Here is a 56,614-nt window from a genome sequence, read left to right as displayed (position 1 = left end):
CGCACATACCACCGCCGCCGATCTGCCGGAACTTGAAGGCGAGGGCGCCCATGCCCGCGTCGTCATGGGGTCGTTCTACGGCGCCACGTCGCCGGTCCGGCAGTACCATGACACGCTTTACGTTGACCTGCGGCTCGAAGCCGGCGCAGCGGTGACCATTCCCGCCGATGCCGAGGAGCGGGCGCTCTATACGCTGGAAGGCGAGATCACGGTGTCCGGCGACACCTTCCCGCCCGACCGGCTGCTGGTCCTGCGTCCGGGCGACGTCATCGACGTGCGCTCCGCGGGCGGCGCGCGCTTCATGCTCTTCGGCGGGGCCTCCATGGGGTCGCGGCGCTATATCTGGTGGAATTTCGTTTCCTCATCCAGGGAACGGATCGAGCAGGCAAAGGAAGAGTGGAAAACCGGCCGTTTCGACATCGTTCCCGGTGACGAGGAAGAGTTCATCCCACTGCCCGAAGCGTGACAGGGCGGCACCGGGCCGGCGCGGAAGTCCAGCCCGGTATCCTTGTTTCAGATCCTGTTCACCTTGCCCATTGACGCCAGATTCACCAATGAATTTCGTGGTTTGATTACTGTATCTGTTCCCTGAATATTAGCCCGGCTCGTCTATGTTCCTTGCCAAGGACAGGGAGCCAGCAATGAAAAAGACAATAATCGCACTCTTTGCCGTGCAATGCGCATGGCTTTCGGCGGCCCATGCCGCCCCCGCCTATGATCGCACGCTGGAGGAAGCGGCTAAGAAGATGGTCGCCCAGCGGATCGGCGAAGTCGCCTCGGTCCTGCGCGGCACGTTCGAGGCGGGGCGAAAGCCGGAATATTCGACGCCGCAGCCGCGTCCGCACCTCCATTCGGGTTCCTATACCCGCGAGACATGGTATGGCGGTCTGGAAGCGGTTCACGCGTCCCTTCCGGCAAGCCGTGTCGCGGTGGACAGGGTTGTGCTGACGGGATCGGTGATCCCGCAGAACTGACACCGAGCCTTGCAAAGACCGCGGCCATGCGCCAATCAGGGCGCATGAAGGCCGACATTTCCCCCGCCGCACGCATGCGCCTCGATCAGCTTCTGGCTGAGCGCGGCCTGTTTGCGTCCCGCTCGCGCGCCCGCGACGCCATCGCCCGCGGCACCGTGACGGTGGATGGGGCGGTGGCGGCCAAGCCGGGCCAGATGGTGGCGGCTGAAGCCGATATCGCCATATCCGATCCCGCCCGGGCCTATGTCTCGCGCGCGGCCTTGAAGCTGGCACCGGCCCTCGAACATTTCGCCATTCATGCGGCAGGGACCAATGCGCTGGATGTGGGCGCTTCCACAGGCGGTTTCACGCAAGTCCTTCTGGAGCGCGGTGCGGATCATGTCACGGCCATCGATGTCGGTCATGGCCAGCTTCATCCCGATATTGCCGCCGATCCGCGCGTGACCGCCATCGAGGGCCTGAACGCGCGCGACCTGACCGCCGCGCACCTTTGCCATGGCGCGCCGGACTTGATCGTCTGCGACGTGTCCTTCATCTCGCTGAAACTGGCCCTGCCGCCGGCGCTCGCCATCGCAGGAGCCGGTGCCCGTTGCCTGCTGCTCGTCAAGCCGCAATTCGAGGCCGGCCGCCATGCCATCGGCAAGGGCGGCCTTCTGAAGGACCCGGCACAAGGCCCCCTGATTGCGCAGGACATGCGCGAATGGCTGGATGGCCAGCCGGGCTGGCGCGCCATCGGCATCGCGCCATCCGCGATCGAGGGCTCTGACGGCAATCGCGAATTTCTTCTCGCCGGCATCAAGGACCGCGCATGACCATCAAGGTTACCATCGATCATCTCGGCGCCCAGGGCGACGGCATTGCGAATACGCAGCAGGGCCAGGTTTTCGTGCCGTTCACGCTGCCCGGCGAAACCGTCAACGCCCAGCCGGCCGGCAAGAAACATGAGGCGCTGGCCATCTTGCAGGCCTCGGCGGAGCGTGTCGAACCGCCCTGCCGGCATTTCACCGCCTGTGGCGGCTGCCAGTTCGAGCACTGGCAGGCCGAACCCTATCGCGCCTGGAAGCGCGGCCTTGTCGTCGATGCACTGAAGGCGCGCGGCATCGAGGCACCCGTCGGCGATCTCGTGGCCTGCGGTCCCGGCGAGCGCCGGCGCGTGCAACTGTCGGCCAAACATGGCGACGGCGGTGCCGTGCTCGGCTTTCACGGTCCTTATTCCTACAGCCTGTTTCAGGTGGAGGAATGCCCGGTCACCGATCCGCGAATCGTCTCCGCCCTGCCGCAATTGCGCCGGCTGGCCGCCGTCATAGCCGGTCTTTCTAAGCCGTTTCACATGATCGTCACAGTGACGGAGACCGGCCTCGACATCGCCATCCGCAAGTCCGGCAAGCTGCCGGAGGCCGAGCGCAAGCGTGCCGCCGAAATTGTCCTTGAAAACCGCTGGGCAAGACTGAGCGTCGATGGCGAGATCGTGCTGGAGCCGGTCAAGCCGCAGATCCGTTTCGGCAAGGCCACCGTGGTGCCGCCGCCCGGCGGTTTCCTCCAGGCGGTTCCGGCCATCGAGGCGGCCATGGCGGATGAGGTCGTGGCCCATCTGGGCAAGGCGAAGCAGGCTGCCGACCTGTTTGCCGGGGCAGGGGCCTTCGCGCTGTGCATGGCCGGGAACATGCAGGTTCACGCCGTGGAAGGCGAGGCACCGGCGCTGGCTGCGCTCGATGCCGGCTTCCGCTCGACGGCGGGCCTGAAAAAGGTGACGGTGGAACGGCGCGACCTGTTCCAGCGCCCGCTGCTGCCGCGCGAACTCCTCGCCTTTGACGCGCTGGTCTTCGATCCGCCGCGCGCCGGTGCAGAGGCGCAGGCCCGGCACCTGGCAAAGGCCGGCATCCGCAAGGTCGCCGCCGTGTCGTGCAATCCGGTCACGCTTGCCCGCGACCTGGAGATCCTGATCGCTGGCGGCTACCGGCTCACGTCTGTCACACCCTACGACCAGTTCCTCTTCACCGCCCATGTCGAGGCGGTGGCGCTGCTGGAAAAGCCTGTCAAGCGGCGCTGATCGCGGGTCAGTCCCGGCTGGCCAGCAACCGCTCCACCCATCGCGGCACGATGGTGCCGGCGGGCCCATGCTCGGCCTCTGCAAAATCCGAAAAGCCGAGCGAGGGTTCGAGATTGAGTTCCAGCGTGTGCGCGCCGGCCCGGCCCGCCTCCTGCACGAATTGCGCGGCCGGATAGACATTGCCGCTGGTGCCGATGGACACGAACAGGTCGCAGGCATTCAGCGCCGCGTAGATCCGCTCCATCCGGTAGGGCATTTCGCCGAACCAGACCACGTCCGGGCGCATGTAGCCCCTGGAGCCGCAATGGGCGCAGGCCGTCTCCACCGACAGGGTTTCCCCGGCGTCGCAGCGGATGTTGCAATTGGCGCAGAACGCACGTGTCAGCTCGCCATGCATGTGGATGAGCTTGCGCGAACCGGCCCGCTCGTGAAGGTTGTCGATATTCTGCGTCACCAGCAGGAAATCGCCGTGCCAGGCCTGCTCCAGCCGCGCCAATGCCTCATGCGCGGGATTCGGCTTCACGTTGGCGAGGCTGGCGCGCCGCTGGTTGTAGAAGTCGTGCACCATGGCCGGATTGCGGGCAAAGCCTTCCGGCGTGGCAACGTCGTTCAAATCGTATTTCGACCAGATGCCGTCCTTGTCGCGGAACGTGTCGACACCGCTTTCCGCCGAAATGCCGGCGCCGGTCAGGATGACGATGGAGGAGGGGGCCATGCGCGCGCCGGAAGCCTCAGATCGCCTCGACGGCCTTGGCCAGCATGGCGCGCACGGTGCCGGCCACCGCCGAAAGCCCCTCGTTCTCGACCGCCTGCATCGAGGCGACCGGATCGACGGCGCTCACTGTCACCGCGCCGTCGCCCGTGGCGCGCACGATGACGTTGCAGGGCAGCATTGCACCGATCTTCGGCTCCAGCTTGATCGCCTCGTTGGCCATGCCCGGATTGCACGCGCCAAGGATCAGGTAATCGGGCATGTCGACGTCGATCTTCTTCTTCATCGTCGCCTTGACGTCGATCTCCGTCAGGACACCGAAGCCGGCATCGGCCAGCGCCGCGCGCGTGGCCTCCACGACAGAGGCGAAATCCTTACCTGTGAACGTGCGGTCGATCGTGTAGGCCATGTTGAAACTCCTTTTCTTACAGATCACCACATGAACACATGGAGTGCAATCCCGGTTCCGCTGCTTGAAGGAGGCCGCGCGCGCGATTGTTTCACCGGCTCATATATTGTCCTTATTGGCAATCCGGCAGGGCCATGCCGTGTGATAATGTTCGGGCAGCAGAATGCCATGGCATCGGGAGGAGCCCATGGTTTCGAACAATGCGCATGTTCGTGAGATCGAACGCGTCATCGTGGGCGGACCGAGCCAGCGCGACGACGCTGTCGTGCGTTCGTGGCTGCGTTGCGTCAATGACTATAATCTCGATCCGGCTTCAGCCCAGGAAGCCTATATCGTTCCCCACGAGATTCTGCGCGAACACCGAGAGCAGGCCGAAGAACTGATTTCCATAGGCCGCTCCGGTCTGGAATCGCTGTTCCAGCAGGTCGCCGACCAGCATTACGTGCTGTTGCTGGCAGACGCCCGTGGCGTCACGGTCGATTTCATGGGAGACCTGACCTTTGACAACCAGTTGCGCAAGGCCGGCCTCTATCTCGGGTCCGAATGGTCGGAAAACCGCGCCGGCACCTGTGCCGTGGGATCGTGCATCGTATCCGGCGAGCCTGTCATCATCCACCAGGATGACCATTTCGATACCAGTCACATCGGCCTGACCTGCACGGCTGCGCCGATCTACGATACTTTGGGCGACCTGTCGGCCGTGCTCGACATCTCCCAGTTGCGCTCGCCCTCGGCCAAATCCAGCCAGTATCTGGCGCTTCATCTCGTGTCCGCTTCCGCCCGGCGCATCGAACTGGCCAATCTTCTGGCGCGAACCCGCCATGAATGGGTGCTTCGCCTGTCCCGCTCACCGGAATTCATCGACGTGGACCCGGAGGCGGCAATCACGGTGGATGGTTCCGGCATCATCACCGGCATGACCCATGGCAGCTTCAGCGCACTGGCCCGTGCCATGCGGTTTCCGCTGACCGGAACGCGGGCCTATATGGGCCAGCCGGTCTCGCGATTCTTCGAGATGGATGTCGATGACCTGCCGCGTTTCATGCGTGGCAAGCCAAAGGGTGAGCGCATGCTGCGCACCCCGCAGGGCCATGTGCTTTTTGCCAGCGCCATAGCCCCGGTCGGCCGCTACCGGGCACCCGAACCCGCGATGCCCACGCTTCCCCGGGCGTTGCGCGCGCTGGGCCAGGGGGATGCCCGCATGGCTGAGGTGCAGCGCCGCGCCGCCCGCCTCGCCGCCCGCGACATCCCCATCCTGATCGAGGGTGAAACCGGCTCCGGCAAGGAGCATCTCGCGCGCGCCATCCATGACAGCCGGGTGGATGGCGGCCGCTTCATCGCCGTCAATTGTGCCGCCATTCCCGAAAGCCTCATCGAATCGGAACTGTTCGGCCACGCGCCGCACGCGTTCACCGGCGCTTCCCCCCGTGGCAAACCCGGCCTGATCGAGGCGGCCGACGGCGGCACGCTGTTCCTCGACGAGATCGGCGACATGCCACTTGCCCTCCAGGCCCGGCTCCTGCGCGTGCTGGCCGAAGGCGAGGTGGTGCCCGTGGGCGCCGTGGCGCCGCGCAAGGTGCGCATCCGCCTTGTCTCTGCCACCCATCGCGATCTTGGCGCAATGGTGCGGGAAGGCAGCTTCCGTGCCGATCTCTTCTACCGCCTGAACGCCGCGACGCTGACGCTGCCGCCCTTGCGCGAGCGGGACGATTTCGACCGCCTGGTCGATACGCTGCTGGCCCGGGTGGCGGCCGAGCATGGCGATCGTGTTCGCCTTTCGCCCGCCGCCCGGCTCGCGCTTGCCGCCCATGACTGGCCCGGTAACATCCGCGAGCTCGCCAACACGTTGCAGGTGGCCGTGGCGCTTGCCGAGGACGGTGAGATCACGCCGGATACGCTGCCTGAGAACCTGTCGGCACTGGCCGGATCGCTGTCGCCGGCAACAGCCGATGCGGCTTCCCTGCGCCGTCGGCTCGATGCGCTTGGCGGCAACGTGACGGCCCTGGCCCGCCAGATGGGCGTCAACCGGTCCACTATCTATCGCCGGCTGCGGCGACCGGACTGACCGCACGGCCCTGCGACACCTGCAACAGGCTGCAACAGGTGTTGCGCAGGCCACTGTTGCACACGGCCCGCGGTGGCGGAATGTCTCGCGGAATTTCAAGGGCTTGGCGCAATGTCCGGGCTGGCACGGCACTTGCCCTGAGTGCTGCGGCGCGGCTTGGGAGGAACCGCCGCAGCCATGTGAAAAGCAAAGTGGGAGTGAGATAGACATGCTTGACAAGACACCGACGGCACGTGTGCAGGCTTTCCTCGACACGTTTGGCGCGGCGCTGGAGGAACGCCGCATCGAGGACGCCGTCACCATGTTCGCCGACGAATGCTACTGGCGCGACCTGGTGAGTTTCACCTGGAACATCAAGACGGTGGAGGGGCGCGACGAGGTCCGCGCCATGCTGGAAAGCCAGCTTGACCGGGTTGGCCCGTCAGACTGGCGTGTCGCCGACGGAGAAGAAGCCACGGAAGCGGACGGTGTGACGGAGGCATGGATTACCTTCGAGACGGAGGTGGCGCGCGGCTACGGCCTGATCCGGCTGAAGAACGGCCGGATCTGGACCCTGCTGACCACCATGGTGGAACTGAAGGGGCATGAGGAAAAGGCCGGCTTCACGCGCCCGCTCGGCGCCAAGCACGGCCATGGCGTCGGCACGAAGAGCTGGAAGGAGGAGCGCGACGAGGAGCTCGCCACGCTCGGCCACACCAAACAACCCTACGTCCTGATCATTGGCGGCGGGCAGGGCGGCATCGCGCTGGGTGCCCGCCTGCGCCAGCTCGGTGTGCCCGCCATCATCGTCGAGCGCAACGAGCGCGCCGGGGATTCATGGCGCAAGCGCTACAAGTCGCTCTGCCTGCACGATCCGGTCTGGTACGACCATCTGCCCTATATCAAGTTCCCGGAGAACTGGCCTGTTTTCGCCCCGAAGGACAAGATCGGCGACTGGCTGGAATTCTACACCCGCGTGATGGAGCTCAATTACTGGGCAAGCACGGAAGCCAAGCATGCCGAGTGGGACAGCCAGAACGGGGAATGGGTGGTTCATGTCCGCCGCGAAGGCAAGGATATCGTGCTGCGTCCCAAGCACCTGGTCTTTGCCACCGGCATGTCCGGCAAGCCGAACATCCCGGATATCGAGGGGGCGGAAACCTTCAGGGGCGAACAGCATCATTCCTCGCAGCATCCCGGCCCGGACGGCTACAGGGGAAAGAAGGTCGTCGTCATCGGGTCGAACAACTCCGCCCATGACATCTGCGCCGCGCTCTACGAGGCCGGCGTCGACGTCACCATGATCCAGCGTTCGTCGACCCATATCGTGCGGTCGGATTCGCTGATGAAGATCGGCCTGGGCGCCCTCTATTCGGAAGAGGCGGTGCGGGGTGGCATGACGACGGAAAAGGCCGACCTGATCTTCGCTTCACTGCCCTACAGGATCATGAACCAGTTCCAGAAACCGGTCTATGACGAGATCCGCGAGCATGACAGGGATTTCTACGAGGCGCTCGAAAAGGCCGGCTTCATGCTCGATTTCGGCGCCGACGATTCCGGCCTGTTCATGAAATACCTGCGCCGCGGCTCCGGCTACTACATCGATATCGGTGCCTCGCAACTCGTCATCGATGGCAAGATCAAGCTCGCCACGGGCCAGATCACCAGCATCACGCCGGATGGCATCGTCCTTGACGAAGAGCGCGAAATCGCCGCCGACGTGATCGTCTATGCCACCGGCTACCGTTCCATGAACGGATGGGTGGCGGACCTTGTCGACCAGGAGACGGCCGACCGCGTCGGCAAGGTCTGGGGGCTGGGCTCGGACACGCCAAAGGATCCCGGCCCCTGGGAGGGCGAACAGCGCAACATGTGGAAGCCCACCAACGTGGAAAATCTCTGGCTGCACGGCGGAAACCTGCACCAGTCGCGCCACTATTCGCAATTCCTCTCATTGCAGCTCAAGGCGCGCATGGAAGGCATCGCGACGCCGGTCTACGGGCTGCAGAAATCCTGGCACAAGGGCTGACAGGCCCGGAACGAAAGGAGCCGCCGGTCATCGTGCCGGCGGCTCGCGAAATCGAAATCGTCCGGCCGGCTCAGTGTTCGGTGCCGCCAACCGTCATCGCATCCATGCGCAGATGCGGCTGGCCCACGCCCACCGGCACGCCCTGTCCGGCCTTGCCGCACATGCCGATGCCGGTATCGAGCGCCGGATCGTTGCCGACCATGGAGATGCGCTTCATCGCCTCCGGGCCGTTGCCGATCAGCATGGCGCCCTTGACCGGATGGGTCACCTTGCCATTCTCGATCATGTAGGCTTCGGTGCAGCCGAACACGAACTTGCCCGACGTGATGTCGACCTGCCCGCCACCGAAGGAAACGGCGTAGAGCCCCCGGTCCACCGAAGCGATGATCTCCTCGGGCGTCCTGTCGCCGCCCGCCATGAACGTGTTGGTCATGCGCGGCATCGGCTGGTGGGCATAGCTCTCGCGGCGTCCGTTGCCTGTCGGCTTCATGCCCATCAGCCGCGCGTTCTGCCGGTCCTGCATGTATTCGACAAGAATGCCATCCTCGATCAGCACATTGCGGCCCGATGGCGTACCCTCGTCATCGATGGTCAGCGAACCGCGCCGCTCCGCGATCGTGCCGTCATCGATCACCGTCACGCCCCTCGCCGCCACCTGCTGGCCCATGAGGCCTGAAAAGGCGGATGTCTTCTTGCGGTTGAAATCGCCCTCGAGTCCGTGGCCGACGGCCTCGTGCAGCATGACGCCGGGCCAGCCATTGCCCAGCACCACGTCCAGCGTGCCCGCGGGCGCAGGGCGCGCCTCCAGGTTGACCAGCGCCTGGCGCAGGGCCTCGCTGGCCGCCGTCTGCCATGATTCCTCCGCCAGGAAATCGCCGAAGCCCTTGCGTCCGCCCATTCCGTGGCTGCCGCTTTCCTGCCGGTCGCCGTCGCCGACGACGACGGAAACATTGAGCCGCACCAGTGGCCGGATATCGCGCACCAGATGTCCGTCGGCGCGCAGGATTTCAACCTGCTGCCAGCTTGCCGCCAGCGAGGCCGTGACCTGACGGACACGCGGATCCCGCGCCCTCAGCCACGCGTCGATGGTTTCAAGCAGCCGCGCCTTTTCGCCGAAGGCGGGTGCCTCGATCGGGTTGAGATCGCCATAGAGTTTCACATTGGTGCCCGCAGGCGCCACATCGGCGGTGCCGGAATATCCCCTTGTCACCGCCGAAACCGCATCGGCAGCATGGGACAGGGCCTTGCCCGTCAGTTCCGAAGCATGCGCATAGCCTGTCGCTTCGCCGGCCACCGCGCGCAGGCCGAACCCCGTCTCGGTGTTGAAGTTGCCGGTCTTCAGCCGGCCGTTGTCGAAGACCAGCGCCTCGCCCTCGCGGTATTCGAGATAGAGTTCCCCGTCGTCGGCATGTGCGAGACTGTCGCACACCGCGCGTCTGACGGCGTTCTCGTCGATATCGAAACGGCTGATCAGGCTGTCGGTCATGAAGCGTCCTTTCCGGCGGGTCTGCAGCCCATATAGGAAAGGCGTCCGCCCCTGTCACGGGGCGCCTCAGGGCAGGGCGGCGAAACCTTCGGTGAATCCGGCCAGATCGACGGGAATCCCGATGCCTTCTTCAGGCGTCTGGAAAACGATGAACGTAGCCGATTCGCCGTCCTTCAGCGTCGTGATCAGCGGCTCTTCCAGGATGACCTCGGCATAGCAGCCGTCCTGGAAGCACTTGGCGAAATAGGCCTTGCCGATGTCCTTGCCATCCACATAGAGACCCAGCCCGTTGGGCAGCAGGACGCCCAGCGGCACCAGAACCCGCATGATCTCCGCCTTCTTGTCGGCTGTTCGCAGCACGATGACCGAAAGGCCGAGATCCGGGCGGTCCTCGGCCACCACGTTCTGGATAAGGGCGCATTGTTCCGTTGCCGCCCCCGGCGGCGTGTCGCAGATCATTTTCCAGGCGCCATGGGTGGAGCGGACGATTCCGGTTTGCTGGGCTTGCGCGGGCACGCCTGTGGCAAGCGCCATTGCAAGCGCCAACAGCATTGCGGCCGTCTTCGAGGACAAATGGAACAAGGCAAGGGCTCCGCTGCGAATCATGTTGGTCTACAATGCGACGGCGCGCGGCAATTGCAAACCCGCCTGTGGTCCGGCCGGCACCGCCCTTACTGCCCTTGACGCCGGAATTGGCCGGAAATGCGGCCATGGATATTCGACCTCGGACATAGGTCAAATGCCTTTGTTCTGCGACAAAATGCCAAAACCTGCCAAAACAAGGGCTTGTCGCGAGGTGCGACAAAATGCGCATGCCCTGGGCACCTGCCGCACGGGCTGCATTTCCTTGCGCGCGGAAGGGGAATATGATTTGACCTAGATCAAACCCGCCCGTATTTGCATGGGCCGCGCTTGAGCAAGAATGAACGGCCTTTCCGGCCGATGGGGAGACAGGAACGGTATGAAAAGGATTGCCGCCAGCTTTGCCGCCGCAACCGCCGCTTTGACCGCGACGGCTGCATTCGCAGACCAGCCAAGGCCCTGGCAGATGACCCTTCAGGATGCGGCCACGCCGATCATGCGGGAAGTCCGCTGGTTCGAGCAGTACACGCTGTGGTTCATCGTCCCGATCACGCTTCTCGTGCTGGTCTTGCTCATCTGGGTTTCGCTGAAATATCGCGCCAGTACGAATCCGAACCCGTCGCGCACCAGCCACAACACCCTCATCGAGGTGATCTGGACCGTCGGGCCGGTGGTCATCCTCCTTTTCATTGCCGTGCCGTCGTTCAGCCTCCTGACCGCCCAGTACACACCGCCGGAAGAGCCGGCGCTGACGGTCAAGGCGACCGGTTACCAGTGGTACTGGGGCTATGAATACCAGAACGATGATGGTGCGGTGACCTTCGATTCTGTCATGCTCAAGGAGGGTGACCGCGGCCAGTACGGCAAGGATGATGTGGCCGCCTATCCGCGCCTCCTCGCCGTGGACAACGACGTCGTCGTTCCGGTCAACACCACGGTCCGCCTGCTTGTCACGGCTGCCGACGTCATTCATTCCTTCGCCCTGCCGTCCTTCGGCGTGAAGGCGGATGCGGTTCCCGGCCGCGTCAACGAGACCTGGTTCAAGGCCGAGAAGGAAGGCATCTATTACGGCCAGTGTTCCGAGCTTTGCGGCAAGGATCACGCCTTCATGCCGATCGCCATTCGCGTGGTCAGCCAGGATCAGTACAATTCATGGATTGCAGCGGCGGCCGACGACCTGGCCGGCGCCAATCGCGCCCTGATGGCATCACTGTCCGGTGCTACCAGGCTCGCCGATGCCGGCGCGGCAAAGGCCGCCGAGTAAGTATTTTAAGGAACGGAGTGGGAGACATGGCTGAATCTGCAGCGCACGACGCCCATCACGACCACAAGCCGACAGGCTGGGTCCGGTGGGTCTATTCTACCAATCACAAGGATATCGGGACGCTCTATCTGATCTTCGCGATCATTGCCGGTATCGTTGGCGGGCTTCTGTCCGTCGGCATGCGCATCGAGCTGCAGGAACCGGGCATCCAGTTCTTCGACGGCCTCGCGTCGATGGTCTACGGCACCCCGGAAGCAGCCGCGCTCGACGCCGGCAAGCAGATGTACAATGTCTTCACGACGGCGCACGGCCTCATCATGATCTTCTTCATGGTCATGCCCGCGCTGATCGGCGGTTTCGCCAACTGGATGGTGCCGATCATGATCGGTGCGCCGGACATGGCATTCCCGCGCATGAACAACATTTCCTTCTGGCTCGTGCCGCCGGCCTTCATCCTGCTGGTCCTTTCCATGTTCGTCCCCGGCCCTGCCGGCGGCTATGGCGTGGGTGGCGGCTGGACGATCTATCCGCCGCTCTCGACATCCGGAACGCCCGGACCATCCGTTGACATGGCGATCCTCGCCCTGCACATCGCCGGCGCGTCCTCCATCCTGGGCGCCATCAACTTCATCACCACGATCTTCAACATGCGTGCGCCGGGCATGACGCTGCACAAGATGCCGCTCTTTGCCTGGTCGGTGCTGATCACGGCCTTCCTGCTGCTGCTCTCGCTGCCCGTGCTCGCCGGCGGCATCACCATGCTGCTGACGGACCGCAATTTCGGCACGGCCTTCTTCGCGCCGGAAGGTGGCGGTGATCCGATCCTGTTCCAGCACCTGTTCTGGTTCTTCGGTCACCCGGAAGTCTACATCCTGATCCTGCCGGCCTTCGGCATCATCAGCCACATCGTGTCGACCTTCTCGCGCAAGCCGGTGTTCGGCTATCTCGGCATGGCCTATGCCATGGTCGCCATCGGCGTTGTCGGCTTCATCGTGTGGGCGCACCACATGTACACGACCGGCATCTCGCTCGATGCGCAGCGCTACTTCGTGTTCGCCACCATGGTGATCGCGGTGCCGACAGGCGTGAAGATCTTCTCGTGGATCGCCACCATGTGGGGCGGGTCGATTTCCTTCCGCACGCCCATGCTCTGGGCCATCGGCTTCATCTTCCTGTTCACAGTCGGCGGCGTTACCGGCGTCCAGCTGGCCAATGCCGGTCTCGACCGGGTCGTGCACGACACCTACTACGTGGTGGCGCACTTCCACTACGTGCTGTCGCTCGGTGCCGTCTTCGCCATTTTCGCGGCCTGGTACTACTGGTTCCCGAAGATGACCGGCTACATGTACAATTCGACCGTGGCGCGCGCCCACTTCTGGGTCACCTTCATCGGGGTGAACCTGGTGTTCTTCCCGCAGCACTTCCTGGGTCTGGCGGGCATGCCGCGCCGCTACATCGACTATCCGGATGCTTTCGCGGGCTGGAATTTCGTCTCGTCAATCGGCTCCTACATCTCCGCATTCGCCGTGCTGATCTTCCTCTACGGCGTCTGGGAAGCCTTCTCGCGCAAGCGTGAGGCCGGTGCCAATCCGTGGGGCGAGGGTGCGACGACGCTGGAATGGCAGTTGCCGTCGCCGCCGCCGTTCCACCAGTGGGAACAGCTTCCGCGCGTCAAGTGAAGCATTTGACGTCCTTTTGAAGATCCGGCCTGTCGCCGCCATGTGCGGCGGCAGGCCCGAAAACAAGAAACACAACGGCGCAAGGCCGGCTTCGTCAGGCAGGTTGGGAAACGTATGGCACTTATCGAGGAAACAGCAGGCAGGGATGCCGACCGCATGTCGGAAGCCACGGCAGGCGATTTCATCGAATTGCTCAAACCGCGCGTGATGTCGCTCGTCGTGTTCACCGCAGTGGTCGGTCTCGTTGCCGCGCCGGGATCGGTCAATCCCTTCATCGCCGTTGTCGCCATCCTGTGCATTGCCGTCGGTGCCGGCGCGTCCGGCGCGCTGAACATGTGGTACGACGCCGACATCGATGCGATCATGAGCCGTACCGCCAGGCGGCCGGTCCCGTCAGGTCGGGTGCTGCCACGCGAGGCGCTGAGCTTCGGCCTGATTCTCTCATTCCTTTCCGTTCTCACCCTCGGCGTGCTGGTCAACTGGCTTTCTGCCGCAATCCTCGCCTTTACCATCTTCTTCTATGCTGTCGTCTACACGATGTGGCTGAAGCGCTCGACGCCGCAAAACATCGTCATTGGCGGTGCCGCCGGTGCCTTCCCGCCCATGCTTGGCTGGGCTGCCGCCACCGGTGAGGTCGGCATCGAGAGTGTTGTCCTTTTCGCGATCATCTTCCTCTGGACGCCGCCGCATTTCTGGGCGCTCGCCCTGTTCAAGTGCAAGGACTATGGCGCGGCCGGGATCCCGATGCTGCCCAACGTCTGCGGCGAGAAAACCACCCGGACGCAGATCCTTCTCTACAGTCTCGTCCTCGCGCCGGTTGGCGTGACGCCCTGGCTGCTCGGCTTTGCCAGCATGGGCTATGGCATTTTTGCCGCCGCGATGGGGGCCGTGTTCATCTGGTATGCCTGGGGTGTTTTTCGCATGGCCGATGGCGACGAACGCATGGTTCCGGCCAAGAAGCTGTTCGGCTTTTCCATCCTGTACCTTTTCGCGCTGTTCGCCGCCATCCTTGTGGATGTGATGGCCCGCGACACGCTCGGCGTCTGGGTCGGAGGCATGGCATGAGTGATGACCGTGTCGAACTGACGGAAAAGCAGAAGAAGGCGCGCCGTAGCCGCTCGCTCGCGATTGCTTTCGCCCTGGCTGCGCTCGTTGTCATTTTCTACGTGGTGACCTTCATCAAGGGCGCCGCCATTCTTGACAGGCCGATGTGAGGGAGGACATGGAACAGGACAGCAAGAGCAAGCGGGCGAATGCAAAGGTCGCCATGTTCGGGGCCGGTTTGGCATTGTCCATGGTCGGCGCGGCTTATGCCGCGGTTCCGCTATACCAGTTGTTCTGCCAGGTCACCGGCTACGGCGGCACGACGCAGCGGGTGGACTCCTATTCCGACCGGATTCTCGACCGTGACATCACCGTGCGCTTCGACGCCAATACCTCCGGTATTCCGTGGGAGTTCAGCCCGAAACAGCGTTCGGTGACTTTGAAGATCGGTGAAACGACCCAAATCAGCTATCTGGCGCACAACCGTACCGACCGCACCGTCACCGGCTCGGCCACGTTCAACGTTTCGCCCTCGCTTGCCGGCGCCTATTTCAACAAGGTGGAATGCTTCTGCTTTACCGAGACGACGCTGAAGCCGGGCGAATCGCTTGACATGCCGGTCGTGTTCTATGTCGACCCCGACATTGTCGAGCAGCCGGAACTCAAGGACATCAAGACCATCACGCTTTCCTACACCTTCTTCCCGGTCGATGATGAGGGGACTCCGGTGGCATCTGCCCCGGTGGACGACGCGACCAAAACCAACAGTATTGAAGAATAAGCAACCGCGGGGATCGACATGGCGGACCAACACGCAAAGCATCACGACTACCACATCATCGACCCGAGCCCGTGGCCGGCCCTGGCGTCGCTTGGCGCCTTCGTCACCGCGCTTGGCGCCATTGCCTGGATGCGTGCGCTCAACAATTCCGAGTTCTCGCTTTTGGGCCTGACCCTGTCGAACCTGAACTGGGGTCTCTTTGCCGTCGGAATGCTGATCATCCTCTACGTGATGTATGCGTGGTGGTCGGATACGATCAAGGAAGCGCATGAGGGCCATCACACCCGCGTCGTTTCGCTTCATTTGCGCTACGGAATGATCATGTTCATCGCCTCGGAGGTGATGTTCTTCGTCGCCTGGTTCTGGGCCTTCTTCGATGCCAGCCTTTATCCGAACGAAGTGCATCAGGTCCTGCGTGCCGAATATACCGGGGGCCAGTGGCCGCCCGCCGGCATCGAGGTTCTCGATCCGCTGCACCTGCCGCTCTACAACACCATCATCCTGCTGCTTTCCGGTACCACGGTGACCTGGGCACACCATGCCCTGCTGCACGATGACCGCAAGGGCCTTGTGTGGGGTCTGGTCATGACGGTTGCCCTGGGTATGCTGTTCTCCTTCGTCCAGGCCTACGAGTATTCGGTTGCCCCGTTCGCCTTCAAGAACTCCATTTATGGCGCGACCTTCTTCATGGCCACCGGCTTCCACGGTTTCCACGTGCTGGTCGGCACGATCTTCCTGCTGGTCTGTCTCATCCGGGCCATGCGCGGCGATTTCACGCCCAAGCAGCATTTCGGCTTCGAGGCCGCGGCCTGGTACTGGCATTTCGTGGACGTGGTCTGGCTCTTCCTCTTCTTCTGCATCTATGTGTGGGCTTCCTGGGGCGCGCCGATCGCGCATCACTGATCCGTGCAGGCGCGGCTTGCCGCGCTTCCACCTGTCGCATGGGTTTCAAGGGGCGGTCATGGCATTCATGGCCGCCCCCGTGTTTTTCAATTGTAGAGGAGTCGCCATGACTGAAGATCAGGCTCATTATCCGCCTGTCGAACCCATTCAGGCGGGCATCAAGGGGCGCTGCCCGCGTTGTGGCGAGGGAAAGCTGTTCGCGGGTTACCTGAAGGTCAAGGACCGCTGCGGCGTTTGCGGGCTGGATTATTCCTTTGCGGACGCGGGCGACGGGCCTGCCATTTTCGTCATGCTGATCGTCGGATTTGTCGTCGTCGGTCTGGCACTCTGGATGGAGGTCAACTACGCGCCGCCGATCTGGCTGCACATGGTTCTGTGGATACCGCTCACATTGGTCCTGTGCCTCACGGCGCTCAAGCTCATCAAGGGTGTCCTGATCACGTTGCAATATGCCAACAAGGCCGCCGAGGGAAAGATCGAGGAACGCCCGTGACACAGAACCTGCCGGACAGACGAGGCCGCTTTGCCCGGCGCGGTTTCTGGCTGCTCACGGCGCTGGTTCTGGCCGTGCTGGCAATCCTGATTGCGCTCGGCAACTGGCAGGTCCGCCGTCTCGCCTGGAAGGAAGGGTTGATCGACACCATTGCAGCGCGCATGGCATCGCCGCCTTTGCCGCTCGCCGATGTGGAGGCGCGTTTCGCCGACACGCGGGACGTGGATTACCTGCCGGCCATGGCGACAGGAACATTCGAGCATCGGCGCGAGCAGCATTTCTTCGCCACCCATCAAGGCGCATCGGGTTTCTATGTCTACACGCCGTTGCGCCTTGCCGACGGGCGCGCCCTGTTCGTCAATCGCGGCTTCGTGCCCTATGACCGCAAGGATGCAGGCACCCGCCAGGAGGGCCAGACCGCCGGTATGGTGACGGTTACGGGACTGGCGCGCGATCCGCTGGAAGGCAAGCCGGGTGGCGTCTATGAAAACGATGTCGCGCAGAACATCTTCTATTGGAAGGATCTCGAAGCGATGACCCGCAATGCGGGTCTCGATCCGGCTGCCGTTCTCCCCTTCTTCCTGGATGCCGACGAGACGCCCAATCCCGGCGGAATGCCCATTGGCGGTGTCACCATTGTCAATCTGCCAAACAGCCACCTGCAATACGCCATCACGTGGTATGGCCTTGCCGTTGCGCTGGCCGGCGTCTGGATCGTCTTTGTCCTGCGCCGCCGCCCTTGACAGGCATGGCGCGGACAGCCACTTGGAACTCATGCCCGCAACCGGTGAAGCCATGCCCGCCAAGAGCCCATTGACCCTGAGACTGTGCGAACCGCGCGGATTTTGTGCCGGGGTCGACCGCGCGATCCAGATCGTTGTTCTGGCGCTGAAGAAATACGGCGCGCCGGTCTATGTCCGTCATGAGATCGTGCATAACAAGTTCGTGGTGGAAGGCCTGCGGTCCCGGGGCGCGGTATTCATCGAGGAACTGGACGAGATTCCGCCTGACCATCGGGATGCGCCGGTGGTCTTCTCTGCCCATGGCGTGCCGAAATCTGTGCCCGCCCATGCCGAAGCGTTGAACCTGCTCTATCTGGATGCGACTTGCCCCCTGGTCTCCAAGGTTCACAAGCAGGCCATGCGCCACCAGCGGCTCGGCCGCCACGTGCTGCTGATCGGCCATGCCGGCCACCCGGAAGTCATCGGCACCATGGGCCAGTTGCCCGAGGGCGCGGTTTCCCTGATCGAGACAGTGGCCGATGCCCGGCAATTCTCGCCGCCAGAAGGCGCGGCGCTGGGCTATGTCACGCAGACCACGCTTTCGGTGGACGACACGGCCGGCATCGTCGCCGCACTCGAAGACACGTTTCCCGATATCCAGGCGCCGGCGGCCGAAAGCATCTGCTATGCCACGACCAACCGCCAGGAGGCGGTCAAGCAGGCCGCGCCGGGCTGCGATCTCTTTCTCGTGGTGGGCGCGCCGAACTCGTCCAATTCCCGCCGCCTCGTTGAAGTGGCCGAACGGGCAGGGGCTGCGCGCGCCATGCTCGTGCAGCGGGCCGCCGAAATTGACTGGTTGGTGCTTGGAGGGATTGGCACGGTGGGCATTTCCGCCGGCGCCTCCGCGCCAGAGATCATCGTGGACGAGATCATTGCCGCCTTTCGGGAGCGCTTCGATGTCACGCTGGACATCGCCTTGACCGTCAAGGAAACCGAGACTTTCCCTGTCATGCGCACGCTGCGCGACGTGGAACTGACCGCCGCCGACATGGCCTTTGTGAACGGGGACCGGTAATGGCCGTCTATACCGACATATCCGAGGACGAACTGTCCGCATTCCTTGGCGCCTATCCTGTTGGCGGCCTCCTGTCCTACAAGGGCATCGCGGAAGGCGTGGAAAACTCCAACTATCTCCTGCACACGACAGCCGGCCATTTCATCCTGACGCTCTACGAGAAGCGGGTGAACCCGGACGATCTGCCGTTTTTTGTCGGCCTGATGGAACACCTGGCCCAAGGCGGTGTGACGTGCCCGCAGCCGGTCAAGCGCGCCGATGGCGGCGCGATCGGCAGGCTTGCCGGCCGGCCCGCCGCGATCGTCACCTTTCTGGAAGGCATGTGGCCGCGCCGGCCCAATGCCGGCCATTGCCGCGCCGTGGGTGCCGCGCTGGCGCGCATGCATCTTGCGGGTCGGGACTTCGCGCTGACGCGGCACAACGCCCTGGGCGTGGATGGCTGGCGGCCGCTGTTCGACATGGCCGCCGCCCGCGCCGACGAGGTCGAGCCCGGCCTGCATGCCGAGATTTCCGGCGAACTGGACATCCTGGAAGCCACATGGCCGAAAGAACTGCCCGCCGGTGTCATTCATGCCGACCTGTTTCCAGACAATGTCTTCTTTCTTGGTGCCGAATTGTCGGGCCTGATCGACTTCTATTTCGCTTGCAACGACCTGCTGGCCTATGACGTGGCCGTCTGCCTGAACGCCTGGTGCTTCGAACGCGACTTTTCCTTCAACATCACGAAGGGGCAGGCGCTACTCGCCGGCTACCAGACAGTGCGGGCGCTCACACCGGCCGAGCGGGATGCCTTGCCATTGCTCGCCCGCGGCGCCGCCTTGCGCTTCCTGCTCACCCGGCTCTATGACTGGCTGAACACGCCCGAAGGCGCCGTGGTGACCAAGAAGGATCCCAGGGAATATCTCCGCCGGTTGCGTTTTCATGCGCAGGTGAGGGATGCGGCCGAATACGGGCTGGAACCGGCATGAAGCAGGTCGAGATTTTCACCGATGGCGCCTGTTCCGGCAATCCCGGTCCCGGCGGCTGGGGCGCGTTGCTGCGCTTCAACGGTCATGTCAGGGAACTCAATGGCGGCGAAGCCGAAACCACCAACAACCGCATGGAACTGCTGGCCGCCATCGAGGCGCTGGGAGCGCTGAAGGAACCCTGCAAGGTCGATCTCTACACCGATAGCGTCTATGTTCGCGACGGGATCAAGGGCTGGATTCACGGCTGGAAGAAGAACGGCTGGAAAACGGCTGCGAAGAAGCCGGTGAAAAACGCGGAACTGTGGCAGGCGCTCGATGCGGCGCGCGGCCGCCATGATGTGACCTGGCACTGGATCAAGGGGCATGCCGGCCATCCCGAAAACGAACGCGCCGATGAACTCGCGCGGGAAGGCATGGAGCCGTTCAAGCGAAAAAGGCCGGGCGCGAGGCGGGAGCGGAGCAATGGCGAAACGGCCTGACGACACGTTTGCCCGGTACGCGGCCTATGCGCTCCTCGGCGCGATCTTGGGTGGAGCCACGGTATGGTTCGTCGCCGATGATTTTTCGCTGGCCACGCTCGGCTCCGGCCTTGCCGGTGGCGCCATTGCCGGCCTGCTGGCCGGCTTGATTCGCGCCCGCGCCGGAATGGATCGGGATTAGGCAAGCAATCCCAGGAAAAGTGGACGCCGGTTTTCCGTCCGGGATTGCGCCGGAGAAGTGAAATCCCAGGAAAAGTGGACGCCGGTTTTCCGTCCGGGATTGCGCCGGAGAATTGAAATCCCAGGAAAAGTGGACGCCGGTTTTCCGTCCGGGATTGCGCCGTCAACGGCCCACACGTGAATGCGCGGGCCGTTGCCGGCGATATGGCCTGCCGGACGCTTCAGAGCTGGGCCAGGATTCCCTCGGCGCTGGAGGCTTCCGCCTTGCCGGGCGAATCCTCGATGTTGAGGGCGGTCACGGTGCCGTCCTTGACGATCATGGAGAAGCGCTTGCAACGTACACCAAGGCCGGCCGCGCCGAGATCGATGTCGAGTCCGGTCGCCCTGGCGAATGCTCCGCTGCCATCGGCCAGGTAAAGGATCTTGTCCTTGCCGCCCGTGGCCTCTTGCCAGGCCTTCATCACGAAGACGTCGTTCACTGCCACGACCGCTATCGTGTCGACGCCCTTGGCCTTGATCGCGTCGTGGTGTTCGATGAAACCGGGGAGGTGGTTCATCGAGCAGGTGGGCGTGAACGCGCCCGGAACGCCGAACAGCACGACGGTCTTGCCCGCAAAGACATCATCGGTGCTCAACTGGGCCGGACCATCGCCGGTGGACACGGTGAACTTGGCATCGGGCAGTTTTTCGCCGACCGAAATCGTCATGAAGGACCCTCCTTGCTGGAAAACAGCCACCGGGCTGGCGGCAATGCATGAGATGTAGGCCGCCCGGCTGGCCAGTAAAGACGCCGGTGAGATTATTGCGCCTCGAAACGTCCGCTGACCGCTCCCGCCGTGTCGACCAGCGTGTAGTCCACGACGGCGGTCCCGGCATCTTTCGGCGCCGAGAGCACGCCGGCGCGAAACACGACATTGCCATCGCTGGTGGTGATGCGCTCGGGAACATCCAGCATCAAGCCTTTGGAGGGTGCGAGAAACAGGTCGGCCTCGCCACCGTCCCCCTCGACGGAGGCATCAATGACCAGTGCGCCGTCGTCCAGGCGGGCATCGGTGACGGAGAAGCCGTCACGCGCGGGACGGGGCAGGGCTGCGAAAGCCTCGGCAACCGCCGGTTCGCTGACCGGCCGGGACGGATTCGTCTCCAACATGAAGGACATCTCGACGGGGATGCAGATATCCTCGCAAATACCCAGAAACGCGGTGCTTTTCAGCGTTACCGGAACGCCAGGATCAAGCGGACGGAACTCCAGCGCAATCGCCATGGACGATCCGTAGCCCGCCCAGGTCGACCATTCGTCGCTAAACCGGCGCGGCGCGGGGAAATGCAGGGTCACATCTGCCGCGTTGGCACTGCCATCGAGCGAGAGCCGCGGCGGCACACCGGCATCGCCCGGCTCCCGCCAATAGGTCTTCCACCCCGGTTCCAGCATGATTTCGAGCGCGCCGCGCAGCATGCCGCCGGCATCGGGGCGGTCCTCGACCACGAGGCGAAGCTGCGCGCCCTCGGTCTCCTGCCAGCCGGTCGAAGCCGCCTGCGCCGGGCCGGCACCTGGCATTGTGGCGCAAAGAAGAATGGCCATGGCAAGTGTGGAACGGATCATGTCTGCGTCGCTCTTGCTTTTCGTTTCAGGAACTTGATGCCCGCCTGCGCGGTTCCACGCAAGAGCCGCGCGATGACGTTTCGATGAGCGTGCCGTGAGCCTGGCGCGGGGCCGGCATGAAAATGCGTCGGCCTTTGAGGGCAGGGGGCTTTTCAGAGCAGCCATTTTGGCGCTACGATTTTGGCGAATGGAGACGAGAGATGAGCGGAAACTGGCTTGACGGACAATTCCTGATCGCCATGCCGAACATGGCAGACACGCGGTTCGAGAAAACGGTGATCTACATGTGCGCCCATTCGGCCGATGGCGCCATGGGTCTGGTGATCAACAAGCGCCAGGACATGGTCTTTCCCGATCTTCTGGTCCAGCTTGGCATCATCGGCGAGGCGGAAACGATCCGCATGCCGCAAGCGGCCCGCGAGATGATCGTGCGCGATGGCGGGCCGGTGGAGCGAAGCCGCGGCTTCGTGCTGCATACCGGTGACTATGCCGCTGATTCGTCCATGGAGATTGGCATCGGCCTTTGCCTGACAGCCACTGTCGATGTGTTGCGGGCCATTTCCCGCGGCTATGGCCCCGAGCAGGCGATCATGGCGCTTGGCTATGCCGGATGGGCACCGGGACAACTGGAGCAGGAAATCAGCACCAACGGCTGGCTGACCTGCCCGGCGTCGCCGAATCTCGTGTTCGAATCGGACATCGACAAGCTCTATGACCTGGCCCTCGACAGCCTCGGCATCGATCCGGCCTTCCTGAGCATGGATGCCGGGCACGCCTAGGACATTTCCGAACGGGACGGCAGGTTTCCGGTCTGGCTGCAAGTGCCCGGGAAGCCAGCCTTTCCGCCAACCTTGTCCGGCGGGGCCTTGCCCCGGGCTCAGGCCGCGACGAGCGGGTTTTGTTCCTTGATCGCCTGCAGGGCTGCCTGGGGCTCCATGGGCTCTCCGAACAGGAAGCTCTGGACGAAGTCGCAACCCGCATCGGCAAGGTCTTGCGCCACCTGTGTCTCTGCAACGCCCTCGGCCACGACCTTGAGGCCGAGATCGCGCGCCATGTTGACGATGGAGCGCAGAAGCACGATGCGCTGCGGTGAATCCGTTTCCAGGAAACTGCGGTCGATCTTCAGCGTGTCGAAGGGGAAACGTGTCAGATAGGAGAGCGACGAGAAACCGGTTCCGAAATCGTCGAGCGACAGCCCGATTCCCGTTTCCCGCAATCGCCTGAGCACGGACGCTGCCTGTTCAGGGTTGCTCATGACAAGCGATTCGGTCAGTTCGAGGCGGAAATTGTCGGGTGGCAGGCTGGTCCGCGACAGCACCGAGCGCACATCGGCCACCAGGTCCTGCCGCATGAGCTGGCGGCTGGACAGGTTGACCGAAACGAAAAGGTCGTCCTTGGCGGTTTCGCCCAGCCAGGCTTTCAGGTCGCTTGCCGCCGACTGCATGGCAAACAGGCCGATGGGAACGATCAGGCCGGTCGTCTCGGCGATGGGGATGAAGTCGGCCGGCGGGATCGTGCCGCGGCGGGGATGCTCCCAGCGCACGAGCGCCTCGAAACCGGCAATGCTGCCATCCTTCAAGCTGACGATCGGTTGATAGGCCAGCGCAAGTTCCCGCCTCTCGATGGCGCGGCGAAGATCGGCCTCCAGTGCCAGCTTGTCTGTGCCGATGGTGCGGAAAGCCGGCCGAAACGGCTCGATGCGGTCGCCGCCGAAACGCTTTGCCTGGTGCAGCGCCAGTTCGGCATCCTTGACGAGTTCCTCCGCCGTGCCCTGTGTGCCGTTCCAGGTCACGAGCCCCATCGAGGCCGTCAGCACGATTTCGCGCTTGGCAAAGGTGATGGGCGCGCTGATCGCCTTGCGTACGGCATCGGCGAAGGCGGCAATGCGGGCCGGATCCTGTTCGGATAGAAGGGCGAGCGCGAACTGGTCGCCGGAAAAGCGCGACAGCGTGTCCTTGGGCTTGAGCAGGCGCGAAAGCCGCCGGGCCAGCGTGAGCAGGATCGTGTCGCCGGCAGAAATGCCAAGGCTTTCATTGACCTGCTTGAACCGGTCCACGTCGATCACGAAGATCGTCGGCTTCACCTTTTCCTCGGTCTGGGCAATGGCGATGATGCCTTCCAGACGGCTCATGAAAAGCTCGCGGGTCGGCAGGCCGGTCAGGTTGTCATGCACGGCGTCGTGCAGCAGCCGCTCCTCCGCCTTCTTCTGCTCGGTCACGTCCGCCAGGGTGCCGACGCAGCGGATCACCTCGCCATCCGAACCGATCACCGGGCGCGCCCGCAGCACGAAATACTGGTAATGGCCATCGGCTCCGCGCAGCCGGAATGCCTGATGGATGCGTCCGCGCCTGTGCTCCAGCACCATGTCGAGCGTGGTGCGGAAATGGTCGCGGTCGTCCGGATGCAGCACCGGAAGCCAGTCGCGGGCCGGTCCGCGCAGGGCGTTGGAAGGCAGGCCGAGCGGCTTGCCGACATCGGGCCGGGTTACCACGCGGTCGCGCGTCACGTCCCAGTCGAACACCATGTAGCCGGAGCCGGAGATGGCCAGCGCCTGCCGCTCCATGTCGGAAAACAGGCCCTGGTGCAGGGCGCCGCCGGCAAAGGCGTGCTGCATCACCGTGAAACCGATCAGCAGGACGATCAGGATCAGCCCGCCGCCGAGCGCCGGCTGGATGATGTCGTTGTCGATCAGGCCGGTCACGGTCATCCATCCGCCCACCAGCCAGGCCAGCGTCAGCAGCCAGCTTGGAATGAGCATGACGGCCCGGTCATAGGCCTGGAAGGACAGGTAGATGATGAGGCCCAGGCCGACCGCGGCCGTCAGCGCGAAGGAGAAGCGCGAGATCCCCGCCGCCACCGGCGGATCGAACACGGCCACGCCGGCCAGGCCCAGCAGCAGCAGCACCCACAGCACTGCCCCATAGGCGAAATGCATGTGCCAGCGGTTGAGATTGAGATAACTGAACAGGAACAGCACGAGCGTCAGTGCCAGCGCCACTTCCGATCCCGCCCGCCAGACCTGTTCGCTGCCCGGCGAGATCTCGATCACCCGGTTCAGGAAGCCGAAATCGATGGACACATAGGCCAGCACCGCCCAGGCCAGCGCCGCCGTGGCCGGAAACAGGGTCGTGCCCTTGACCACGAAGAGAATGGTCAGGAACAGCGCAAGAAGACCCGCGATGCCGATGACGATGCCGCGGAAAAGCGTGTAGGAATTGACCGTGTCCTTGTAGGCCTCCGGCTCCCACAGATAGACCTGCGGCAGGCGTGCGGAGGCCAGTTCCGCGACGAAGGTCACCACCGCGCCCGGATTGATGGTGACGCGGAAGATGTCGGCATCGGGCGCATCCTCGCGATCCAGCGCGAAACCCTCCGAGGGCGTGATGTTGACGATGCGCCGAGACCCGAGATCCGGCCAGAACAGCCCGGATCCGGGCAGCCGGTAATGGGGGGCCACGATGATCCGGTCGAGCTGCTGGTCTGTCGGGTTGGCGATGGCGAAGACGGCCCAGTCATTGCTGGTTTCCGGCTCCAGCGCCTCGACCTCGATACGCCGGACGATGCCGTCGGCGCCGGGCGCCGTGGATGTCTGGAAATTCGCCCCGCGCCCGCGATAGATGTCGACGGCGCGTGACAGATCCAGCGCCACGTCGTCGCGGCTGATCTTGATGGCCTCGAAGGCGTTGGCGCCCGGCATTTGCAGTGTCAGCACGATGGCGAACGCCAGCAGAATTTGCACGAAGATGGCTTTTGCCCCAGTCACCCGTTTCATGCCCCGTTGGTTTTCGCGCCGTCGCCGATGCGCGCGTAGAGAAAATGGTCCCGCCATTGGCCGGCGATCTTCAGATAGGATCGAAGCAGTCCTTCGCGCTGAAATCCGGCTTTTTCAAGCACACCGATCGATCGTTTGTTGTCCGGGATACAGGCCGCCTCCAGCCGGTGCAAGCCGAGAGGGCCGAAAGCATGGGGAAGGAGTGCATTCAGGGCATCGAGCATGAGGCCTTGCCCGGCATGCCGCGCGCCCATCCAGTAGCCGATCTGGCCGGATTGCGAAACGCCCCGGCGGATATGGCCGATATTGATACCGCCGGCCAGCTCGTTGCCGCCATCGATGAAGATGAAGAAGGGCAGCCCCGTGCCCTGCGCCACATCTGCCCGGTACCGGCGCATGCGGTCCTTCCAGGCATGTCTTGCCAGGTCGTCCGGGGGCCATTCGGGCTCCCATGGCGCCAGGAAAGTGCGGCTTTCGGCGCGTAGCGCGGCCCAGGGGCCATGATCGGAATAGGCCGGCGGCCGCAACAGGACACGCCCATGAACCAGAACCGGGCCGGAGAGCCGCAATCCGGGCAGCGAGAGCATGGCTCCCGCGATCAGACGGCCAGGCGCCGCGGTTCGCTGACACCGGAACCGAGCGCGTGGGCGACCGCCTCGTAGTGCGGCAGCGTGTCGATCGGGCCGATGGCGGCGACCGTGGGCTGGATGCCGCCGAACAGGCGCTGTGCGAGATCCGTCAGGCGTTCGACCGTTATCTTGGACAGACGGTCCATCAACTCGTCGCTGTCGATTGGGCGGCCGAACAGCAGCATCTGGCGGGCGATCTGGCTGGCGCGGCTCGTTGCGCTCTCCCGGCTCATCGCCAGCGCGGCCCGGTATTGCGCCCGCGCCCGGTCCACTTCGTCCTGCCCGATGTTCTCGCCCGCCTTGCGCAATTCGCTCAGCAGCACCGGCACGAGTTCGGCTATGTCCTCGGCGCCCGTTGCGGCATGAACCCCGAACACGCCGGTATCGGAAAAGCCCCAGTGGAAGGCATAGACCGAATAGCAAAGCCCGCGGTTCTCGCGCACTTCCTGGAACAGCCGCGACGACATGCCGCCGCCCAGGATGGAGGACAGGATCTGCGATGCGTAGAAGTCGCGCACATGATAGGCGCGCCCCTCGAAGCCGAGCAGGATCTGCGCGTCCATGAGTTGACGGCTTTCGCGGTAGTCGCCGCCGACATAATGGGCATAGGGCGGGAAGGGGGCGGCGGCCTTGGCGCGGAAATGGCCGAATTTCTTCTCCGCCTCGCGAACGAATTTCTCGTGGTCGAGCCCGCCGGCGGCCACGAGGATCATGCGGTCCGCGCCATATTGGCGTTCCATGTAATGGCGCAGCCGGTCGGAGGTGAAGCTCTTCACCGTTTCCGGCGTGCCGAGGATTGACCGGCCGATGGTCTGGTGCCGGAAGGCGGTCTCGGTGAACCGGTCGAACACGATGTCGTCCGGTGTGTCGTGCGCCGCGCCGATTTCCTGCAGGATGACATGTTGCTCGCGTTCCAGTTCCAGCGGGTCGAAACGCGAATCCGTCAGGATGTCGGCCAGGATGTCGATGGCCAGCGGCACGTCATCCTTCAGCACCCGTGCGTAGAATGAGGTGGTTTCCACGCTGGTCGCCGCGTTGATCTCGCCGCCCACATCCTCGATGTCGGTGGCGATCTGGCGGGCCGAGCGGCTGCCGGTCCCCTTGAAGGCCATGTGCTCCAGCAGATGGGCAATCCCGTGCTCGTCGTCGCGTTCGTTGCGCGAGCCGGACTTGATCCACACACCCAGCGTGACGCTTTCCAGATGCGGCATGGTTTCGGTGGCAACCACGAGGCCGTTCGACAGACGGCTGACTTCCACGCCCATGAAGAACCTTTCTCCCCAGGCCATTCCCAGCGGCCATGCGCCGCGAATGCCCTATCCGTTTTTCTACGCCAGTCCGTGCCGCGAAAGCGCCGGTGCTGGCTCAGTTCGCCGCCCTGGTATGGCGGCTAACATGATCTTCCAACATTTTTTGGTCCGATGGAAGGACGGTGAACGCCTCTTTTCGTTCCATCAGGTCCGACAGCCACGCCGGAAGCGCCGGCATCACGCCGCTGGCCGCTTCCACGGCAGCGGGAAACTTCGCCGGATGGGCAGTGGCCAGCACCACCATCGGCACGGCAGGATCGCGGTGTTCGCGTGCCACCTTCATGCCTGCCGCCGAATGCGGGTCGAGCAGGTAGCCCGAATTTTCCAGCACATGGGCGATCGTCGCTGCGGTTTCGCTTTCGCCGGAACGTCCGGCGGAAAACTCCGCGCGAATGGCGCGAAGCGTGTCCGGCGCGATCTCGAAGGCGCCGGATTGCTTCAGCCCGTCCATGGCCGCGCGCACGGCTCCGGCATCCCGTCCCCCCGCCTCGAACAGAAGGCGCTCGAAATTCGACGAGATCTGGATGTCCATCGAAGGCGATGTTGTGGCCTGCACCCCGCGCATCTCGTAGCGACCGCTGTCCAGCGCGCGCGCAAGGATGTCGTTGTCATTGGTGGCGATGATGAGGCGCCCCACCGGCAGGCCCATGCGCTTGGCGCAATAACCGGCGAAAATGTCGCCGAAATTGCCCGTCGGAACGGTGAAGCTGACCGGTCTGTCGGGTGCGCCCAGCGAAAGGGCGGATGAGAAATAGTAGACGATCTGGGCCATGATGCGCGCCCAGTTGATGGAATTGACGCCCGAAAGCTGCATCGAATCGCGGAAGGCATGATGGTTGAACATCGCCTTCACCTGGTTCTGGCAATCGTCGAAATTGCCCTGGATGGCCAGCGCATGGACGTTCGACGCCGCCGACGTGGTCATCTGGCGCTGCTGCACGGGCGAGACGCGCCCCTCGGGAAACAGGATGAAGATGTCGGTGCGCTCGCGCCCGGCAAAGGCGTCGATGGCAGCGCCGCCGGTGTCGCCCGACGTGGCGCCGACGATGGTCGCCCTTTCGCCGCGCGCGGCGAGCACATGGTCCATCAGCCGCGCAAGCAATTGCATCGCGACATCCTTGAAGGCCAGCGTCGGACCGTGGAAGAGCTCGAGCACGAATTCGTTGCCGCCCGTCTGCACGATCGGGCAGACCGCATCGTGACGGAAGGTCGCATAGGCTTCTCGCACGATGGCCTCGAAATCGTCACGGGCGATCTCGTCGCCGGTGAACGGCCAGAGCACGCGAATGGCAAGGTCGGCATAGGACAGGCCGCGCATGGCGCGGATCTCGTCGGCGGAGAAATGCGGCCAGGTCTCAGGCACATACAGCCCGCCGTCGCGGGCCAGGCCGGCCAGCAGCGCGTCACTGAAACCGAGTACGGGCGCATTGCCCCGCGTGCTGACATATTGCATCGTCACCGCTGTCGTCCTTTCCTGTGGGCGCCTTGCCGCAGGACGGGGCCTTCACGCCGCGCCCTGTCGCAATTTCGCTGCGGCGCTGGTATAGAGCATGTCATCGACGACATGGAAGTGTGATTGAAGGGTTTTTGCCGGTGATGTCGAAGCGTTTTTTCTATCAGGCCGGGGTTTTGGGTATCGCGGCCTTCCTCTCGGCCTGTCAATCCTCCGATACGGCCGGAACCATGGACGTTTCCGGAACGGATGCTCAGCCTCCCGTCGCGCAGATCACCCAGGACGAGCTGGAGGCCTATTGCCCGCGCGTCAGCCTGCGTGAAGGCACGGCCTATTTCTCCTCTTATGAGAAGGGTGGCGAGGGACAGCAGGACAAGCTGCGTTACCAGGCCTCCATCGGCAGCGTCACGCGCTCGTGCAACTATGCCGATCAGGGGCTTGTCATGACGGTCGGCGCGGCCGGGCGTGTCGTGCCGGGTCCGAAGGGGGCTGCCGGAACGATCACCATGCCGATCCGCGTTGCCGTCGTCGAGGGCGACAAGGTGCTCTATTCGAAGTTGCACGAACAGACCGTGCAGGTCAGCCAGACCGGCGCCACGCAATTCATCTTCACCGATCCCGGCGTCAACCTGCCGCGCCCGTCCGGCCCCAACTATCTCGTTTTCGTCGGTTACGACGAGGGGCCGTACAACACGCAATGAGGTGGCGGGGCCGGCCGGTCCCGGCCGGTCCTCAATTGGCCCGGCGCCTGTCCGGGTCTATTCCAGCATTCCGAATTCACCGAGCGCGGCCACGATGCCGGCGAAATCGGCCAGCCGGTTGATCACCGTTTCCGCGCCCGCCTCGATCAGCCGGTCGCCGTGGCCAGGATAGCTGTGCGCGCCGCCGGTAAAGCCGATGACGCGCATGCCCGCCGTGCGAGCGCCCGCCACGCCATGCACGCTGTCCTCCAGCACGAAACACCTGGCCGGATCGGCGCCGGCTTCGCGCGCGGCATGCAGATAGACGTCGGGTGCCGGTTTCTCCCGCACGCCGTCCAGGCTCTTGGCTGAAAACACGGGCCCGCCAACAAAGGGCGCCAGGCCGGTCTTCTCCAGCGAAAGCGCCAGGCGCTCGTCGCTCGAATTGGAACACAGGCAGCGCTTCGGCCCGGCGGCCAGCAGCGCCTCGCGCGCGCCCTCGATGGCCTTGAGTTCCCGCTTCAGCCGGTCGTCGATCATCTTGTCGGCCCGCGCGACCATCGATAGCTGGAAGACGATGCCCGCTTCCCGCTCGATTTCCTGAAGCGCCTGCGTGAAGGTGAGGCCGGCGAAGCGCTCGGCCATCGCTTCGGCTTCGATCGGATAGCCCGCCTCGGTGAGCAATTGCGCATCGACGCGCGCGGCGATGATTTCGGAATCGACGAGCACGCCGTCGCAGTCGAAGATCACGAGATCGGGGGCAGGCATGGCAGGTCCGTTTCTGGCTCGGGAAAAACAGCGTTCCGGGCGCAGCCTCGGCCCGGGCAAGGCCGGGTTATAGGGATGCGGCCCGCCGCGTTCAAGCGCCGGCGGCGCAAACGGCTGGGCAAGCGCGCCCGCCATGGAACTTTAAGCCAGTTTGGTCCGCCGCCTTAACCGGATGTTCACCACGACAGGTAACCATGATCGCAGTTTGTTCTGCGTAATGCGTAACCGGGTGCGTTCATGACCGCTATTCGCCTTGTCGATGACTTGTCTTCCTCCTCGCGCAAAGCCGACTGGATCGATACGATCCTGAAGGGCGATTGCGTGGCGGCGCTGGACCGCCTGCCGGAAAAATCGGTCGACATGATCTTTGCCGACCCGCCCTACAACCTTCAGCTTGAAGGCGCACTTCACCGCCCCGACCAATCGCGTGTGGATGCGGTGGACGATCATTGGGACCAGTTTGACAGTTTCCAGGCCTATGATGCCTTCACCCGCGCCTGGCTTCTGGCTGCGCGCCGCGTGCTCAAGCCCAGTGGAACGCTATGGGTCATCGGCTCCTATCACAACATCTTCCGCGTCGGCGCGACCTTGCAGGACCTGGGCTTCTGGATCCTCAACGACGTCATCTGGCGCAAGGCCAACCCGATGCCGAATTTCCGCGGCAAGCGGTTCCAGAATGCCCATGAAACGCTGATCTGGGCCACGCGCGACCAGAGCGCCAAGGGCTATACCTTCAACTACGAGGCCATGAAGGCGGCCAATGACGACGTGCAGATGCGCTCCGACTGGCTGTTTCCCATCTGCAATGGCGGCGAACGGCTGAAGGACGAAGAGGGCAACAAGGTCCATCCCACGCAAAAGCCCGAGGCATTGCTGGCGCGCATTCTCAGCGCGACGACGAAACCGGGCGACGTGGTGCTCGACCCGTTTTTCGGCACCGGCACGACGGGCGCCGTGGCGCGCATGCTTGGCCGCCATTTCGTCGGCATCGAGCGTGAGCAGTCCTATATCGATGCCGCTTCCGCGCGCATTGCCGGCGTGCGCCGCCTTGATGGCGCGGAACTGAAACAGCTTCAGCCCAAACGCGCCGCGCCGCGTGTGGCTTTCCTGTCACTGCTGGAATCCGGCCTTGTCGCGCCGGGCATGACCCTGACCGACCAGAAGAAGCGCTGGACGGCGACGGTGCGCGCCGACGGCACGCTGGCCTGCGGCGCCCATGAGGGCTCGATCCACCGCACGGGCGCGCTGGTCCAGGGTTTCGAAGCCTGCAACGGCTGGACATTCTGGCATTTCGAGAAGGATGGCCGCCTTCTGCCCATCGATGCGCTGCGCGAGCAAGTGCGCGCGGCGATGGCGCCTGCGGGCGCCTGAACGGCGCTTGCGCCATAGCGAACACGTCCGCCGTTTCCCTCCAGTCACGCGCGGAACGGCTTCGCCCGGAGCATCCCGCTCCGGGCGATTTTTTTTCAGATGGCGACGCCCAGGTGCTGGAGATCGGCCCGCAAGGGCCCGGCGCCGGTGAAATGCAGCGCCTGCCAGCCTGCCGCCCGCGCCCCTTCCACGTTTTTCGGGCTGTCGTCGATGAACAGGCTGGCCGCCGGGTCAAGGCCGAACGTGTTGGCATGCTGGTCGTAGATGGCGCGATCCGGCTTGATGACGCCGATCAGCCCGGACACCGTGACGCCGCGTGTTTCGGACAGGAAGTCGAACCGCCGGCTTGCCTCGGCGAACGTGTCGGCCGCGAAATTCGTCAGCATGGTGACGTCATGGCCGTCGGCGACGAGTTGACGCAGAACGGCAACCGTGTCGTCAAGGGCATGCGGAACCATGGCATGCCAGTTTTCCCGGAAGGCGCGGATTTCCTTTTCCCAGTCCGGGTAAATCGCAATCAGTTCGGCTTCCGCCTCGCGCCAGCCGCGGCCCCGGTCCTGCTCCACGTTCCATGCCCCGGTACAGACATTCTCGAAAAACCAGGCGCGCTTGTCCGGGTCCGGAATGATGGTGCGGTAGGGCAGGTCGGGATCGTAATGGATCAGCACGCGGCCGATATCGAAGACGATGTGCCGGATCTTTGGCATGGCGGTCTCATTGCTTGCGTTTCGTGATGCCGGGTATGGCCGATTCCAATGCCTTTTTCATGACAGTCGGCAACGCCTCGCCGGCAATGTCGCCAGGCGCGGACCACCATTGCCCCTTGCCCGGCTCCCGCGCCACCCCGTCGGCGCGCCAGACGCTGAGCCGCAATTCGAAATGGGTGAAGACATGGGTGATCGCATCGGCCGGTTTCCAGTCGCCGCCGAAGGGTGCGCCCTTCGCCCCGGTTTCGCCGTCCGTGCGCGCCGACCATCCGGTTGTCGGCAGTCCGGTCATGCCGCCGAGCAGGCCGCTGCCGGGGCGGCGCACCATCAGCACCGCGCCATCGGCCCGCACCGCGACGAAAGCCGCGCCATGGCGCACCGGCCGCGCCTTCTTCGCCGCCTTGACCGGATAGGTTTCCGGATCCTCGCCACGCATCAGCGCGGCGCAATCCTCGCGCACCGGGCACAATACGCAAGCCGGGCGCTTCGGCGTGCAGATTGTCGCGCCCAGATCCATCATCGCCTGGGCGAAATCGCCCGGCCGGTCATCCGGCACGTCATCGGCAAGATGGGCCTTCACCTGCGCCTTGGCCGCCGGCATGGGGGTTGCAATCGCGCGGTGGCGCGTCATCACCCGCTCGACATTGCCGTCCACCACCGCCTCGGCCCGGTTGAAGGCAATGGCGGCGATGGCCGCCGAGGTATAGTCGCCAATGCCGGGCAGGGCGCGCAGCCCCGCCGCCGTGTCCGGAAATTTCCCGCCATGATGCGCGGCGACCATGTCGGCGCAGGCCTTCAGGTTGCGCGCCCGCGAATAGTAGCCAAGTCCGGCCCAGGCTTTCATGATGTCGTCGGTTTCCGCCCCGGCCAGCGCCGTGACCGTGGGCCAGCGCGCGGTAAAGGCGGCGAAATAGGGTTTGACGGCCTGGACGGTGGTCTGCTGCAACATGATCTCCGAAAGCCAGACACGGTAGGGATCGGGCTTCTCGCCACGTGCGGCGTGTGCCGGCGCGATGCGCCAGGGCAGATCCCGGTGGTGCCGGTCGTACCAGGAAAGCAGGCGCCGTGCGAAGCAATGGCGCTCATCCGCGGATGGCGTGCCGGTCGTCTCGATGGTATGTCTCATGTCTGGTGCGCGCTCATTCGTGCCGTGCCGAACGCAATATGGAACCTGCCGGAAAGCCGCCAAGCCATGCCAGCCAAACCGCGCAAGCGCAATGCCGAACCGGTTGCCGATCTCGTTTCGGCGATCGTCGACCCCGTGCTGCGCCGCCGCGCCGGCATTTCGCTTGGCCTGATCCAGAGCTGGGAGGAAATCGTCGGCACGCGGCTTGCCGCCGGATCCCGTCCCGAACGGATTGTCTGGCCGCGACGGCGAAGCGATGACGATCCGTTCGAGCCGGCCACGCTCGTGGTCGCCTGCGAGGGCTTCGCCGCGCTTGCCCTCCAGCACGAGACGTCACAGGTCATCGCGCGCATCAACGCCTTTCTGGGTTTTTCTGCTGTCGGCCGCATCAGGATCGTGCAGAAACCGGTTCTGCGCATGGAGCAGCCACGCCCGCGCGGCCCGCGCAAGCTGACCCCGGAGGAAGAGGCCCGGCTGAAGGGCAGGACGGCGGGTATCCGGGACGAAGGCCTGCGCGCCGCGCTGGAAAGGCTTGGCCGTGGCGTGATCGGTGACCGTCGATAGAAGGCGCCGGCCAACGCGATTGTGAATGCACTCCACGATTTTGCTGCTGCACTTTTGCCGGCTTTTGCCATAATTTGCCCCCTTGCCGTGTTTAGTGGCAAGACAGGTTCACACGTTATTCCGCAACGACCGCCCGACAGGTGATTCGCATGACATCCGCTTCCCTTCGCACCCTCGCAGGCCTTTTGGCCGTTCCGGCACTGGCGATTACGCTTGCCGCCTGTTCGGACAGCGGCGAGGTCAACCGGACCACCGCCGCCGATGCGGCCGTGCAAACCGTTGCCGCCGATGAGGCCGCCCCGGCAATCGACACCATGACGACGGCTGCCGCCGATGTGAAGGCGCCCGAGCCGGAAGGTTCCTATGACGCTGACAAGGTAGTGCAAGAGGGGGCCTTGCCCGACAAGTGGATTGGCGAGGAAAACGCGCCGGTCACGATTGTCGAATACGCATCAGCCACTTGTGGACATTGTGCCCACTTCCACGAGGCGACCTGGCCGGAGCTGAAGAAGCGCTATGTCGATACCGGCAAGGTGCGCTTCGTGCTGCGCGAGTTCCCCTTCGACCCGCGCGCCACGGCAGCTTTCATGCTGGCCCGCTGTTCCGGCGACAACTACTATCCGCTGGTCGATGTCCTCTTCAAGACGCAGCGCAACTGGGCCGGCGCGCCGGGCGACGAATTCCTGTCGACGCTCTACAATACGGTCAAGATCGCCGGTTTTTCACAGGAAGACTTTAACGCTTGCTTGCGGGATCAGGAACTTCTCGACAATGTGAATGCCGTGAGGACCCGTGCGGCCGAGGAATTCGGGATCGAGGCCACGCCCACATTCCTCATCAACGGCAAGAAATACGCGGGAGCGATGCCGATTGAGCAATTCGCGGCGATCATCGACAGCATGGATTGAGGCCGGCTTGCGGGCGGCGGCCCGGCCGTCGCCGTTCGCTGGGCGTTGCCGGTTTCCGGCCCGTGCGGGGGAGGCGTGCTGATGCGCTTCTCCCGTTTGCGTGTCCTGGGCTTCAAGTCCTTTGTCGAACCGTCCGAATTCCTGATCGAGGGCGGGTTGACCGGCGTGGTCGGCCCGAACGGATGCGGCAAGTCCAATCTCGTCGAGGCCCTGCGCTGGGTCATGGGCGAGAATTCCTACAAGAACATGCGCGCGTCCGGCATGGACGACGTCATCTTTTCCGGCTCGTCCACCCGCCCGTCCCGCAATACCGCCGAGGTCACGCTGTTCCTCGACAACCGCGACCGCAGCGCGCCGCCGCAATGGAACGACCAGGACGAAATCCAGGTTTCGCGGCGCATCGAGCGCGAGGCCGGGTCCGTCTATCGCATCAATGGAAAGGAAGCCCGCGCCAAGGATGTGCAGCTTCTCTTCGCCGACCAGTCCACCGGCGCGCGCTCGCCCTCCATGGTCGGGCAGGGGCGGATCGGCGAACTGATCCAGGCCAAGCCGCAGGCCCGCCGTCAATTGCTGGAGGAGGCAGCCGGAATTTCCGGCCTTCACACCCGCCGCCACGAGGCCGAACTGCGCCTGCGTGCAGCCGAAGGCAATCTGGAACGCCTTGACGATGTGGTCGGCGAACTGGAGAGCCAGATCGAGAGCCTGAAGCGTCAGGCCCGCCAGGCCAACCGTTTCAAGTCGCTCTCGGCCGATATCCGCGCTGCCGAGGCCATCCTGCTGCACCTGCGCTGGAGCCAGGCCAGGGCCCATGAGGCAGAGGCGCAGGGCCAGCTTGCCACCACCACCGCCGCTGTCGGCGATCTCGCTTCCCGGCAGATGAATGCGGCAAAGGACCAGGCAGTTGGCGCATCCGGCCTGCCGGCGCTGCGCGAGGCGGAGGCTTCTGCCGCGGCCGCGCTGCAACGGCTGACGATTGCGCGCACACAGCTCGACGAGGAGGCCGCGCGGCTCAAGAGCCGGCAGGCGGAACTGGACAAGCGGCTGGCGCAATTCGCCGCCGATATCGAGCGCGAGCGCCGCATGGTTTCCGACAACGCGGAAGTCCTGGCGCGGCTGGAAGACGAGGAGCGCCGGCTCAACAGCGAGACCGACGGCGCCCATGCCCGGGAAATCGAGACGCGGGCCGCCCATGAGGAAGCCGCCGCCCGGCTGAAGGAAAGCGAGGCATCGCTGTCCGCCCTGACGACGGAAAAGGCCAATGCCGCCGCCGCGCGTCACGCCATGGAACGGCGCCTTCGCGAAAGCCGCGAGCGGCGCGAGCGCATCGCCCGACAGGTTGGCGAGGCGGATCGTGAACTGGCCGAAATCGCCCGCAAGCTGGCCGCGCTGCCCGATCCTTCCGCCTGCCAGTCCGCGCTCGATACCGCCGAGGCGGCGCGCATGGAGGCGGAAGCGGCAAGCCAGGCGGCAGAAGAGGCGGTGGACGCGGCCCGTGAGGGTGAAGCCGACGCCCGCACGCCCCTCAACGCCGCCCGGTCCGAATTGAACCGGATCGAGACAGAGGCGCGCACCCTCCGGAAGATCATCAATTCCGGCGGCTCCGGCCTTTTCCCCGCGGTCGTGGAACGGATGAAGGTGGAGCGCGGCTTCGAGACGGCGCTGGGCGCGGCGCTGGGCGAGGACCTCGATGCCCCGCTCGATGCCGCCGCGCCGGCTCATTGGGGCGCACCGGTCGACGGCGCGGAGGATCCGGCCTTGCCGGACGGGGCCCGCCCGCTGGCCGGTGTCGTCACCGCGCCGCCGCAACTGGCCCGGCGGCTGGCCCAGATCGGCATTGTCGGCGAGGCCGACGGTGCGCGCCTGCAAGCCCTTTTGAAGCCCGGCCAGCGGCTTGTCTCGCAGGCTGGTGCGCTGTGGCGCTGGGATGGGTTCGTGGCCTCCGCCGATGCGCCGACTGCCGCCGCCATCCGGCTGGAACAGAAGAACCGGCTGGCCGAACTGGACGCCGAGGCGCTGGAGGCGACCGGGGGGCTGCGCATGGCGGAGGAGGCATTCAGGGCAGCCGAGCTGCATTTGCGCCAGGCGATCGAGGCCGCAAAGGCGGCCCGTGAGACATTGCGCCTGAAGGTGCAGGCCGTTGGCGAGGCGCGCGCGGCCCTCGACCGGGCGCAGAAGGCCGCTGGCGAGGTGGCCACCCGCAAGGCCGCGCAGGAGGAATCCCGCGCCCGGCTGGCCGAGGGGCTGGCCGAGGCCGAAACGATGATCCGCGAAGCCGAAGGCCAGATGGAGGATGCGCCCGATCTTTCCGATCTCCAGGCCCGCCTCGATGCCCTGGCGCGCGAAGTGGCGGCCGACCGGACCCGGCTGGCCGAGACGAAGGCGGCCCATGAAGGATTGAAGCGCGAGGCCGAGGCGCGCGCCCGCCGTTTGCAGGCCATCGCGGTGGAGCGCAAGGGCTGGATCGCGCGCGCCGGCAATGCCGAACGCCAGATCGCCGCCCTGGCCGAACGCGAGGCCGAGGCCCGTGCCGAGCGCGACACCATAGAGGGCGGACCGGAAGAGGCGGAAGCCCGCCGCCGTCAGCTCGTGCGCCGGATCGAGGAAGCGGAGACATTGCGCAAACAGGCCGCGGACAGGCGTCAGGCGGCCGAGAACCGGCAGCGTGATCTCGACAGATCTGCCACTGACGCAATCGCCGCTCTGGCCCAGGGACGCGAGGCGCGCGCGCGCGCCGAGGAGCGCATGACCGCCGCGCAGGAGCGCCGCGAGGAGGCGGAGGCGCGGATCCGCGAGGCGCTGAACTGCCCGCCGCATCTGGTCATCCGCCATACGGGTCTTGCGCCCGATGCGCCCATGCCGGACATGGGCGAGACCGAGCGCCGGCTGGAGCGCCTGAAGATCGAGCGCGAGCGCCTCGGCGCCGTCAACCTGCGCGCCGAGGAGGAAAGCCGCGAAATGGCGGAGCGTCTCGAGACCATCGTCACCGAGCGCGAGGACGTGATCGAGGCCATCAAGAAGCTGCGCGCCGCCATCCAGAGCCTCAACAGGGAAGGCCGTGAGCGCCTGCTGGATGCCTTCGGCAAGGTCAACGACCAGTTCCAGCGGCTGTTCTCCCATCTCTTCGGCGGCGGTACGGCCGAATTGCAGCTCATCGAAAGCGATGACCCGCTGGATGCCGGGCTTGAAATCCTTGCCCGCCCGCCCGGCAAGAAGCCGCAGACCATGACGCTCCTGTCAGGCGGCGAGCAGGCGCTGACCGCCATGGCACTGATCTTCGCTGTCTTCCTGACCAATCCCGCGCCGATTTGCGTGCTGGACGAGGTGGACGCGCCGCTCGATGATCACAATGTCGAGCGTTTCTGCAACCTGATGGAGGAAATGGCGAAGTCGACGGAGACGCGCTTCGTCATCATCACCCACAACCCCATCACCATGGCGCGCATGAACCGGCTCTTCGGCGTCACCATGGCCGAACAGGGCGTCTCGACGCTGGTCAGCGTCGATCTCCAGACGGCCGAACAGATGCGCGAGGCGGTGTAGGACGATCGGCGTCCTGGCAGACTGCGAGCGCGGTTGCACCCGAAAGTGGATCGCATTAGAGCGGATTTCGACAGGAGCGAACCGTCGCGAAGGCTTCTGTTGGGAAACAGGCCTGATGAAAGACGAGACGGTATCGGCGCATTTGCCGGAAGAGATGGAAAAGGAATGCAAGAGGAAACATTCAGATTGAATTGATAGGCTGGATCGCGTTGGCATGAAGGTTCAAATATAGAACACATCTATTTGAAAATATATATATTTTGAAATATGAAAATGGATTGTTTCCTTCATATTGGAACGGAAAAAACCGCCACGACCTCTATACAGGAGTGGATTTTCGCCAATCGAAATTCATTGGTCGAACGGGGAATATATACAAGCAACAAATTCGGAAGCGGAAATCACAGAAAGATTGTCAATTACTTCAGGTCGGAGTTCGACGATTATCAGCAATGGTTCCGGATAAGGACGGAAAGGCAGAACAGGAAGCATTTTTCAGGGTTTGAAAGGGAATTCAAGGCTGAATTCGAAAAGGCGAGGTCGTCGGGCTGCCATCGTTTTCTGATCACGTCGGAGCATTTTCATTCCAGGCTTGTGAAGAAGGAAGAGATTGAAAGACTTCATGAATTCCTGAGCGGGATATTTGAAAAAGTATATGTCATTTCATATTTTCGAGAACAGACAGGCTTGTGCAGGAGTGCCTATTCGACCTACGCCGAGAACGGCGGAACCCTTGCATTCAAGGATTACATACAGACCGTCAGTCCGGAAAACGACTATTTCAACCACCTGAACATTTCCGATAAATGGTCGCGGATTTTCGGAAAGGAATATTTCGACGCAAACCTGTTTGAAAAGCGTTATTTTCGGAACGGAAGCATCCTGATTGATTTTGCGGAAAAGATCGGGCTCTCGCCAAACGACGGGTGCATCGGTTTCCCCGGCATTCATTCCAACAAGTCGTCCTATGCCTGGCAATTGCCTGCCTACAGGGCAATCCATGACCATGTGGCCTTCTTCACGGACAATGGAAATGGTTTCAATGACAGAAACAGGGAGCTGACGGATTTCGTCAAATCGATAGAAGTCTTGCGAAATGGCAACTTGAACCATGGGACATCGGATATTTTTGAATTGTTCTGTGAATCGAATGAGGAATTCTTCAGAAAATATACGCCTGGAAAGTCTTTTTCGAAGCCGGAAAGCGAAAGTGTTGATGAACTATATCCGGTCATCGAGGAATTGATATACAAGATATTTGCAAGTTTCCTGGTGGAATTCGATATTTCCCCCAAGGAGCGGCGTGGAGAGGTTCTGATGTCTGCCTTGAAAGGACTCTTGAGATAGGACCTCGCCGACGAAACAGCCTCAAGGGGCTGTTTTCCGCGGCGTCCGGTCATTCCGTGCCGGCTTGCTTGACCTTCATCAAGATCCCCCGGTTCCACCTGCGCTAAGGTCTCTCATGCCGACAGACGTGAGGAGACGCGGCAATGACGATGTCCTGTGATGTCATGATCGTGGGGGCGGGGCCTGTGGGGCTGGCCCTTGCCCGTTCGCTCGCCGACAGCGGTCTGGAAATTCTGATCGTGGAGCAGGCCGGACTTGCCACGCTCAAGGCGCCGCCGCCCGATGGCCGCGCCATCGCGCTCAATCACCGCTCCATGGGCATTCTTGAAAGGCTCGATGTCGCGGGCCGTATCGCGCCGGAGCACCGCTCCTTCCTGCGACGGGCCGAAGTGCTGGACGGCGCCTCGCCCTTCGCCCTCGTCTTCGATGCCGCCGCACGCCATGCGGACACGCTGGGCTGGCTGGTGCCCAACCATGCCATCCGCAAGGCACTTTACGAATCCTTTTCCCATCATGGCGGCGCGCGCCTTCTGGCCGGCGTGAAGGCTGGTGCCGCGCGGCACGTGGAAGACGGCGTCGCGGTGTCGCTGTCCGATGGAACCGTGGTCGAGACGCGGCTTCTGGTGGCCGCGGACACGCGCTTTTCCGCCCTGCGCCGGCAAATGGGCATATCAGCCTTCATGCATGATTTCGGCCGCTCGATGATCGTCTGCGACATGGCGCACGAGCACCCGCATGGGGATACGGCGCTGGAAGGCTTCTTCCACGGCATCACCATCGCCACGCTGCCGTTGGCGGGACAGCGTTCGTCGATCGTTGTGACGCTGCCTTCCCATGAAGCCGAGCCGCTTGTGGCGGATGGAACCGATGCGATCGCCGCCATGGCCGAGCGGGAACTGAACGGCCGGCTCGGCCGGCTGACACCGCTCGCCGCTGCGCATCTCTATCCCCTCGTCGCCGTCTACGCCCATGCCTTCCATGCCGAGCGGTTCGCCCTCATAGGCGATGCGGCCGTGGGCATGCATCCGGTCACCGCCCACGGCTTCAATTTCGGCCTGCTGAGCCAGCACCTGCTGGCCAGTGAAATGCTCTCGGCCATCCGCGAGGACCGCGACATCGCCGCGCCGGACGGGCTCGCCCGCTATGCCCGTGCCCATCGCCGCGAGACCTTCCCGCTGTTTCACGCCACCAACGGCATCGCCAGCCTCTATGCCAACGAGAGTGCGCCAGCCCGTTTCCTGCGCTCCGCCGGCTTGCGCCTGGCCCATGCCCTGCCGCCTGTTCGCGACATGGTCGTCGCCCGGCTGACGGCGGGCATGTAGGTGGTGTCAGGCTGCCAGGGCCTTTTCCGGACGTGGCAGAAAATCTGGCGGAGCATCTGAAACGGTTGAAAAGACAAATGCTTGCCACGCGCCAATTTGACCATGGTCATGGGCGTGCAAAATCGCTATCACCTTCGCAACTGCAACAGGCCGGCAAGGGAAGAGGCAATGGCGAAGTGGGTCTATACCTTCGGTGACGGGGCGGCCGAGGGCCGGGCTGATGACAAGGCGCTGCTGGGCGGCAAGGGCGCCAATCTGGCTGAAATGTGCGCACTCGGCCTGCCGGTACCGCCCGGTTTCACCATCACCACCGAGGCCTGCAACCATTTCTATGCCCATGGCCGCCAGTACCCGGCCGAACTCGATGCCCAGGTTCGTGCCGCGCTCGATCACATCGGCCGCCTGACGGGCCGCGCCTTTGGCGACAAGTCCAACGCGCTGCTGCTTTCCGTGCGCTCCGGGGCGCGCGCCTCCATGCCCGGCATGATGGACACCGTCCTCAATCTCGGTCTCAACGACGAGACGGTGGAGACCCTGGCCGCCGAATCCGGCGACGAGCGTTTCGCATGGGACAGCTACCGCCGCTTCATCACCATGTATTCCGATGTGGTCATGGGACTCGATCACGAGGTCTTCGAGGAAATCCTCGATCAGGAAAAGGGCCGGCTCGGCGCCGATCTCGACACCGAGATCACGGCCGGCCAGTGGAAGCACATCGTCGAGCTGTACAAGGCCCGCGTGATGGAAGAGCTGGAGCAGCCCTTCCCGCAGGATCCGGCCGAGCAGCTCTGGGGCGCCATCGGTGCCGTCTTCTCAAGCTGGATGAATCACCGGGCGATCACCTATCGCCGCCTGCATGACATTCCGGAAGCCTGGGGTACGGCGGTCAATGTGCAGGCCATGGTCTTCGGCAACATGGGCGAGACCTCGGCCACCGGCGTGGCATTCTCGCGCAATCCCTCCACGGGTGAGAACCGGCTCTATGGCGAGTTCCTGGTCAATGCGCAGGGCGAGGATGTCGTTGCCGGCATCCGCACGCCGCAGGCCATCACCGAGGAAGCGCGCATTGCAGGTGGCTCCGACAAGCCGTCGCTCGAAAAGCTGATGCCGGACCTGTTTGCCGAGTTCGCGGGCTTCGCCCACCGGCTTGAAGCCCATTACCGCGACATGCAGGACATGGAATTCACCATCGAACGCGGCAAGCTGTGGATGCTGCAGACACGCAACGGCAAGCGCACGGCCAAGGCGGCCATGAAGATCGCCGTCGACATGGCCGGCGAGGAACTCATCTCGAAGGAAGAGGCGGTCCTGCGCATCGAGCCGGCCTCGCTCGACCAGCTTCTCCATCCCACCATCGATCCCTCGGCCAAGCGTGATGTGATCGCCATGGGCCTGCCTGCTTCGCCGGGTGCCGCCACGGGCGAGATCGTGTTCACGTCCGAAGAGGCCGAGGAAATGAGTTCCGCCGGCCGCCGGGTAATCCTCGTGCGCGTCGAAACCAGCCCGGAAGACATTCACGGCATGCATGCCGCACAGGGCATTCTCACCTCGCGCGGCGGCATGACCAGCCATGCGGCAGTGGTGGCGCGCGGCATGGGCAAGCCCTGCGTTTCCGGCGCCGGTTCCGTGCGCATCGACTATCGCAACGAGGTGATGCTGGCCATGGGCCAGACCTTCCGCAAGGGCGATGTCGTCACCATTGACGGCTCGTCGGGCCAGGTACTCAAGGGCGCCGTGCCCATGCTCCAGCCGGAACTTTCCGGCGATTTCGCCTCCATCATGGAATGGGCCGATGCAGGCCGCCGCATGAAGGTGCGCACCAATGCCGAAACGCCCGCCGATGCCCGCATGGCGCGCTCGTTCGGCGCCGAAGGCATTGGCCTGTGCCGCACCGAGCACATGTTCTTCGAGGGCGACCGGATTGTCGCCATGCGCGAGATGATCCTCGCCGATACCGAGAGCGGACGTCGCGCCGCGCTGGCCAAGCTTCTGCCCATGCAGAAGGCCGATTTCGTGGAACTGTTCGAGATCATGGCCGGCCTGCCGGTAACGATCCGCCTGCTCGATCCGCCGCTGCACGAGTTCCTGCCCAAGACGGAAGAGGAAATCGGCGAAGTGGCGGCGTCCCTCGACGTGAAGCCGGACCTTCTGCGCCGGCGCACCGAAACGCTGCACGAGTTCAACCCGATGCTGGGCCATCGCGGCTGCCGCCTCGCGATCTCCTATCCGGAAATCGCGGAAATGCAGGCCCGCGCCATTTTCGAGGCCGCCATCGAGGCGGGCAAGGCCACCGGCGCACAGGTTGTGCCGGAAGTCATGGTGCCGCTCGTAGGCCTGATGAAGGAACTGGAATTCGTCAAGGCGCGTATCGATGCCGTGGCGAAGGACGTGATGAAGGAGAGCGGCACGCGCTTCGATTATCTCGTCGGCACGATGATCGAATTGCCGCGCGCCGCCATCCGCGCCCATGTCATTGCCGAAGTGGCCGAATTCTTCTCCTTCGGCACGAACGACCTGACACAGACGACATTCGGCATCAGCCGTGACGATTCAGCCGGCTTCCTGGAGACCTACCGCCAGAAGGGCATCATCGAACAGGATCCCTTCGTCTCGCTGGATGTGGAGGGCGTGGGCGAACTGGTGCGTATCGCGGCCGAAAAGGGCAGGGACACCCGCAAGGGCATCAAGCTGGGCATATGCGGCGAACATGGCGGCGATCCGGCGTCCATCCGCTTCTGCGAGGAGACGGGGCTGGATTACGTTTCCTGCTCGCCGTTCCGGGTGCCCATCGCCCGCCTGGCAGCCGCCCAGGCCGCCATCGCCGCACGGGCGGGCTAGGCTTCAGGCGTAACAGGAACGGGTCTGGCAGCGGGCGTCCGGTTCACCGGGCGCCCGCCGTTTTTCCCGGTCTCATTCCCAGGTCGTATAGCCGATGGTCAGGGTTTTCGGGCTGCCGCCCGAAACCGAATTCACGCGGAATTCGCTGATGCGGCCCTCATTTGTCTTGACACAGACATAGGTGCCCACCGGAACATCACGCAGCGAGATGCGATCAGGTGCCATCCGGGCGCTTCGGCAGCCCTCGTATCCGCGGTTCCGCCGGCCGCTGATGCCGATGCGCGCGCCGTTTCTTGGCACCAGATAGAGTAGGTCGCGGCTGACCGCCTGGAACCAGATGTCCGCGCCGGCCTGGGTGCGGATGCCTCGGTCCAGATCGGCGACGAAGGTTTGCGGAATGTTGATCTGCCCGGTCGAAAACGTCCGGAAGCCGCGCGCGGCCTGGCTGCACTGGAAACCGAGCGGCACGGCCTGGCATGTCTGGTTGGCCGGCGCATAGCGCTGGATGTTGCCAGCCTCGCCATACTGGCATTGAAGCGCGACGCGGCCGCCGATCGTCACGACCCGGGTGTTCTGCAGCGAGTTGACATGGGGCGTGCTCCACCAGTCGTTCGGCAGGGGCGAGACGACTTCACGCCGGATTTGGGCGAGCGGGCAGGTGATGTTTCGCGCCTGCGCGGCGGCGCTTGCCAGCAGGATTCCGGCAAAGGCCAGGATGAAGGCCGCCACCGCAGTTCCGCGATACGTGTCTGAAAGCATGTGTTCCCCTCTGTTTCTTGATGAGTCCGGAAAAAGCAAACGGGTACAGGCGTCTGGCACAATGCAGAGGGCATGAAGCATGATGTGGATGGGGTGGATTATGATCAAATAAGCCGTGTGGAGAACCGTGCTGCGGCAGCGGCCAAGGCCTCCCCGCGCGTAGCGAATGACGCGCAGGCCAGCCGCTCCAGCCTGGCAAGGGAGCCTTCGCAAGCCCGGGCGCGCAACCGGACGGCGCCGGTTGTTCCAGCGCAGCCTATTCCGCGGCGCCGAGACCCAATCCGGCCAAGTGCCCGCTCAGCGCTGCATGGCTGAGCGCGAAACCGGCGAAGGCATGATCGGAATCGCTGGCATTCTCGGTGGAGACCGAAAGGCCATCGGCCGCCAGGATCACCAGCAGCACCTGCATCTCGTGGTCCTGCGCCGCCACGATGGCCGCCACGCGCTGGCAGCCTTCGCCGGAGGGACAAGGCAGGTCAAACAGCACATGCCCGCCGATGCGCGAGGCGGCTTCCCGAACCGAATCGGCAAAGCCCTGGGCGCGGATGTCATTGATCTGAAGCGCCATTTCGAGCTCGACTTCGGCCAGCGGCGGTGCGGATGAGGGGGTGACAGGGACGGGAAGCATGTTCATCTTGCACTCCAGAACAAAAACCAGCCCGCCCGAACCCGCAATCTGGCGGCCGATCATGGCCGGTTTGTGTCCGTGGCCGGCAGAAAAGCCGGGGCAGGGGCCGCGCGCTCTGGACAAACCGGTTTTGAGGGACAAGATGTTGATAACACGCTCATACCGATCAGGGAGGAACATCAATGTTGGGACTGATGCAGGACTGGCCGCTGACCTGCAGCCGCATCCTGGACCATGCCGCGCGCCAGCATGGCAAGCAGCAGGTCGTCACGCGCTCCATCGAAGGCCCGGTCGTCACCACGACCTATGCCGACATTCACACCCGGGCGAAGAAGACCGCACAGGCACTGATGGCGGAGGGCATCCGGCCCGGTGACCGCGTCGGCACGCTGGCCTGGAACACCGCACGCCATCTGGAAGCCTGGTATGGCATCATGGGCGCCGGCGGCGTGTATCACACGCTCAACCCGCGCCTGTTTCCCGAACAGATCGCCTGGATCATGAACCATGCCGAAGACCGCATGCTGTTCACCGACCTGACCTTCCTGCCGATCGTCGAGAAGATCGCGGATCAGGTTCCCAGCCTTGGCAAGGTCGTGGTCCTGACCGACGGCGCCCACATGCCGGACACGGCGCTGAAGACCGCCGTGGCCTATGAGGACTGGATCGCCGGCCATGACGGCAATGTCGAATGGCATGCCAACGGCGAGGGCGACGCGTCGGGCATGTGCTACACCTCCGGCACCACGGGCGATCCGAAGGGCGTGCTCTATTCGCACCGCTCCAACGTCCTTCACGCCCTGATTGCCAGCCAGAAGGACGCGCTCGACCTCGGCTCCCGCGAGGTCGTTTTGCCCGTCGTGCCCATGTTCCATGCCAACGCATGGGGCATTGCCCACGCCGCGCCCATGGTTGGCGCCAAGCTGGTCATGCCGGGCGGCAGGATGGATGGCGAATCGATCTACGAGTTGCTCGACACCCACAAGGTGACCATGTCGGCCGCCGTGCCGACTGTCTGGCTCATGCTGCTGCAATATCTGGAAGAAACCGGCAAGGAACTGCCCCATCTCAACCGGGTGGTGATCGGCGGCTCGGCCTGCCCGCGCGCCATGACGCAGAAGTTCCAGGACAATTACGGCGTCGATGTCATCCACGCATGGGGCATGACCGAGATGAGCCCGCTTGGCTCGCTCGGTTCGCTCAAGCCGCAATTTGCCGACCTGGAGGGAGATGCGCTTCTCGATCTCAAGGCCAAGCAGGGCTATGCGCCCTTCGGCGTGGAAATGAAGATCACCGACGATGACAACAGGGAACTGCCGTGGGACGGCAAGACCTTCGGCCGTCTGAAAGTGCGCGGCCCTGCCATCGCCAAGGGCTATTACGGCGGCGCCGGTGCCGACCAGTTCGACGAGGAGGGCTGGTTCGACACGGGTGATGTCGCCCATATCGATGCCGATGGCTACATGCAGATCACCGACCGCTCCAAGGATGTCATCAAGTCGGGCGGCGAGTGGATTTCCTCCATTGACCTGGAAAATCTCGCTGTCGGTCACCCCGACGTGGCAGAGGCCGCCGTCATCGGCATTGCCCATCCCAAATGGGACGAGCGCCCGCTGCTCGTTATCGTGCCGAAGCAGGGGCGGCAGCCTTCGCGGGAGGATATTCTCGCCTTCATGGATGGCAAGATCGCCAAGTGGTGGATGCCCGATGACGTGGCCTTCGTCGAGGAAATCCCCCATACGGCGACCGGCAAGATCCAGAAGACGACCCTGCGCGACCAGTTCGCCGGCTACAAGCTCCCCGCCTGAGGGGAAAACGCCTGACGGCGCGGCTCTGGCAGCCGCGCCGTCGGGTGGAAGAATGCGATGGGGGAAGGCGCGAGGCAGCCGACATGACGGGTTACTATGACCGGCCGGTTTCGCCCTTGGGCGACTGGTCCCGCTTCCTTGCCCGTCTGGCATTGGTGATGTTCATCATCGCGGGCCTCGCCCATCGCTATGGCCTGATGGAAACCGTCGGCTTTTTCTGGGTGCTGGGCTTCATTTGCCTTCTGGCCATCACGGCGCTGGTGATCGCGCTCCTGGCCTTTCAGAGGCTCTGGCGCGCCGGTGCGCGCGGCGGCCGCGCTGCCGCGGCAGGCCTGATCCTGTCGCTGATCGTGCTGGCACCCTTCGCGGTCTCGGCCTGGCGTGCCGCCGCCCTGCCTGCCCTGAACGACATCTCCACCGACCGGAGCGATCCGCCCCGGTTCTTCATTGCGCCCGGTCTGCGCGGGGAGGGGCAGAACGAGATCGCCACGCCGTCCCCGCAGGAGATCGAGGCGGCCGCACGGGCTTACCCGGCAGCGACCGGCCGCCGCTACGATGCCGCGCCCGACCGCGTCCTGCGGGCTGTCACCAATGTCATGGCGGACAATCGCTGGCAGGTGCTGTCGCGAAAGGGGGTTCCGCAGGAAACCCCGGAATTGCTGGTCGAGGCCCGGGCCAGCACGTTTTTCTTTGCCTTTCCGGTCGATGTTGTCGTGCGCATTTCCGACGAGGACGAATCCACCTATGTCGACATGCGCTCGGCATCCGTTTTCGCCAGACATGACCTGGGCGACAATGCCCGGCGCATCGAAGCCTTCATGAATGCGCTGGATGCCGAAATGCTGACCCTGGCGGGCACCTGAGCCCGTTCAGGCGGGAATGAAAACGCCGTCGATCGCCGGCGGGCCGTCCGTCTGCACCGCCCCACGCGCCACCAGATCTTCCAGATGCGCCAGCACCGAAAGGCCGGCCGCCCCGTGCAGGCGCGGATCCGTATCGCGGTAAATCTTGGTGACCATGCCGGCAATCGTCCGGTCGCCGGCCCTGAGCCTTTCCAGGATGGCCCGTTCGCGCATGCGCCGGTGCGTGCGCAGACCACGCAGGAATTGCGCCGGCCGCGTCACCGGTCCGCCATGGCCGGGCAGGTAGAGCCTGTCGTCGCGCTGCATCAGTGCCTCCAGCGAGGCCATGAAATCGGCCATGGCGCCATCGGGCGGCGCCACGATGGTCGTGGCCCAGGCCATCACGTGATCGGCAGAAAACAGGATGCCCGTCTCTTCGAGCCCGAAAGCGGCATGGTTGGCCGTGTGGCCCGGCGTGTGAACGGCCCGGATCGCCCAGCCGTCGCCTTCGATCACCGCGCCATCGGCCATGCGGATATCCGGGTCGAAATCCGTGTCGGCGCTGGCGTCGAGCGGGTTGACCTCGCCGATATTGAGCGGGCGGGCAGGCCGGTGCGGGCCTTCAGCGGCAATGGTGGCCCCGGTCGCCGCGGCAAGGCGGCGAGCCAGCGGCGAATGGTCCTTGTGGGTGTGGCTGACGAAGATGTGGCTGACCGGCCGCCCCGCGATGGCCTCCATGAGCGTCTGGAAATGCGCCTCGTTTTCCGGCCCGGGATCGATGACGGCCAACGTGTCACGGCCGACAATGTAGCTGTTGGTGCCGTGAAAGGTGAACGGCCCCGGATTGTTGACCGTGACGCGCAGGACATCCGTGGCGACCGGTACGGCCTCGCCATGAGCCGGTTCGAAGTCCCGGTTGAGATCCAGTTCCATGCGCATGCGTCCTTCGGCAATTGTCCGGGGATCGCGCCCCTTGTGCATTGCCGCATAGCACGTCAGAATTTATACGCAAACATGCGAGGTTCTGCTTCGCTGTCCACGCAATGCCAAAAAGGAAAATCGATGTCCGCATCCCTGTCCGACCGTTCACTGGCAGCCGCCGCGCTTCCCGGCGCTGGTGCCGCCCGCCTTGCCGCCCAGGCCGGGCTCGTCATCGCCGGTTCGCTGCTGATCGCCGCCGCCGCCCATGTCAAGGTTCCCTTCTGGCCCGTGCCGATGACGCTGCAGACGCTGGCCATCTTCGCCATCGCCGCCGCCTATGGCCGCAATCTGGCCGTTGCCACGCTGCTGGCCTATCTGGCGCAGGGCGCCGTCGGCATGCCTGTCTTCACCGGCGGCGCGGGTGCCGCCTACATGGCCGGCCCGACCGGCGGCTACCTGGCGGGCTTCCTCGTGGCCGCCGCGATGATCGGCGCCGCGGCCGACCGTGGCTGGACGGCCCGCCCGGTCGCCCTGTTCGGTGCCATGCTGGCCGGTGAGGCGGTGATCCTGGCGCTCGGCGCGGCATGGCTCGCCGTGCTCTTCGGCGCGGAAAAGGCGCTGGCCTTCGGCGTCGGCCCCTTCATCGTCGCCGACGTGGTCAAGGCGGCGCTCGCCGCCGCCCTCGTGCCTGCGCTTGGCGCGCTCCTCGCCCGCTTTCGCTGATCGCGCGCCGGCCTGACCGGCAAGAACAGACAAGGGCCGCGTTTCCAGGTGAAACGCGGCCTTTTCAGTTTAAGGGCTTCGGCCGCCGCCGCAAATGCGCGGCCAGCGCCACGCCCGCGCCAAGCCCGGCAAGGCCGCCGGCCATCGAGACAAACCCGTCCGCCGCGATCGCCGCATGAGCGGCAAGGCCGCAGGCGAGCGCGCACAGCGCCACGCGGCCCACAATGGCGGGCACCGTCATGCCGGCCCGGAAGGCGCGCTGATAGGCGTGTTCGGAATGCGATTTCAGGATGTTCTTGCCCTCCGCCAGCCGCTGCAAAAGCGTCCAGACGGAATCGGCGAAGTAATAGCCGAACGGGGCCAGTGCCGCCGCTGGGGCCTGTTCGGCAAGCGCCAGCAGCGCCCAGCCGGCGAGCATGCCGAGCGGCAGGCTGCCGCTGTCACCGAGAAACACCTTCGCTGGCGGGCGGTTGTGCAGCGCGAACCCGGCCAGCGCGCCCGCGCCCGCCAGCGTGGCCATGGCCGCATCGGTTGATCCGCCAGCGACCAGCAGCAGAGAGCTGCAAAAAGCGAGCGGCAGCCCCGCGCCGGCAACGGTCATCAGGTCCAGCCCGTCCATGAAATTGACCATGTTGATGGTCCACACGAGAAACAGCACGGCGGCGATGTCGCCCGCCAGCGGCGGCACGACGTCCGGCAGCGGCAGGGCGGGCCGCACCAGCGCGACAAGACCCGCCGCGGCCCCGATCTGCACGCCCAGCCGCACGGCCACGCCCAGCGGGCGGTGGTCGTCGGCCATGCCGGCCAGCCACAGAGCCAGGAAGGGCAGGGCGATCCATGCATCCCCGCCCTGAAGGAAGGCCACGGCGAACAGCGCGGCAGGCACCACGGCCAGACCGCCGATCTGGCGCGGCGTTCCGGCATGGTTCGACCGGTCCGAACGGCCCGCGGCCAGGAAGGACGCCGCAAGCAGGCGCCGCAGAACCGCCAGCAGCAGGACGCTGGCCAAGGCGGCAAGCCCGGCAATGGCCAGTGTGTTTGTCATCTCCGGCATGCGGTCTCTGGCGGCCCGTATGGTGTTCCGGCCGGTCCCTTGTTTCAATTGCGCAATCCCTTACCACAACCGGCGCGCCTTGTGGTATCCGGGATGTCGGGCGGCGCCCGGCCCGCACGAGGAAACGGAACCGGAGAACCATGCGGATATTTCTGACCGGGGCAGGAGGCTTTTCAGGCGGCACGATTGCCGATGCACTTGTCGGCGCCGGCCATGACGTCACCGCCCTGCTGCGCAAACCGCGCCCCGATATCGCCGCGCGCGCGCTGTTCGCCGATCTGACCCGGCCTGCTGAATGGGAATCGGTGCTGGAGGGGCAGGATGCGGTGGTGCATCTGGCCGCATTCAATCCCTCGCGCCTGTCACGCGCGGCGGGCGACGAGGCGGCCATGCAGGCGGTCAATGTCGATGCCACAGCCGCTCTTGCCCGCGCAGCCGCCCGGGCGGGCGTCACACGCTTTCTCTTCGCCAGTTCCGTGCGCGTCTATGGCGCCGGCACGGACGTGCCCTTTCGCGAAAGCGACCCGCTTCGCCCCGATGATCCCTATGCGCGCTCGAAAGTGGCGGCCGAGGCTGCGCTGCGAAACGCCTTTCATGGCGAAGGACGTGCATTGGCGATCCTGCGCCTGCCGGTCGTGTATGGCCCGCACCGTGGCGGTTGGCTGGGACTGGCCACCCGCTTGGGCCGGCGTGGCTGGCTGTTGCCGGAGGTGCTGGCGCAAGCGCCGAAATCGGTTCTCAATCGTGAAAACCTTGCAAGCGCCATTGCCGCCTTGTCGGCCGAGGGCAGCCGGGCGGCGAATGGCACGTTCAACCTTGCCGATGATGGCATCACATCGCTGGGCGAGATCGGGCGCCTGGCCGGCCGGTGGGCAGGGCGCCAGCGCCTGCACACCCTTCCGGGCCTGCCTGCCGCGTGGTGGGATGGCGTGCCGCTGCTTGGACAGGCGCTCAGCCATGCACGCAAACCCTGCATGGTGGATACGGCCCGCTTCACCGCACAAACCGGCTGGCATCCGCCCGTCGCCCTTGCCGACGGCCTGGTCCGGGCCTTCGCACCGCCTGAGGCTCGCCAGCGCCTGTGACCGGTGCCGGTTCGCGCCCGTCGGAAACCGCTCTATTCGGAAATCTGCTCGATATCGGCCGCCGCCGCAGTCCAGGGCTTGTAGCTTGTGACGATTTTCCGAAGCAGGAGGATGGCGGCTTCGGGGTCTTCGCGCCGGCAGATCTGCTTGAGTTCCTGCAGCCAGTTGACGATCGTGCCGCGTTCAACGGTTCGCGTTCGCGCCACGATGAAACTGTCATGCTTCTGCACGATCTGGTCTTCGAGCCGGCTGAGAAGTTCCTCTTCCAGCTTCTCGCCGGGCCGGCGCCCGGTATATTCGATCTTGACGTCCACATCCGGGCGGAAACCGGCCAACTGGATGAGACGGCGCGCAAGATCGGAGATCTTGATCGGCTGGCCCATGTTGAGCATGAGAATGGCGCCGCGCGTTTCGGGCGGCAGTTTTGCACCGTTCATGCCGTGCGAGGCGGCTTGCAGGATAAGGTGCACCGCTTCCGGGATGGTCATGAAATAGCGGGTCATTTCCGGATCCGTGACCGTGACCGGGCCGCCCTGGGCGATCTGTTTCTGGAACAGCGGGACCACCGATCCGGCTGAACCGAGCACATTGCCGAAACGCACGATGCGGAAGCAGGTCGGTGCGTCGTCGAGATCGAGCGCCTGGCAGTAGAGTTCGGCGGCGCGTTTGGACGCACCCATCACGCTGGAGGGGTTCACCGCCTTGTCGGTGGAGATAAGCACGAAGGCCTTTGCACCGGCCGCCACCGCGCTTTCGGCCACATTGGCCGTGCCCAGGATATTGGTCTTCACCGCCTCCAGCGGGTTGGCCTCGACAATCGGCACATGCTTCAGCGCGGCTGCGTGGAAGACAACGTCCGGTGCGAAGAAATTCACCACCTCGTCGATGCGCGACCGGTCGCGGATGTCGGCGATCACCGGAGCGATGGCGGTTTCGGGGAAATGCGAGGCGAATTCCTGTGAAATGTCATAGAGGTTGCGTTCGCCGGAATCCAGGAAGACCAGTTTGGCCGGCTTGAAGGCTGCGATCTGCCGGCAGAGTTCGGAGCCGATCGAACCGCCGGCGCCTGTGACCAGCACCGTATTGTTTTTCAGGAAACCCGAAATATCCCGGTTCTCGACCTGTACTTGCTGTCTTCCGAGCAGGTCTTCGAGGCGCACCGGTTTGGGGGAGAGCAGGTTCGAACTGCCCGCCTTGGGGAAGTCCATCATGTCGGGCAGGCGCGATATGCCGATGCCGGCATCGTTGCAGGCCTCCAGAAGATCGGCCATTTCCGTTCCCGAGATCGTCGAATCGGTGACGATCAGGCCGTTGATGACAATCCCGCGGGCATGGTTTTCGGCAACGATGGAGGCGATGTGTTCGGGCGTGCCCAGCACGTTGAGCGAATGCATGCCGTTGCGCACGAACGACATGCGCGGATCGATGATGCCGGCGATCCTGAAGCCCGGCGGGTTGAGCCGGCGGATGGCGCGAAGATAGCTCTCCGTCGTGTCGGAAAAGGGATAAAGCAGATAGTGCTCGGCAATCTCGCCTGCATCGCGCAGGAAAGAGAAGAAGCGCGTTTCCTTGATGAACCTGTAGAGCATTCGCCCGGCGCCCAGGCCGAAGACCGTGAAAACCCAGGTCAGCATGACGGCGACACGCGAAATGTTCTCGCCGCGGGACAGCATGAAATTGGCGATGGTGAAGATCGCCACGGCAATCGTCGTCGCCTTGACGATGGCCACCATGTCCGGGATCGAGGCATAGCGCCACAGCCCGCGATTGACCTTCATCACATAGAGCGAACCGACGCCCAGTGCGACGAAGCCGGCCGTCTTCTCTCCAAAACCCGGCACATGGGAAAGGGGTTCAAGCCCGAAGGCGACAAGATGCGCGCAAACGAAGGCGGCGGCCAGCACGACGGCATCATGCAGGACAACGGCAGTGCGCAACATGCGGGCATCGGCTTTCATCGGAACTCCTTGCAGTGCAGCCGCCGGATGGCAGGAACCATGCACGGTTGCATCTCCAATAGCATGGTTGCTTTGATCCGGGAAACCATGCAGTGGCCGCCTTGGCCAGGCTGCTTGAAAAGGTTACGTCGCATTGCACAAGAATGTGGAAATTGCGCGGCGATCCGGCTAGTCTCAAAAAGGCGCCGCCTTTGTCTCCTACGGCGTGAAATTGTCAATGCCTAGTTCTTGTCGGTTTCGGTGGGCCGCCACTTGTTGTACCGGGTACCGAGAAATGAATCCCCATTCGATTCCGCGATACCGGTATGACCAAACAAAGCAGTATTTGCGGAAATTCGGATAGTTCTTCGCGCGTGGCGGTACTCATGGCGACGCATGACGGCGAAGCCTATCTGACCGAGCAATTGGCATCACTCCGGTCGCAAACGTGGTTGAATATTGATCTCCTTCTGTCCGACGACGGCTCGACGGATGGCACGCTTGAGGCCTTGCGGGAGTTTGCTTCCGCCTGGCCAAAGGGTGATGTCACCATTGTCCCGGGACCGTGCAACGGATTTGCCGAGAATTTCCGTTCGTTGATCCTGCGCCACGAAGCGGCGAGCGCCGACTATGTCGCTTTTTGCGATCAGGACGACATCTGGAAGGACGACAAGCTGGAGAATGCCATTGCCTGGCTCTCGTCGCGGCCTGACGGCAAGCCGGCGCTCTATTGCGGGCGGACGCTCAACTTCGCCGGCCAGAGGCGGTGGATGTCACCGTTGTTCCCTTATCAGCCCTGCTTTGCCAATGCGCTGGTCCAGTCGATCGCCGGCGGCAACACGATGGTCATGAACCGTTCGGCCTTCGACCTGGTCCAGACCGCCGCGCGACGGGCGCGCTTCGTCAGTCATGACTGGTTGGCTTACCTGATCGTTACCGGCGCCGGCGGCGAGGTGTTCTACAATCCCGAACCGGATGTCCTTTACCGTCAGCACGACACCAATCTGGTCGGAGCCAACAACACGTGGACATCGCTCATTCCGCGGCTTCTCTTCATTCTCGACGGACGGTTCCGGGAATGGACGGACATGAACGTGCAGACTTTGCGGGCAAATATTGACCTGTTGACGCCACACGCCCGCCAGGTTCTGGATCGCTTCTGTGCCGCCCGCCAGGCGCCGTTGCACAGGCGGATTGTCGGTGTGCGTCAATCGGGGGTTTTCCGGCAGACGCGGAAAGGTCAGGCGGCACTGATCATTGCCGCGCTGCTGAAACTTCTTTAAGGGGAGACAGGCTGGATTTTCCACTGAAAATTGCAGAAAGTCTAATGTATAAATTTAGAAAAGACAGGTGAAAGTGTGAAGGGTATCATTCTTGCGGGCGGCAGCGGAACACGCCTCTTCCCGATGACCATTGCGTCTTCCAAGCAGATTCTCCCGGTCTATGACAAGCCGATGATCTTTTATCCGCTGAGCGTCCTCATGCTGGCGGGCATCCGGGAAATTCTCATCATTTCCACGCCGCGCGACCTTCCCGTCTTCAGGTCGCTTCTGGGTGACGGGTCCTCTCTGGGCGTGTCCTTTTCCTATGCTGAGCAGCCGAAGCCGGAGGGTCTTGCGCAGGCGTTCATCATCGGGCGGGACTTCGTTGGCAATGACAGTGTGACGCTGGTGCTCGGCGACAACATCTTTTACGGCGCGGGCATGTCACGTCTGTGCAGCGAGGCTGCGGCCAAGCAGAATGGCGCGACGGTCTTCGCCTATTATGTCAACGATCCCGAACGCTATGGCGTTGTCGACTTCGATCCGGCCACGTGTCTTGCCCGTGGAATCGAGGAGAAGCCTGTAGCGCCCAAATCGAACTGGGCTGTCACGGGCCTGTATTTCTACGACAACGATGTGCTGGACATTGCGGCCTCGATCAAGCCTTCAGCACGCGGTGAACTCGAAATCACCGACGTCAACCGCGCCTACCTGGAGCGCGGCGACCTGACCGTCGCGCGCATGGGGCGGGGCTATGCCTGGCTCGACACGGGCACGCCCGATTCCATGCATGAGGCCGCGGCCTTCGTGCGCACCATCGAGCATCGCCAGGGAATCAAGATCGCGTGTCCCGAGGAAATCAGCCTTGAACAGGGTTGGGTGACCGGTGAACAGGTTCTCGCCCGCGCCGACTGGATGGGCAATGGCGACTATGCCAACTACCTTCGCCGCCGCGTTCGGGAATTGGCGTGATGCCGGAATTCCGCGAAACCGCCTTGCCCGGTGTCATCGAGATCGTTGCCGACCGTTTCGGTGACGAACGCGGCTTCTTTTCCGAGACATGGAACGAGCGTCTTTGGCGGGCCAATGGTGTGGATGTGTCCTTCGTCCAGGACAACCATTCCCTGTCGGGGCCCGTCGGTGTCTTGCGCGGCCTGCATTTCCAGGCGCCGCCTTGGGCCCAGGCCAAGTTGGTCCGCGTGACGCATGGGGCGGTTTTTGACGTCGCGGTCGATATTCGCAAGGGCTCGCCGACCTATGGAAAGTGGGTCGGGGTCGAACTGTCGGCGGCCGGATGGAACCAGCTTTTCATCCCCGAGGGTTTCGCTCACGGCTTCGTCACGCTGGAGCCGGACACGCAGTTCCTCTACAAGGTCTCCAGCTTCTATTCCAGGGAGCATGACCGTTCCATCCGCTTCGATGATCCCGAAATAGGCATCGAATGGCCGGTCGATCCGCAGCGGGTCATCCTTTCCGCCAAGGATCGCGGTGCGCCGCTTCTAGCGGATTGCGATACCGGTTTTTCCATCTGAACGCCGAGGACTGGCATGAATTATCTCATCACCGGCGGTGCCGGCTTCATCGGATCGGCGGTGGCGCGCCGGCTGACCGGCAATCCGGCCAATCGCGTCGTCGTGATCGACAAGCTGACCTATGCGGGAAATCTCGCATCTCTCAAGCCGGTGAAAAACGCGGCGAACTTCCGCTTCGTCCAGGCTGATATCTGCGACGAGGAAACGGTGCGCGCGCTTCTGGCCGAAGAGCGGATCGACATTCTCATGCA

The 56,614-nt window shown here is 64.1% G+C and carries 53 protein-coding genes (2 of these 53 cut by a window edge); 35 read left to right on the top strand and 18 right to left on the bottom strand.

The genetic code is table 11. The features are described 5' to 3' along the window. The 4 genes from R3D65_RS03400 to R3D65_RS03385 all read left to right on the top strand — a co-directional run. Positions 1–466: the 3' portion of a pirin family protein gene (locus tag R3D65_RS03400; RefSeq protein WP_371273824.1), read on the top strand. The gene continues 455 nt to the left of window position 1, outside the view; the window shows 466 of its 921 coding nt (coding positions 456–921); its start codon lies beyond the left edge, outside the window; the stop codon is at positions 464–466. Between the two features lie 175 nt (positions 467–641). Then, a complete protein-coding gene (locus R3D65_RS03395; protein WP_371273823.1) occupies positions 642–974 on the top strand; it encodes a hypothetical protein in 333 nt (110 codons plus the stop codon). Positions 975–1,018: 44 nt separating this feature from the next. After that, positions 1,019–1,786 (top strand): TlyA family RNA methyltransferase, encoded by a 768-nt coding sequence (locus R3D65_RS03390; protein WP_371274350.1) that lies wholly within the window; start codon positions 1,019–1,021, stop codon positions 1,784–1,786. After that, positions 1,783–3,024, top strand: coding sequence for a class I SAM-dependent RNA methyltransferase (locus R3D65_RS03385; RefSeq protein ID WP_371273822.1), 1,242 nt, complete (start codon positions 1,783–1,785; stop codon positions 3,022–3,024). The genes R3D65_RS03390 and R3D65_RS03385 overlap by 4 nt, the downstream gene beginning before the upstream one ends. A 7-nt stretch (positions 3,025–3,031) precedes the next feature. Here the strand turns inward: R3D65_RS03385 and R3D65_RS03380 are convergent, their stop codons facing one another. Next, a complete protein-coding gene (locus R3D65_RS03380) occupies positions 3,032–3,739 on the bottom strand; it encodes an NAD-dependent deacylase (RefSeq protein WP_371273821.1) in 708 nt (235 codons plus the stop codon). 16 nt (positions 3,740–3,755) lie between these two features. Beyond that, positions 3,756–4,145, bottom strand: coding sequence for a DUF302 domain-containing protein (locus tag R3D65_RS03375; RefSeq protein WP_371273820.1), 390 nt, complete (start codon positions 4,143–4,145; stop codon positions 3,756–3,758). Between the two features lie 187 nt (positions 4,146–4,332). Between R3D65_RS03375 and R3D65_RS03370 the strand changes: the two genes are divergently transcribed. Both R3D65_RS03370 and R3D65_RS03365 read left to right on the top strand, forming a co-directional pair. After that, entirely contained in the window at positions 4,333–6,210 is a 1,878-nt protein-coding gene (locus tag R3D65_RS03370; protein WP_371273819.1) for a sigma-54-dependent Fis family transcriptional regulator, read from the top strand. Positions 6,211–6,418: 208 nt separating this feature from the next. Further along, complete coding sequence (locus R3D65_RS03365; protein WP_371273818.1) at positions 6,419–8,218, top strand: NAD(P)/FAD-dependent oxidoreductase; 1,800 nt, start codon at positions 6,419–6,421, stop codon at positions 8,216–8,218. A 70-nt stretch (positions 8,219–8,288) separates the two neighbouring features. Here the strand turns inward: R3D65_RS03365 and tldD are convergent, their stop codons facing one another. Together tldD and R3D65_RS03355 are read right to left on the bottom strand one after the other, a co-directional pair. Further along, positions 8,289–9,704 (bottom strand): metalloprotease TldD, encoded by a 1,416-nt coding sequence (gene tldD / locus R3D65_RS03360; RefSeq protein WP_371273817.1) that lies wholly within the window; start codon positions 9,702–9,704, stop codon positions 8,289–8,291. A gap of 66 nt (positions 9,705–9,770) precedes the next feature. Continuing rightward, the gene (locus R3D65_RS03355) at positions 9,771–10,256 is read right to left on the bottom strand and encodes an invasion associated locus B family protein (protein ID WP_371273816.1); all 486 of its coding nucleotides are present in this window, start codon (positions 10,254–10,256) and stop codon (positions 9,771–9,773) included. 409 nt (positions 10,257–10,665) lie between these two features. Between R3D65_RS03355 and coxB the strand changes: the two genes are divergently transcribed. The 12 genes from coxB (at position 10,666) to R3D65_RS03295 (ending at position 19,875) form a co-directional block, all read left to right on the top strand. Beyond that, positions 10,666–11,550: a cytochrome c oxidase subunit II gene (gene coxB / locus R3D65_RS03350; protein ID WP_371273815.1), complete on the top strand. Its 885-nt coding sequence runs from the start codon at positions 10,666–10,668 to the stop codon at positions 11,548–11,550. A gap of 26 nt (positions 11,551–11,576) precedes the next feature. Continuing rightward, positions 11,577–13,229 (top strand): cytochrome c oxidase subunit I, encoded by a 1,653-nt coding sequence (gene ctaD, locus R3D65_RS03345; protein ID WP_371273814.1) that lies wholly within the window; start codon positions 11,577–11,579, stop codon positions 13,227–13,229. 114 nt (positions 13,230–13,343) lie between these two features. Next, complete coding sequence (locus R3D65_RS03340) at positions 13,344–14,294, top strand: heme o synthase (protein WP_371273813.1); 951 nt, start codon at positions 13,344–13,346, stop codon at positions 14,292–14,294. Next, the gene (locus R3D65_RS03335; RefSeq protein ID WP_371273812.1) at positions 14,291–14,443 is read left to right on the top strand and encodes a hypothetical protein; all 153 of its coding nucleotides are present in this window, start codon (positions 14,291–14,293) and stop codon (positions 14,441–14,443) included. Before R3D65_RS03340 ends, R3D65_RS03335 begins: the two co-directional genes overlap by 4 nt. Before the next feature lie 8 nt (positions 14,444–14,451). Continuing rightward, positions 14,452–15,054 (top strand): cytochrome c oxidase assembly protein, encoded by a 603-nt coding sequence (locus R3D65_RS03330; RefSeq protein WP_371273811.1) that lies wholly within the window; start codon positions 14,452–14,454, stop codon positions 15,052–15,054. A gap of 18 nt (positions 15,055–15,072) precedes the next feature. Next, positions 15,073–15,957, top strand: a complete 885-nt coding sequence (locus R3D65_RS03325; RefSeq protein ID WP_371273810.1) for a cytochrome c oxidase subunit 3 — start codon at positions 15,073–15,075, stop codon at positions 15,955–15,957. 106 nt (positions 15,958–16,063) lie between these two features. Then, on the top strand, positions 16,064–16,450 hold the full coding sequence (locus tag R3D65_RS03320; RefSeq protein ID WP_371273809.1) for a DUF983 domain-containing protein: 387 nt from the start codon (positions 16,064–16,066) through the stop codon (positions 16,448–16,450). After that, positions 16,447–17,193 carry an SURF1 family protein gene (locus R3D65_RS03315; protein ID WP_371273808.1) on the top strand — a complete coding sequence of 249 codons (747 nt, stop codon included), beginning with the start codon at positions 16,447–16,449 and terminating at the stop codon, positions 17,191–17,193. Before R3D65_RS03320 ends, R3D65_RS03315 begins: the two co-directional genes overlap by 4 nt. Positions 17,194–17,245: 52 nt before the next feature. Next, on the top strand, positions 17,246–18,247 hold the full coding sequence (gene ispH, locus R3D65_RS03310) for a 4-hydroxy-3-methylbut-2-enyl diphosphate reductase (RefSeq protein ID WP_371274349.1): 1,002 nt from the start codon (positions 17,246–17,248) through the stop codon (positions 18,245–18,247). Then, on the top strand, positions 18,247–19,215 hold the full coding sequence (locus R3D65_RS03305; RefSeq protein ID WP_371273807.1) for a homoserine kinase: 969 nt from the start codon (positions 18,247–18,249) through the stop codon (positions 19,213–19,215). Before ispH ends, R3D65_RS03305 begins: the two co-directional genes overlap by 1 nt. After that, positions 19,212–19,694, top strand: a complete 483-nt coding sequence (rnhA, locus tag R3D65_RS03300; protein WP_371273806.1) for a ribonuclease HI — start codon at positions 19,212–19,214, stop codon at positions 19,692–19,694. Before R3D65_RS03305 ends, rnhA begins: the two co-directional genes overlap by 4 nt. Beyond that, on the top strand, positions 19,678–19,875 hold the full coding sequence (locus R3D65_RS03295) for a hypothetical protein (protein ID WP_371273805.1): 198 nt from the start codon (positions 19,678–19,680) through the stop codon (positions 19,873–19,875). Before rnhA ends, R3D65_RS03295 begins: the two co-directional genes overlap by 17 nt. Positions 19,876–20,095: 220 nt before the next feature. Here the strand turns inward: R3D65_RS03295 and R3D65_RS03290 are convergent, their stop codons facing one another. Further along, positions 20,096–20,581, bottom strand: coding sequence for a peroxiredoxin (locus tag R3D65_RS03290; RefSeq protein ID WP_371273804.1), 486 nt, complete (start codon positions 20,579–20,581; stop codon positions 20,096–20,098). A 92-nt stretch (positions 20,582–20,673) separates the two neighbouring features. Further along, a complete protein-coding gene (locus tag R3D65_RS03285) occupies positions 20,674–21,477 on the bottom strand; it encodes a protein-disulfide reductase DsbD domain-containing protein (RefSeq protein ID WP_371273803.1) in 804 nt (267 codons plus the stop codon). 200 nt (positions 21,478–21,677) lie between these two features. Here R3D65_RS03285 and R3D65_RS03280 point away from each other — a divergent pair, with 200 nt between their 5' ends. Then, complete coding sequence (locus R3D65_RS03280; protein ID WP_371273802.1) at positions 21,678–22,256, top strand: YqgE/AlgH family protein; 579 nt, start codon at positions 21,678–21,680, stop codon at positions 22,254–22,256. Between the two features lie 98 nt (positions 22,257–22,354). Here R3D65_RS03280 and R3D65_RS03275 read toward each other — a convergent pair whose 3' ends face one another. From R3D65_RS03275 to thrC, 4 genes are all read right to left on the bottom strand, one after another. Next, the gene (locus R3D65_RS03275; RefSeq protein WP_371274348.1) at positions 22,355–25,174 is read right to left on the bottom strand and encodes an EAL domain-containing protein; all 2,820 of its coding nucleotides are present in this window, start codon (positions 25,172–25,174) and stop codon (positions 22,355–22,357) included. Between the two features lie 71 nt (positions 25,175–25,245). Beyond that, entirely contained in the window at positions 25,246–25,836 is a 591-nt protein-coding gene (locus tag R3D65_RS03270) for a GNAT family N-acetyltransferase (protein ID WP_371273801.1), read from the bottom strand. A gap of 11 nt (positions 25,837–25,847) precedes the next feature. Next, a complete protein-coding gene (locus R3D65_RS03265; protein WP_371273800.1) occupies positions 25,848–27,143 on the bottom strand; it encodes a M16 family metallopeptidase in 1,296 nt (431 codons plus the stop codon). Positions 27,144–27,243: 100 nt separating this feature from the next. Next, complete coding sequence (gene thrC / locus R3D65_RS03260) at positions 27,244–28,641, bottom strand: threonine synthase (RefSeq protein ID WP_371274346.1); 1,398 nt, start codon at positions 28,639–28,641, stop codon at positions 27,244–27,246. Positions 28,642–28,784: 143 nt separating this feature from the next. Between thrC and R3D65_RS03255 the strand changes: the two genes are divergently transcribed. Then, complete coding sequence (locus R3D65_RS03255) at positions 28,785–29,342, top strand: hypothetical protein (RefSeq protein ID WP_371273799.1); 558 nt, start codon at positions 28,785–28,787, stop codon at positions 29,340–29,342. Positions 29,343–29,399: 57 nt separating this feature from the next. Here the strand turns inward: R3D65_RS03255 and R3D65_RS03250 are convergent, their stop codons facing one another. Beyond that, the gene (locus R3D65_RS03250) at positions 29,400–30,089 is read right to left on the bottom strand and encodes an HAD family hydrolase (RefSeq protein WP_371273798.1); all 690 of its coding nucleotides are present in this window, start codon (positions 30,087–30,089) and stop codon (positions 29,400–29,402) included. Positions 30,090–30,326: 237 nt separating this feature from the next. Here R3D65_RS03250 and R3D65_RS03245 point away from each other — a divergent pair, with 237 nt between their 5' ends. After that, on the top strand, positions 30,327–31,460 hold the full coding sequence (locus tag R3D65_RS03245; RefSeq protein ID WP_371273797.1) for a site-specific DNA-methyltransferase: 1,134 nt from the start codon (positions 30,327–30,329) through the stop codon (positions 31,458–31,460). A 95-nt stretch (positions 31,461–31,555) separates the two neighbouring features. Here R3D65_RS03245 and R3D65_RS03240 read toward each other — a convergent pair whose 3' ends face one another. Together R3D65_RS03240 and mutY are read right to left on the bottom strand one after the other, a co-directional pair. Next, positions 31,556–32,167 carry an HAD family hydrolase gene (locus tag R3D65_RS03240; protein WP_371273796.1) on the bottom strand — a complete coding sequence of 204 codons (612 nt, stop codon included), beginning with the start codon at positions 32,165–32,167 and terminating at the stop codon, positions 31,556–31,558. Positions 32,168–32,174: 7 nt separating this feature from the next. After that, positions 32,175–33,293 carry an A/G-specific adenine glycosylase gene (mutY, locus tag R3D65_RS03235; protein WP_371273795.1) on the bottom strand — a complete coding sequence of 373 codons (1,119 nt, stop codon included), beginning with the start codon at positions 33,291–33,293 and terminating at the stop codon, positions 32,175–32,177. 66 nt (positions 33,294–33,359) lie between these two features. Between mutY and R3D65_RS03230 the strand changes: the two genes are divergently transcribed. The 6 genes from R3D65_RS03230 (at position 33,360) to ppdK (ending at position 43,812) form a co-directional block, all read left to right on the top strand. After that, positions 33,360–33,857 (top strand): DUF721 domain-containing protein, encoded by a 498-nt coding sequence (locus tag R3D65_RS03230; protein ID WP_371273794.1) that lies wholly within the window; start codon positions 33,360–33,362, stop codon positions 33,855–33,857. A 149-nt stretch (positions 33,858–34,006) separates the two neighbouring features. Further along, a complete protein-coding gene (locus R3D65_RS03225; protein WP_371273793.1) occupies positions 34,007–34,765 on the top strand; it encodes a DsbA family protein in 759 nt (252 codons plus the stop codon). Positions 34,766–34,846: 81 nt separating this feature from the next. Next, a complete protein-coding gene (locus tag R3D65_RS03220) occupies positions 34,847–38,305 on the top strand; it encodes a chromosome segregation SMC family protein (RefSeq protein WP_371273792.1) in 3,459 nt (1,152 codons plus the stop codon). A gap of 273 nt (positions 38,306–38,578) precedes the next feature. Next, on the top strand, positions 38,579–39,652 hold the full coding sequence (locus R3D65_RS03215; protein ID WP_371273791.1) for a hypothetical protein: 1,074 nt from the start codon (positions 38,579–38,581) through the stop codon (positions 39,650–39,652). A 143-nt stretch (positions 39,653–39,795) separates the two neighbouring features. Beyond that, positions 39,796–40,974 (top strand): 5-demethoxyubiquinol-8 5-hydroxylase UbiM, encoded by a 1,179-nt coding sequence (gene ubiM, locus R3D65_RS03210; RefSeq protein WP_371273790.1) that lies wholly within the window; start codon positions 39,796–39,798, stop codon positions 40,972–40,974. Positions 40,975–41,142: 168 nt separating this feature from the next. Continuing rightward, positions 41,143–43,812: a pyruvate, phosphate dikinase gene (gene ppdK, locus R3D65_RS03205; RefSeq protein WP_371273789.1), complete on the top strand. Its 2,670-nt coding sequence runs from the start codon at positions 41,143–41,145 to the stop codon at positions 43,810–43,812. A 72-nt stretch (positions 43,813–43,884) separates the two neighbouring features. On the opposite strand, the gene R3D65_RS03200 is transcribed toward ppdK, so the two are convergent. Both R3D65_RS03200 and R3D65_RS03195 read right to left on the bottom strand, forming a co-directional pair. Next, the gene (locus tag R3D65_RS03200) at positions 43,885–44,571 is read right to left on the bottom strand and encodes a hypothetical protein (RefSeq protein WP_371273788.1); all 687 of its coding nucleotides are present in this window, start codon (positions 44,569–44,571) and stop codon (positions 43,885–43,887) included. Between the two features lie 256 nt (positions 44,572–44,827). Beyond that, the gene (locus R3D65_RS03195; protein WP_371273787.1) at positions 44,828–45,205 is read right to left on the bottom strand and encodes a hypothetical protein; all 378 of its coding nucleotides are present in this window, start codon (positions 45,203–45,205) and stop codon (positions 44,828–44,830) included. 176 nt (positions 45,206–45,381) lie between these two features. Here R3D65_RS03195 and R3D65_RS03190 point away from each other — a divergent pair, with 176 nt between their 5' ends. After that, positions 45,382–47,007: a long-chain-fatty-acid--CoA ligase gene (locus tag R3D65_RS03190; protein ID WP_371273786.1), complete on the top strand. Its 1,626-nt coding sequence runs from the start codon at positions 45,382–45,384 to the stop codon at positions 47,005–47,007. An 83-nt stretch (positions 47,008–47,090) separates the two neighbouring features. Next, positions 47,091–47,870 (top strand): DUF1499 domain-containing protein, encoded by a 780-nt coding sequence (locus tag R3D65_RS03185; protein ID WP_371273785.1) that lies wholly within the window; start codon positions 47,091–47,093, stop codon positions 47,868–47,870. Between the two features lie 6 nt (positions 47,871–47,876). On the opposite strand, the gene R3D65_RS03180 is transcribed toward R3D65_RS03185, so the two are convergent. After that, the gene (locus tag R3D65_RS03180; protein WP_371273784.1) at positions 47,877–48,782 is read right to left on the bottom strand and encodes an MBL fold metallo-hydrolase; all 906 of its coding nucleotides are present in this window, start codon (positions 48,780–48,782) and stop codon (positions 47,877–47,879) included. A 129-nt stretch (positions 48,783–48,911) separates the two neighbouring features. On the opposite strand from R3D65_RS03180, the gene R3D65_RS03175 reads away from it, so the two are divergent. Further along, positions 48,912–49,493 (top strand): biotin transporter BioY, encoded by a 582-nt coding sequence (locus R3D65_RS03175; RefSeq protein ID WP_371273783.1) that lies wholly within the window; start codon positions 48,912–48,914, stop codon positions 49,491–49,493. 64 nt (positions 49,494–49,557) lie between these two features. On the opposite strand, the gene R3D65_RS03170 is transcribed toward R3D65_RS03175, so the two are convergent. After that, positions 49,558–50,547 (bottom strand): glycoside hydrolase, encoded by a 990-nt coding sequence (locus R3D65_RS03170; RefSeq protein WP_371273782.1) that lies wholly within the window; start codon positions 50,545–50,547, stop codon positions 49,558–49,560. Between the two features lie 140 nt (positions 50,548–50,687). Here R3D65_RS03170 and R3D65_RS03165 point away from each other — a divergent pair, with 140 nt between their 5' ends. Continuing rightward, on the top strand, positions 50,688–51,632 hold the full coding sequence (locus R3D65_RS03165; RefSeq protein WP_371273781.1) for an NAD-dependent epimerase/dehydratase family protein: 945 nt from the start codon (positions 50,688–50,690) through the stop codon (positions 51,630–51,632). A gap of 32 nt (positions 51,633–51,664) precedes the next feature. Here R3D65_RS03165 and R3D65_RS03160 read toward each other — a convergent pair whose 3' ends face one another. Continuing rightward, on the bottom strand, positions 51,665–53,590 hold the full coding sequence (locus R3D65_RS03160) for a polysaccharide biosynthesis protein (RefSeq protein WP_371273780.1): 1,926 nt from the start codon (positions 53,588–53,590) through the stop codon (positions 51,665–51,667). 365 nt (positions 53,591–53,955) lie between these two features. On the opposite strand from R3D65_RS03160, the gene R3D65_RS03155 reads away from it, so the two are divergent. From R3D65_RS03155 to rfbB, 4 genes are all read left to right on the top strand, one after another. Then, on the top strand, positions 53,956–54,852 hold the full coding sequence (locus R3D65_RS03155) for a glycosyltransferase family 2 protein (protein WP_371273779.1): 897 nt from the start codon (positions 53,956–53,958) through the stop codon (positions 54,850–54,852). A 75-nt stretch (positions 54,853–54,927) separates the two neighbouring features. Continuing rightward, the gene (rfbA, locus tag R3D65_RS03150; RefSeq protein WP_371273778.1) at positions 54,928–55,803 is read left to right on the top strand and encodes a glucose-1-phosphate thymidylyltransferase RfbA; all 876 of its coding nucleotides are present in this window, start codon (positions 54,928–54,930) and stop codon (positions 55,801–55,803) included. Continuing rightward, positions 55,803–56,363 carry a dTDP-4-dehydrorhamnose 3,5-epimerase gene (gene rfbC, locus R3D65_RS03145; protein WP_371273777.1) on the top strand — a complete coding sequence of 187 codons (561 nt, stop codon included), beginning with the start codon at positions 55,803–55,805 and terminating at the stop codon, positions 56,361–56,363. Before rfbA ends, rfbC begins: the two co-directional genes overlap by 1 nt. Positions 56,364–56,378: 15 nt before the next feature. Next, positions 56,379–56,614, top strand: partial view of a dTDP-glucose 4,6-dehydratase gene (gene rfbB, locus R3D65_RS03140; RefSeq protein WP_371273776.1) — the 5' portion only. 826 nt of this gene lie beyond the right edge of the window; only the first 236 of its 1,062 coding nucleotides appear in the window; it begins with the start codon at positions 56,379–56,381; its stop codon lies off the right edge, out of view.

It is taken from the genome of Zhengella sp. (assembly GCF_041397485.1).
GTDB lineage: Bacteria > Pseudomonadota > Alphaproteobacteria > Rhizobiales > Rhizobiaceae > Zhengella.
Note: the sequence above shows the minus strand (reverse complement) of the source record. Positions and strands in the feature narration are given on the sequence as shown.

Bases quoted from the DNA above. Each gene is read 5' to 3' on its own strand.
- thrC (WP_371274346.1), bottom strand. From the start codon at position 28,641: ATGCAATATGTCAGCACGCGGGGCAATGCGCCCGTACTCGGTTTCAGT.
- R3D65_RS03230 (WP_371273794.1), top strand. From the start codon at position 33,360: ATGCCAGCCAAACCGCGCAAGCGCAATGCCGAACCGGTTGCCGATCTC.
- ppdK (WP_371273789.1), top strand. From the start codon at position 41,143: ATGGCGAAGTGGGTCTATACCTTCGGTGACGGGGCGGCCGAGGGCCGG.
- R3D65_RS03390 (WP_371274350.1), top strand. From the start codon at position 1,019: ATGAAGGCCGACATTTCCCCCGCCGCACGCATGCGCCTCGATCAGCTT.
- R3D65_RS03200 (WP_371273788.1), bottom strand. From the start codon at position 44,571: ATGCTTTCAGACACGTATCGCGGAACTGCGGTGGCGGCCTTCATCCTG.
- R3D65_RS03165 (WP_371273781.1), top strand. From the start codon at position 50,688: ATGCGGATATTTCTGACCGGGGCAGGAGGCTTTTCAGGCGGCACGATT.
- R3D65_RS03240 (WP_371273796.1), bottom strand. From the start codon at position 32,167: ATGCCAAAGATCCGGCACATCGTCTTCGATATCGGCCGCGTGCTGATC.
- R3D65_RS03290 (WP_371273804.1), bottom strand. From the start codon at position 20,581: ATGACGATTTCGGTCGGCGAAAAACTGCCCGATGCCAAGTTCACCGTG.
- R3D65_RS03270 (WP_371273801.1), bottom strand. From the start codon at position 25,836: ATGCTCTCGCTGCCCGGATTGCGGCTCTCCGGCCCGGTTCTGGTTCAT.
- R3D65_RS03285 (WP_371273803.1), bottom strand. From the start codon at position 21,477: ATGATCCGTTCCACACTTGCCATGGCCATTCTTCTTTGCGCCACAATG.
- R3D65_RS03305 (WP_371273807.1), top strand. From the start codon at position 18,247: ATGGCCGTCTATACCGACATATCCGAGGACGAACTGTCCGCATTCCTT.
- rfbC (WP_371273777.1), top strand. From the start codon at position 55,803: ATGCCGGAATTCCGCGAAACCGCCTTGCCCGGTGTCATCGAGATCGTT.
- R3D65_RS03375 (WP_371273820.1), bottom strand. From the start codon at position 4,145: ATGGCCTACACGATCGACCGCACGTTCACAGGTAAGGATTTCGCCTCT.
- R3D65_RS03280 (WP_371273802.1), top strand. From the start codon at position 21,678: ATGAGCGGAAACTGGCTTGACGGACAATTCCTGATCGCCATGCCGAAC.
- R3D65_RS03320 (WP_371273809.1), top strand. From the start codon at position 16,064: ATGACTGAAGATCAGGCTCATTATCCGCCTGTCGAACCCATTCAGGCG.
- R3D65_RS03395 (WP_371273823.1), top strand. From the start codon at position 642: ATGAAAAAGACAATAATCGCACTCTTTGCCGTGCAATGCGCATGGCTT.
- R3D65_RS03175 (WP_371273783.1), top strand. From the start codon at position 48,912: ATGTCCGCATCCCTGTCCGACCGTTCACTGGCAGCCGCCGCGCTTCCC.
- R3D65_RS03335 (WP_371273812.1), top strand. From the start codon at position 14,291: ATGAGTGATGACCGTGTCGAACTGACGGAAAAGCAGAAGAAGGCGCGC.
- coxB (WP_371273815.1), top strand. From the start codon at position 10,666: ATGAAAAGGATTGCCGCCAGCTTTGCCGCCGCAACCGCCGCTTTGACC.
- R3D65_RS03220 (WP_371273792.1), top strand. From the start codon at position 34,847: ATGCGCTTCTCCCGTTTGCGTGTCCTGGGCTTCAAGTCCTTTGTCGAA.
- R3D65_RS03325 (WP_371273810.1), top strand. From the start codon at position 15,073: ATGGCGGACCAACACGCAAAGCATCACGACTACCACATCATCGACCCG.
- R3D65_RS03295 (WP_371273805.1), top strand. From the start codon at position 19,678: ATGGCGAAACGGCCTGACGACACGTTTGCCCGGTACGCGGCCTATGCG.
- R3D65_RS03160 (WP_371273780.1), bottom strand. From the start codon at position 53,590: ATGAAAGCCGATGCCCGCATGTTGCGCACTGCCGTTGTCCTGCATGAT.
- R3D65_RS03365 (WP_371273818.1), top strand. From the start codon at position 6,419: ATGCTTGACAAGACACCGACGGCACGTGTGCAGGCTTTCCTCGACACG.
- R3D65_RS03190 (WP_371273786.1), top strand. From the start codon at position 45,382: ATGTTGGGACTGATGCAGGACTGGCCGCTGACCTGCAGCCGCATCCTG.
- rnhA (WP_371273806.1), top strand. From the start codon at position 19,212: ATGAAGCAGGTCGAGATTTTCACCGATGGCGCCTGTTCCGGCAATCCC.
- R3D65_RS03155 (WP_371273779.1), top strand. From the start codon at position 53,956: ATGGCGACGCATGACGGCGAAGCCTATCTGACCGAGCAATTGGCATCA.
- R3D65_RS03185 (WP_371273785.1), top strand. From the start codon at position 47,091: ATGACGGGTTACTATGACCGGCCGGTTTCGCCCTTGGGCGACTGGTCC.
- R3D65_RS03250 (WP_371273798.1), bottom strand. From the start codon at position 30,089: ATGCCTGCCCCCGATCTCGTGATCTTCGACTGCGACGGCGTGCTCGTC.
- R3D65_RS03355 (WP_371273816.1), bottom strand. From the start codon at position 10,256: ATGCTGTTGGCGCTTGCAATGGCGCTTGCCACAGGCGTGCCCGCGCAA.
- R3D65_RS03195 (WP_371273787.1), bottom strand. From the start codon at position 45,205: ATGAACATGCTTCCCGTCCCTGTCACCCCCTCATCCGCACCGCCGCTG.
- R3D65_RS03330 (WP_371273811.1), top strand. From the start codon at position 14,452: ATGGAACAGGACAGCAAGAGCAAGCGGGCGAATGCAAAGGTCGCCATG.
- R3D65_RS03215 (WP_371273791.1), top strand. From the start codon at position 38,579: ATGGATTGTTTCCTTCATATTGGAACGGAAAAAACCGCCACGACCTCT.
- ispH (WP_371274349.1), top strand. From the start codon at position 17,246: ATGCCCGCCAAGAGCCCATTGACCCTGAGACTGTGCGAACCGCGCGGA.
- R3D65_RS03180 (WP_371273784.1), bottom strand. From the start codon at position 48,782: ATGGAACTGGATCTCAACCGGGACTTCGAACCGGCTCATGGCGAGGCC.
- R3D65_RS03380 (WP_371273821.1), bottom strand. From the start codon at position 3,739: ATGGCCCCCTCCTCCATCGTCATCCTGACCGGCGCCGGCATTTCGGCG.
- R3D65_RS03265 (WP_371273800.1), bottom strand. From the start codon at position 27,143: ATGGGCGTGGAAGTCAGCCGTCTGTCGAACGGCCTCGTGGTTGCCACC.
- R3D65_RS03225 (WP_371273793.1), top strand. From the start codon at position 34,007: ATGACATCCGCTTCCCTTCGCACCCTCGCAGGCCTTTTGGCCGTTCCG.
- tldD (WP_371273817.1), bottom strand. From the start codon at position 9,704: ATGACCGACAGCCTGATCAGCCGTTTCGATATCGACGAGAACGCCGTC.
- R3D65_RS03385 (WP_371273822.1), top strand. From the start codon at position 1,783: ATGACCATCAAGGTTACCATCGATCATCTCGGCGCCCAGGGCGACGGC.
- R3D65_RS03275 (WP_371274348.1), bottom strand. From the start codon at position 25,174: ATGCCGGGCGCCAACGCCTTCGAGGCCATCAAGATCAGCCGCGACGAC.
- ubiM (WP_371273790.1), top strand. From the start codon at position 39,796: ATGACGATGTCCTGTGATGTCATGATCGTGGGGGCGGGGCCTGTGGGG.
- R3D65_RS03370 (WP_371273819.1), top strand. From the start codon at position 4,333: ATGGTTTCGAACAATGCGCATGTTCGTGAGATCGAACGCGTCATCGTG.
- R3D65_RS03340 (WP_371273813.1), top strand. From the start codon at position 13,344: ATGGCACTTATCGAGGAAACAGCAGGCAGGGATGCCGACCGCATGTCG.
- R3D65_RS03255 (WP_371273799.1), top strand. From the start codon at position 28,785: ATGTCGAAGCGTTTTTTCTATCAGGCCGGGGTTTTGGGTATCGCGGCC.
- mutY (WP_371273795.1), bottom strand. From the start codon at position 33,293: ATGAGACATACCATCGAGACGACCGGCACGCCATCCGCGGATGAGCGC.
- R3D65_RS03245 (WP_371273797.1), top strand. From the start codon at position 30,327: ATGACCGCTATTCGCCTTGTCGATGACTTGTCTTCCTCCTCGCGCAAA.
- R3D65_RS03170 (WP_371273782.1), bottom strand. From the start codon at position 50,547: ATGCCGGAGATGACAAACACACTGGCCATTGCCGGGCTTGCCGCCTTG.
- ctaD (WP_371273814.1), top strand. From the start codon at position 11,577: ATGGCTGAATCTGCAGCGCACGACGCCCATCACGACCACAAGCCGACA.